The sequence below is a fragment of the Methanolobus sp. genome (assembly GCF_016278385.1).
Classification (GTDB): domain Archaea; phylum Halobacteriota; class Methanosarcinia; order Methanosarcinales; family Methanosarcinaceae; genus Methanolobus.
This window is the reverse complement of sequence record NZ_JADQBY010000021.1, coordinates 43,421-101,091: the sequence shown is the minus strand read 5'-3', so window position 1 is coordinate 101,091 and position 57,671 is coordinate 43,421. Positions and strand designations below refer to the sequence as shown.

Below are 57,671 nucleotides of genomic sequence, written 5' to 3'. Positions count from 1 at the left end.
ATAGAACTCACCGCCTGTTTCAATGCAGATCTGATTCATTGAGATCCCGTTTGCATACATGACAAGGATGAAGGTATGATTGTTCAAACAACCCATACCGGAAGCTCGTCTCAAGACTTAAAGTTAAGTGGAACAATTATAGGTACCAAAAAATTGAACGATAAAAAAAAGTACTACTTCCCAAATCCGTCCTATGATTTTGTATCATTTTGCACTTTTAGGTGTATCTCAGAAAAATACAAAAAAGTATATCAAAATTGTAAGGAATGTTAAGTCTTTTGTACTAGTCCTATGTGGTGCTGTGTATCTACTAATAGCTGCCTTAAGTTGGTTTTCAATTATTGATTTCTTCTTCATATAGTGAAAAGTTCCTTTATAAAATCCCATATCCTTCCATTCCTTGTAACCGATAGTAAGAATCTTCTTCCTTAACAAGTCAGTATCATCTCTCTTTCTACATAAGAAGGTTTGATGAAATCTATTGTCTTCCTCTTGCCTATCAGATATTGAGTTAATTCTCTCCTTTCAACAGTAAGATACTTCTCCAAGCAGTGTTCTTCTTCCTGCAACCATTGAAAAGAAAACATTCACTCTTTTCTCTTGTAAAAACCAAAGGGCACATTTATCTCAAACCTGGCACCTTGACCTGGTATTCCATTTTCCTGAATAGTCAGACTGGTGATTCCTAAAATCTCCCGGCAAAGAAATAGTCCCATACCGGTATTCTCACCATAGCCTCTTTTAAAAATCAGACCTTTGTTTTCTTCAGGTATGCCAGCACCATCATCTTGGTACACAATATGGAGTCCATTTTCTGAAAAATCATAGGAGAACGAAATAGAATTAACTTTTATGCCATGCTTTAACGAATTTTCAATCAGGTTATAGAGGACTTTCTCAAACATTTTATCAGTATAGATGAGAATGCCGGGTTCCGGGAACGCCGACGATATATCCTCCAGAAGGGGTTTGAATTCGTTTGTATCCAGTAAAATACCTATATCTTGCCATTTGGGATCATCTATTCCAATATCCTGATATTGACCTGTAAATGAAATCAAATGAGTTATCATAGCACCACTGTTCTCAATAGTTTCTGCCATTTTTTGTAGTTTCGGATCAGTCAGCTTTTTTGCAAGTATTTCTGCAAATCCATTCACTATAGTGATACTGTTAAGTATATCATGACGAGTTATGGTTGTGAGGATATTCAATTTCCTGTGTGCTTCTTTAAGAGCATATTCCGCCTTACGTAAAGGAGTGATATCATAAATAAGCCCGATCATCCTGCTGGAATCATTCTTGTCATGCACAACACGGGAATGTGACATAAAATACTGTATACCTTTATCATTATGATGAATCGTGAACTCATGTGTGAACTCTTTTTTATCTGAGGCATCTTCATATATTTTATTAGGTTTTGCCTCCTGTTTCAATTCATTTTCAAACGAGTTCCAAATATCAATCAATTTTTTGTTTATATCCATTCCTGAACCGAATAACTTTTCCAAAGAATCATCCCAATAGACTTCGTTCTTTTTGAGATCCATATCCCATACGCCAGCTTGTGCAGAAACGATTGCAAGAGAATAATAATCTGCATAATTCTGAGCTTCTGCCCTTGCTGCATCAAGTTCTTGGTTCATCCGCTGGAAGTTCAGGAAAAGAAACAATACAGTTGTACCAATAGAGCCCACCAAATCAAAAAGCATAAAAAATGTATTGAAAAATGATAAGTTGAATATACCACGGCTGGATGAAAACATATTCCATTCAACAACCCTTACCGATATAATTAATATCGAGATCAGATAAATGGCAGCAAGCAATCTGGAAAATAAGCTTTCTCTTGATTTAGGTGCAGTTAAAAGAAGATATACCATTTTAAGCATCACTACAATAGATGTGACTGAAAAGATGATGTTACGGATCTCTGCATTATCAACATATTCAGTGAAGAAATAGAATCCCATTGCAATTGGAATAAAAATTAAATAAATTTCACGACGAAAAGAACGGCCGATGAAATGTAAGTTCAGAGCCTCTAATGTAAAGAAAAAACTTATAGTCACGAAGATATTAGCAAGAACGATTGTTAGAAAATCAGGGGAAATATCCCTCAATGCAAAAAACATGTGACCTAAAGCTACACTTAAAACACCAAAACCCCATTCAATAAATCCAGGATACGTTTTTTGAGTTTTCCAATAAATAAATAAAATTAAAGACATGAAAATTTCAACAAGAATTAAGCATATTATTATCGTTTTTAATTCAAGCATCATGCAATAGCAGGTGTTAACCTTATATATATGTTAGACAAATGCACAATTTATCATGAGTGCATCTAATTAGGTTCTAAAAATTCACTTTCTAATTAGATAATATTTTAAAAAGAATCTTCCGAATGAGTTTCATTTGCAGACAGAATCAAATTCAAGCAGATAATGTTCAATCTACTGGGCAATGCCATAAAATTTACTCCCGCTGGTGGCAAGGTCGCTGTCTTTATAGAGAGAATAAATAACCATGTTCAGATCTCCATATCTGACACCGGCATTGGAATTCCTCCTAATATACAGGATGATATTTTCAGTCCATTTGTACAAGCAGATTCATCAAATACAAGAAAATATGGTGTTACTGGTCTTGGACTTTTCCTTGTTAAACAATTTGTGGAAATGCACAATGGAAAAATCTGGCTTGAGAGTGAAGGTGGAAAAGGGAGTACTTTTACATTTACCATAGGGAACCAAGAGCCAATAGTAGGTTCCGAAACATGATGACTTACTCTTTAACTCTAGTAATCGAAAGAAACAAACACTTGAATTTATTTAATCCACACAGATGACGCAGAAAGTGGATATGTACTGTCCTGACAGGCAGCATTTATATTTCGTGCAGTAGTTTGTGACCTAATGGAACGATAAGAAATATGTGTAATAAGTTCCCAAAAAGCAGATATGTGAAAATAATTGAAAGGATAATAAAATGGTCACTGTAAAACTATTATTAAAAATATATGGAAGTAAGGAACGTGCATTTCATTCAGCAGAAGTGCTAGTAAGTAATGAATTAAAAGAACTCGATGCATCAGCAGAATTCTCAGTATCTGATGATAACTGGCTGATGGTTGATATAAATGGAGAAGATAGCGAATTTGTTTCCAATTTTCTTATTCAGAAGTTTGGGACACCTGTTACAGAACTTGCCAGAAATGAGGTTTACACAGGCGTCATAGATCAGATACATGATAATGAATTTATTGTTGATGTAGGAACTCTTGTAAGCATCCCACAAAAAAATCTCGCAATCCTTGGAAGCGGAACTGCAAACCAAATAGCTACTCGTTTTGGAATAATCAAGCACTTACCCGTCAAAATTCAAATTACCGATGAGAAGGCTAAATTGGGTGCTTTTACTAAACCACAGGCAGATATTTGGTGGAACTGGAAGAAATCCGAGCAGGACAGAGTTATAGCTAATTCAGTCACGCGTTCCGAGCTTAAAGCAGCCATCAAGAAAACCGGTCATGCAAGAGATATCTATGGCATAGAAAGACTTGGACTCATGGAACATATGATAACCTGCAGGGAAAAAACCGATGGACCTGGAATTGTAGCTGCTATTGGCAGGTTAGTAAAAGGTGACCTTGGGGTTATCCGTACATCAAATTAAATTAAAAGCATCTGGAAATGACATGCATCGCAGTTTTCATCGCATTTGCCGAGCATCTGCATCACGCATTCCACACCCAGCTTTTCTTTGAAAACGCCTTCAAAAACACCTTGTGCAAATGAACATAGTGTTTTTTCCTTAATTGGTATTGAACGGCAATCAAAAAAATTATGAACAGCAATTTTTATCGGGTTAATGCTAATAATTGTGAAGTTTCCGATGTCATGTTCTTCCCAGAAGTTCATCATTTCATTCAGGATACTTTCCATATCACTTGAAACAAAATTCCTTGAAAGACTTGTACCGATATCATTACCTATTTTTCTCATAATAGGATCACAATTTACCCCGTGAGCACGGAAACCATATTGAACTGCATGGAAAAGGCATTTCAGACAACCAAAAGAGTTCATATCAGGGGAACCTATCACATCAAGCATTTCAGTATAATGCTTCATACCTGGCTCCTGTGAGCATGCAACGTACTGACATTTTAAGAAATAGACCTTTTTCCTCTTATCATTGGCATCGATTGCTTCTTCAAGCAGATTCTGTGCCTTAAGATCATTTAAATGGACAGAAATCGTAGATTTAGCCTTCCCGGTATGCTGGACTATATCGTCAAAAGATTTACATCCGCCTTTAAGAAAATCAAGTATTTTGATCTTTACAGAACCATTAAGAACAATAACTCCAATATCAGTGGAAAAAATAGCGGTGTTGTCTCCGTTGTTCATGCAATATTCAATAAACAGACAATGTATTTAAATGTTCGCCAATGAACGAATTAGTTATCAGCAGCATTTAAAACATTTAATATCCAACACCCGGCATTAAACTATAAATAGACAACATACAACCCAGGAAAGTATAAGAATTTTTTAAGATTACTTAAGATAATTATGAAAAAAGCTATTCGCATACCAATAGAAAATGCAGAAAGCATGAGACTCAAAATAGCAGAGTCTGGCAAGCTTGATCCTGAAAGGAAGATAAAGGTTATTGATAATGGAGAACGCTTTCTTGAGATACCTGTTACTGATGATATTGAAGGATTTGAGACTCGCATTCAGGAAGATGTTCTGCTTTACAACAAATGGCTCTCACTTAGAGAAATACTGAAAAAAGAGGTTACGGCAAATGAGCTTAAAATGCTGCCAGCCGGGTGGCAGATACTGGGAGACATAATTCTTGTCACGATCAATCCATCCATTGACAGCTTAAAAGAAAAAATTGCAAAGTCCCTGCTTCAGATGTATCCATCATGCAGCACCGTTGTACGTGACTATGGAATAAGCGGACAGTTCAGGCTGCCGGAAAGAGAAGTACTTATCGGCAACAGTACGGAGACCATAAACAAAGAGAATGGCTGTCTGTTCAAGCTTGATGTTACAAAGATAATGTACTCTAAAGGAAATTTTCATGAAAAAGCACTTATGAGCAATATTGGTGCTGATGAGACAATTGTGGACATGTTTGCAGGCATAGGATACTTCACAATCCCTATGGCAGTCCATGCCAGGCCAGCAATGATCTTTGCCATTGAGATTAATCCGCAATCATATGCATACCTTCAGGAGAACATAGTTCTGAACCACGTGGAAAACATAGTTGAAGCAAGGAACGGTGATTGTGCTGAACTTACACCTGAGGGAATAGCAGATAGAGTGATCATGGGATATATTGGTACCACACACCACTATCTTGAACACGGAATCAAAGCCCTAAAAGATAGTGGTGGCATCCTTCATTATCATGAGACAACACCCGAAAGCCTCATTTTCACAAGACCTGTGGAACGTATACAGCAGGCAGCTTCAAAAACAGGCAGGCAGGCAGAGATACTGGAATGCAGAAAAATAAAGAAATATTCACCGGGTGTGTGGCACGTTGTTGTGGATGCCCGGATAAGCTAAAAAATGAGAGTTGATCATCCCATCCGGAAGATGATTGTAAGTTAGTTCCTGTTCGTTTTGGCTTGTTCTAAACTTTCTTGACCTCGTTGGTCATGTCTGCATCGATGATGTAATCAAAATCAATATGATCGGGCCAGTTGCAGTTTATCAGCATTGACTGGAAGCAGACACCTATAATGAGCTTCTTCTCTGCATCCTTTAAGAGGGCATCTACAAGGTCTTTCATATTTTCAGGCTCGACACCTATCTTTGGCATTGCAAGTCCTCCCAGCAGGACAACAGTATCTGCAGAAGGATCTGCTTTCTCTCCAAGCTGCATCCCGTGAGATGAATGGACTATCATGCGTGCCTCATCTGAACGAAGGTCAGGAAGGAACACAATCTTCTTGTCGGTGCCTCTGAGAACGAATGCCATGAGTTCTGCAAATGGTGTGCAGAAACCGACCGTACCGATAAAAGTGATACTCCGAGAGTCGCTGACAAGTTTCCTGAATTCGGTAAGCTGGCCACCTATACCTTTTGAAGTGTTTATGATTTCCATTAGACTGTCTCCAAAAGAAAAAAGTAATACAACCTTTAAGGTTGTATCGGTATTATTTAAGAATGTTAGAAAATCAGACTTCTTTTACACCAAAGGATTCCAGGAGAATACCAGGGTTTATCCTTCCACTTGTGAAGGACTTCTTGGACTTGGTATCGTTCACTGTGATCTTAGCTGGTGCGAACATTCCTGCATCAACCTTGAAGAAGTCAAATTCTGCTTCCTTGAAAGTTGTGTAGAATGGTTTTCCAAAGTCTCTAGAGGTTGTGGATGGGACCTTCTTGACAAATTCTTCCAGTTTCTCAGCATCTCCATACTCGACAGTGTAGTATGTCTCACCACAATAGATGATACAGTCATTGGTTGAACCCATGCACTTTGTATCATCACCGACTACTGGTGCAATTGGAGCAACACCAAAACCGCTCTTGATCGTGTTGATGTCGTAACCGATTGATTCAAGTTTGTGGATACCTGTTTCAACAACACGTGCGGAAATCTGGACACATCCTGCAATTGAAGCTGTAGGTGCAACAGCAATATAAACATTCTCAGGGTCTACGCTGCAATGTTTTGCAATATACTCTACGACTTCTTCGTTTGGCAATGCGCTAGATTCCATTACAAGGACTGCAAATTCGGAATCGTCCTTGTAGCCTATCTCTTCGTACAGTTCTTTTGGTTTAAGACCCAGAGCCCTTGCAGGACCTGAACCCATGCCGAAATATTTTCCGACTGCAATTCTCCAACCTGCATACTGGGATGCCATACATGCGATTGTTGGGTGATCGGTAGCTACCTGAATAGCTGGTACCGGAAGACCATTGAGATCGAACTTGGTGTAGCTTATGTCTGCAAGGTCTGCAAGACAAAGACGGGACAGATACATACCCGCATCGTATCCACCTTCTACATTCACACCACAGTCAATGACAGTAGCACCGTTATCAAGCTCTGTGGACTGAACCTTCAGTTCTTCTTCCCAGTCAAGCATTTCATCGATTATAGCTAATCCCTTTTCGTTGACACTTATCACGTTTATCACTCTTAACCTGTTAATCGAGTGACATTAGGCACTGGAGAATATATAATTATCTGAAACTAGGCATTTATACACAACACATTAAACAATTAAAAATAGTAAAATAAACAGCCACATGCGAACTGGTTATAAGTGGATTATTTTTTATAAGTTTACGATATTATTTAGTTTCACATCCCCATGCTATCAACAAACAACACACTCTAATTTACTCATTCCATTGAACATTACCTTTTGTTTTCAGGGGCAACGAGACAACATATCATCATTTTTCTAGATACCGAGTGCTATGTCAAAACATTTGATTGCTTCTTCGAGGTTGCCCAGTTCCTGGAGAGCTTTGCCTTTCATTCTCCAGAGGTCCTTGTCGAGGGATGCCACTTCGGAGGGAGATGGGTGTCCCATTCGATATTCTGCCATTGCAATGTTTATTACACCCGTAATACTTGAATATTCACCAGTTTCAACGAGTTCTTCTGCCCACACACTTATGCAATTTTCAAGGGTAATAGAATGTGCTGATTTTAGTCTTGCTATATGTACTACAATGACACAATAAGTAATAAATCATTTTAGTATGTGTATTATATTATGAATTTAACAGTCCAATAAATTAAAAGAGAAATATCCCAGAAAGGATTTCATACTTCTTTTTTAAGGGTCAGCCAGAAGATACTACCTTTACCTTCAGGATTGTCTTCTACAGCAATATCCTCTTTGTGCAGGTTTACTATCCTTTTTACAATTGCAAGACCAATGCCATTACCACGTATATCCTCTTTATGCAAGCGCTTAAACCGTTCAAATACAGAAGTTTTGCTGGAATTGGGTATTCCATCTCCCTGATCAATGAAACTTATTTTTAATTTATCACCATGGTTAGCAAAATCAATTGTTATTGTGCTGCCTTTGGGGCTATATTTTATAGAGTTGGATAACAAATTAGCGAATACCCTCTCCATCATAGGATTTGCAATGGCATAAGAATCGGTTTTTAGCTGAAGTTTTATGTCTATGTCTTTTTCTTTAGCCGGGGCAATAAAGTTATAAACTGTATCCTGCAACATCGATGAAATGTCAATCTTCACAAAACTGATATCATCTACATATTCAAGTTTTGCAAGATGGGCCGCATCTTCTATCAGATTAATTAATTTATCAGTGCTAATATTCACATTTGAAAGCAACTGCCTCTTGCCATCATCTGTCTCCTTCTCAAGAAGCATGCCAACAAAGGATTTAATAAGTCCTGCCGGATTAAGCAAGTCATGACGCATGACATCCATAAAGAGATCTTTTAGATCATTTGAACATTTCAATTCTTCCGCATATTCTTTGAGTTGCTGTCCAGCTTCTTTTATATCAGTAATATCCTCACCTGAGATTATAATGCCTATAATATTACCTGAAGCGTCAAGCAGCGGAGAATCATACCATTTAAGAAGTCTCTCCTCACCCGTATTTATGATGACAGGAAATTCACAGTATTCATATGCTTTTTTGGCACCTGAAATAAGACCTTCATAATGTTGCTGTATGTCTTTTACCGAATAATGAGGAACAAAAGACTCTACCCACTTTTTGCCGATCAGTCTTTCAAAACTGTGGCCAAGAAAATCAGATCCTTTTTTATTAATATGTGTTATCTTATATTCAAGGTCAAGTACTGCAACAAGCACACCAACGTAATCAAGATACTGATAAGCTTTATTTTTTTCTGTGAGAAGAGTATCGTGCTGCTCCTTTATTTTGAGAAGGGAAGTAATCTTTTTATCAAGCTCAAATTTTCTAACCGGTTTTTTTAAGAATTCATTGGCCCCTGCATCCATCCCCCTCTGATGATCAGCTTTGTCAGTGAGAGCAGTTACCATAATAACAGGTATAAAATTTATCTTAAGGTCGTTACGGATTATACGGCAAACGTCGTAACCATCCACCTCAGGCATCATTACATCAAGAAGAATGAGATCAGGTGATTCCGTTTTGACTTTTTCCAGTGCATCTCTGCCATTGTAGGAAATTACAATATCATATGCATCCCCAATATAAGCTGAAAGCAACTCTACGTTCAATGGCTCATCATCTACAATAAGAATCTTATGTTTAGCTGACATCATTCAGTATAGAAAATAAATCTACATTTATATAAAGATGTCTAATTATTTTGGTGTAGTTCTATTGTTGCTCAAAACGAGAAGCAATGAAGTAAACCATCATCTGGCCTTGTCCAATTGCTCGACGCAAAATGGACAAAAAACCGGGGAAACAGCAAGATCCAGACTGTTACCACAATAAGGACAAAATGATATGATACTGCATCACTGTCACCCAACTTTTCAAGCGATTCCACTGCATTGCACCTTGTATCTGCACTGGAAAAGACACCTTTTTGCAGTTTTTTACCGCAGAAGTGAACTCTTTGCTTTTTTCGGATGTAGCGCTCATTAGCAATTCCAGAGCATTATTGGGAATGACAGATAAAAATATAGCTATATATTTTTTGTACTGGTGACATTTGTCCTGATAATTACAGAATCTATAGAGTCACAACAGGCGCTTGAAAAGATACAGAAGACATAGTTTCCTGAACCTTTATGTATCATATTGTAAGTTACTTAGAACTCGTCATCCTGAGCATAACTCCTTCCCAGTTTCAGGGCAAGTTCCGCTTTTTTAAGCTCCTGACCCAGATATGCAGCATGCTCCATTCTTGAGACAAGCTCCATTTTAAGAATTGTATCCATTACCTCTCTTGCAGTTTCACCAACGATGGAAGCACTGTCGTGTTCAGCAAGGATCTGTCCTCCTTTCATTCCTGAAGATTCTGGAATGATACTGACCCTTATGCTGCCCTTTGGGTCCAGTGTCCACATCCTGCTCCTCTCTGCACAAACGAAGGTTTCAGGGAGAACGGAATCCGTACGTCTCCTTTTCTCTTTTATCTCTATAAGGTCTATACCAAGGTCCTTTGGAGAACTCTCACGCTCCCTTGCAAGCATCATCATCTGAGATGCCTTTTTCAGTTCGTTGATAGAACCCTGTGTCTTGTTGCTGTACTCAGGAGTGAACAGGATACTTGCACCAAGGTCAGCACCTATACCACAGAGTGTCGCATTGACACCGGTTGAATCTGCATCGATGAGTTCTGTCACGTTACCGATACCAAAGAATACAGGAATATCGGGATTCTGCTCATGGAACTCCATGTACCGGACAATGGAATCACCTATGCCGTGTCCTATCGGGTCAAGAACAGGGTCGGCTATGAGTTCCTTTACACCTGTTTCACGGGCAAGTTCCATATTCCTTATCAGGCTGTCAAAACCCTCGCCCGGATCAGGAATCACCACAGCAGGAATTTCTGCCTCAGCAATACGTGGACCAATAATCGATATATTGTTGCTGTCAAGGCTCAATACAAGGTCTATGCCACAGTCAAGGGCCGCATTGATCAGATTAGGATCAAGTGTATCGATACTTACCGGAAGAGAGGTCGTATCACGCGCTACCCTTACGGCACGGCGTACATCTTCTGGAGTTGCGTGCAGGGACGCACCAAGATCTATCATATCCGCACCCTTCTTCTCAAAACTGCTTATCCTCCGGGCAAGTGTTTCCTGGTCCATTCCTGTGGCATCCACAACCTCTGCCAGTACTTTCATGCGGGAATTGCCGCCTACTTTTATGTAACCTAGCTTCATGGGTGTGGTGGCAGCATCCTCGAATTCCCGGACCTTTTCAAGTGCCATCTCCCTTCGGACATCGGCAAGTAGCTCACAGGCTGGCACGTCCTTAGAGAACTCCATCTTATCTACAAACGGGAGTACAAATCCCAGATCATAGGCATGCTTCGGACCAAGACGTATCCTGCATCCAAGTTTTGCTCCAGCCTTTGTGAAATCACCTGCCACAAGACCAGGGATGAAAATGAGACCATAATCTGAATCTTTGACCTGCTGACCTATCGCAGCAAGGAGTTTACGAGGAGTGATGAATGCAGCGATCCTGGTATCAACAACAACGACATCGGCAAGATCGCCAACTACACTCCTTACAGTCTTTTCAGCAAGTCTACCCGTAGCTACAAGTATTTTCATGAATGGAAATAGTAGTGAAAGTAAAAAAGAATAACTGCCAATTATAAGCTTAAAATTGGCATGTCCGGAATATACCGGACATCGTGTTAAAATGTCAGTGGATTATATCGATTATTGAACCACCATTATTTCGGGTGTGGATTGGCTCAACGACCGGACGGCCTACCCTGTTTACAGCTGTGCTTGCACGCCTGTATGCACGAGGTTCATCGGGTGCCCTGTTTGAAACCGGTGCACTCTCATAAGCAATGTTGCACTGAGGATGACCAAGTATCTGTGCTGACTGGACACCTGTCATGATAGCCATTACACGCACCTTGCCCTCATATTCTGGACTGATACGTGCACCCCAGATAACATTTGCACTGGATGATAGCTCGTATGTGAGTGAAGCAGCGATCTCCTCGGCTTCCTTAAGACTGAGGTCAGGTCCACCTGTAATGTGTACAAGACTGCCTGTTGCACCTCTGTAATCTACATCCAGAAGTGGGTGATTGAGTGCTGCACGAACCACATCGTCACTCTTGTCCTGTGTCTTGCTTTCTCCTACAAGCATTACAGCAACGCCACCACAGCTCATGATAGCTCTGATGTCAGCATAGTCAATGTTGATAAGTGAAGGCTGAGTAATTGTCTCTGTAATACCTTTTACGGTCTCAGAGATGATCTGGTCCATAACTGAGAATGCCTGGTCTATTGGAAGATTTGGCACATACTCAAGGAGTCTGTTATTGTCAAGCACAATTACTGTGTCTGCTGCACGGCGGAATTCCTCAAGACCTTCTTCTGCCTTGACTGCCCTTGCCCTTTCAACCCTGAAAGGACTGGATACCATACCTACAACAATTGCGCCCTGCTCCTTTGCGACCTCAGCAACTACAGGAGCGACACCGGTACCGGTTCCTCCCCCCATACCAGCTGTGATGAAAACAAGGTCTGCATCTTTGAAAATATCTTCAAGGGTACCACGTGCAAGTTCCGCTGCCTTGGCACCAATTTCCGGATAACCTCCGGCACCAAGACCACGGGTGAGAGTCTTTCCCACAAGGATCTTCTTGTCTGCACGGATTAGATCAAGGTGTTGCTTATCAGTGTTAATTGCCACTGTTTCGGCACCTTCAATACCCATGTTGTAAAGTCTGTTAATAGTGTTATTACCTGCACCACCACATCCAACGATCATAATCCTGGGCTGGCCAAGAATATCAAATGCATCGTCAACTGCGATCGACTGGCGGTACTCTTTCTCTTTCTCTGTGTGTTTTAACGCTTCCTGAACTATTGATTGCACTTTCATCCCCTCACGGATATGTGTCACTTCGGTATAGTGTACTTGGTTTTTAGTTGTTGCTCGATTTTAACTGTAACCATTTATCAACGTTTATTAACGTTTCGAAATTCTGTAATTGCTCTATTCGCCTTATTCTTTTTATACTTATCCTTTTATGCAAGTGGAAAATGGCAACTGAACACCCACTGACAACCAGAGAAACATCAATTTTAACCATTCCTCTGCAAGTCTGATGATCAGACGTTTCATTTATCTTAACTGCATAAGGCCCAAAAGAAAAGGGACGTAAAGCTGACATTTGTCAAACTCTACATTTAATAATATAAGTATATAAATTTATCCATGAATATTATTATATTTATATTTACTATATAACTATGAGACCTATTATTTTATTCACGCATATTATTCCCTGAAAATTTATATAGACTTTTTACTATAGACTTTTTACATGTATAGTGACAAAATATAATACCTTTTAAAATGAATTAGAGCCATATTCTATTAACACTAATGCCGGAGAGTTTTTTTGGACGGAACAAACATTGCACTAACAATCTTTTTTCTTTACTGGCTGGCTGTAATATTGCTGGAAAGAAAAGGAATATTGAAAAAATACAATATAAGCACCTATGGCCCTGTCCTGATGATCAGGACCACACATGGACTACATCTTCTGGACAAGCTTGCAATTCCAAAGAAAGCATGGCGTATCTACGCAGACATAGGTATCAGGCTGATGTTCATTGGAATGATAGCAATGTTTTTAGTAATCATTCTATCTGATATTGCAATGCTTAACTCTATTGGAACTAATTCAATGCCGGAACCCGGAAAATTCAATGAAGCAAGGAACATCTTCCTTATCCCGGGTGTAAATGAGTTCATACCATTTACCTGGGGCATAATTGCACTTGTTGTCACTCTTGTAGTACACGAATTTTCACATGCAATCCTGTGTCGCGTAGAAGATATCAGAGTCAAGTCCATGGGAATCCTGCTTGCAGTGGTCCCCATCGGAGGATTTGCTGAACCCGACGAAGAAGAACTTTTTGGAAAAAAGGAAGAGGAATTCAACGATGAGAACGATCCATACGGGGACCGCCGACTTGGAATAATCATTGGTGAAAATGAAAAGAAAAGAATCACCAAAACAGACAAAAAAATAGCAACCCGTACACAAAGAGCACGTATTCTGGCAGCAGGAGTAATGGCAAATTTTGTAGTTGCACTGATTGCATTCAGTCTTCTCTTCGGACCTGTGCTTGGTGCAATGTCACCACTTGGCGACACAATGATCGTTGATGTACAGGAAGGAAGCCCTGCATACGCAGCTGGTATTCGGGAGGACATGGTAATTACCCAAATAGATTATACAAAAATAAGGAACGTCAACGAACTGCTACAATATCTTGATGGGCTTGAAACGGGGGCAAAGGTCACAGTCTATGCGGCGACGGACAGGGTAGTATCAAGCTATGAAACTGAAATAGTGGACGCAGCTATCGGGCCCGCGGGAATAATTATACAAAGCATTGTTGAAGATTCACCTGCATCTGAAGCAGGACTGGAAGCAGGAATGAGTATCCTGTATATAGATGGAAGCCCCATACGCGCATATACCGATTTCCAGAGTATCATGACCACTACTCAACCTGGGCAGGAAGTGATTATTGGGATTGGTACTGAAAACGCTGAAAACACAACCGAATATAGCGTCATCCTGGCACAACACCCGGATGTTGAAAACAAGGGATTTCTTGGTGTTGTCACCAGCTCTGATGGCCCGGTTGTAACATCTCTTGGAATAAACGTTGGAGAATTCCCGGCAGCAGCATACCTTGACCTCTTTAGAAGCATACCACAAATGCTTAAGGGCCTGACAGGATGGATCATACTTCTGGGACTGCCTATAATTGGTTTTACAGGAGAAGGTTTTCCCGGATTTAGCGGAACCCTTGCACAGTTCTACGAACCTGTGGGATGGGCAGAACCCTTTGGAATAGGAGTATTCTGGCTTGCAAACGCCCTTCTCTGGATCGGATGGCTCAACTTCTATGTAGGGCTTTTCAATTGTCTGCCCGCTGTACCACTGGACGGAGGACACGTATTCAGAGATTATATGAATGCATTCATATTCAGAATTACTGGCGATGAGGAAAAAGCAGAGCGTAAATCTGCAATGATAGCTGCGACCTTTGCAATGCTGATACTAATGTCATTCCTGTTCATGATATTTGGACCATATATAGTGCATGGATTCTGAGAGTGATCTCTGAAAGCAAGCTACACAATAAAGGTGAAGCGAATGAAAAGAGGGCACTTCTGGCATAAGAACTTGATGCGAACGGTAATAGGAGCTCTGGCCATCATAATGTTCTATATGCTTCTTTTCATTCGTATAATGATCCACGAAGGTCAGCTTGAGCATGCAAACTTCTATGATGCTTTTTACTGGGTTGTCAGCACCCTTACAACTGTAGGATATGGAGACATCACAGTAAGATCCCATTTGGGTAAAGTATATGCAGTCTTTGTGCAATTATCAGGAATACCACTTGTTTTTGGGATTCTCTTTACCCTTGCAATAATACCATGGATGGAAAAGATAATCCATTCAAATATTCCTACAAAAGCTCCAAAGAAACTCAGTGATCACATAATTATATGCGGATATAACAGGCTTATAGAAACGTTGATCGAAGAACTGAAAGAGAATGATATTCCCTATATTCTCGTAGAAGAAGATGCAGAACTTGTCAAAAGTTTACTCAAGCGTGATATTCACTCTATCTACGGAGATGTTTACGAGGAAGAGACACTAAAAAATGCAAATATAAAAGATGCGCACTTCCTTATTGCAAATCGCTCAGATGAACTGAATGCGAATGTTATTCTGACGGCACGCAACATCAGTGATTTGAACATAATTGCTATAGTAGAAGACAGGTCAAATAAAAAATACCTGAAATATGCAGGTGCTACCAGTGTTGTATCCCCGAAGGAAATGTTTGGCAGATTCATCGGAAGAAAAGCAGCTGATCCATTTGTAAACAGGCTCACAGGAGCAACAGAATTCTTTGAAGGTGTGAGCATTGTGGAACTGCCAATTTACCCAAAAAGTCCCTTGATAGGAAAAACAATGAAAAATGCAGCCATTAGAGAGAAAACAGGTGCAAATGTAGTGGGTATCTGGAAAGGAGGAAGCCTTACTTTTTTCATCAGACCTGATGATATCATCAAGGACAATTCAGTACTGCTTGACATTGGTTCAACCGAACAGCTTTCCAGTCTGAAGAAACTGACACAATATATGGAGTGACTTTCATGGAAAATATAACATATAAAGGGCATCTCGTAGTGCTTGGATATGGAGATGTCGGCAGAAGGGTAGTAGAAACTCTGAAGTATGCAAATATTAAGTTCACAGTTGTTGATTCTAACACCCATGGCTTTGAAAATGCAGATTTTAATTATGTTATAGGAAATGCAACAGAAGAAGATATTCTCATACAGGCAGGTGTTCCGAATGCATCCACAGTAATTGTGTCCCTAAACGATGATACTGATGTCATGTTCGCTATTCTAATAGCCCGCGACTTGAATCCACAATCCACCATTATAGCACGGGCAAATTCCTACAAATCAATTGATAAGATCTACAAAGCCGGTGCAGATTATGTAGCAGCGCTGCCAATTGTTGCCGGGCAGATGCTGGCAAAAATGACATCTGATTGCCTTGATGCTTCATGCAAGAAAATGGATGAAGATATCATGTTATATGAAGGCATAGAAATTGAGAAACACACAGTTACAAGTCATAAGGAACTTGCAAATAAAACGGTTGCAGATATTGACTTGAGAAAAAAAATAGGTTGCACCGTTATAGGAATTGAAAGGGATGGACAAATTATCACTGACATACTTCCATCCACAGTTATACTAAAGGATGATATCATTGCCGTTGTAGGTGGAAAGGAAGAAATATCAAAGTTCAAGGAAAAATATGTAAAGTGATAGATCAAAAACAACTGCCTTTAGGGATTGTTGCTAAATGGAAATAATTATTCTTGCCCTTATTGTATTTTGTGTATCAGCACTTTTTTCTATGATCGGGCTGGGCGGAGCTATATTCTATGTACCATTTTTTTACTGGTTAACCGGGGATTTTATTTCTTCAATTACCATTGCACTACTTTTAAACACCATTACCTCCGGGTCTGCAGCCATCACATATATCAGAAAACAGATGGTCGATTTCAAAATAGCAATCCCTTTCATAGTTGCCTCCATGACAGGAGCGCAAATTGGGGCATTTTTTACAAAAATAGTACCAGTAAATTTGCTCCTTTTTATGTTTGCTCTTCTTATGATATTTGTAGGAGAGGAAATGATATTTTCCAAAGCCAGAATATTGTATCAGGATAAACAGATAGAAGGAAATGCAAAATTTATGTTAATAGCGATTTGCGGGTTCATGATAGGTATGGCATCAGGCCTTCTGGGAATAGGAGGTGGCACATTCATTGTACCCTTGCTGCTAATATTGGGATTTAACATTAAAAGAGCCGCAGCAAGTTCAGGATTTATAGTGCTCTTTACATCCCTGTCAGCCTTTGTAGCGCATGCAGCATCATGGACCCCTGATATCCACATGGTTATTGCCGTGGTAATTGCATCATTTATGGGTGCACAGGTGGGATCCCATATTATGCATAGCAAAATAAGACCAGAAACTCTGCAAAAGATGTTTGGAGTCATTCTCTGGATTATGGCACTTAAAATGATATTAGGACTTATATAATAGAAAGGTTTAATACAGGAAGCAGCAATCAGTAGTTGCTTTGCGGGCTTGTAGGGTAGCCAGGATATCCTGATGGGCTTCGATGTGACCAAATGGTCCGGAGATACCCATCGACTCGTGTTCGAATCGCGGCAGGCCCGTTTTTTAATTATTACTGAAACATACTCTTTTAAAAATGTGTAGAGATCAATACATCAGATCGATCTCAAATCCTACGATTGGCTGTCCAAGTCCAAAGTTGACTATGGCCTGAGGGAAAAGTTCCCCCATAACGCCGATCTTCTTACCGTTAACGATAATATCAGCCCTTCTACCTTCCATGAAAACGGGATCATCGGACTCCACAACCTCATATTCTACCAAGCGTTCACGCATAAGAGCTTCAACAAGTTCCCTTACTTCAGTAAAATTAGCCTGGGCATTGATGGAAACAGCTGCAAGGTGCAGTCCATTCTTACCATTAATAACAACATCTCCAACCTCAAATATTCGCTGTGGAAGTTCCCTGTGCTGGTTTATGGAAAGGATCTCCATGAGGTTTGGCAAAATAGTTGTCCTGACCATGGTCTGGTCCTCACTTATCGGATGTAGGACATAGGTCACATCATCTGTCTTTTCTCTGCACATCCAGTCAAAATGTACTCTTTCGCTTGTAAGAGTGAACGGCATAACCTGTGAATATCCAAGACCGGTCATAATTTCCCGCATATCAGAACTTATGTCGGATATACTATGAGACTTGCCTACTGTGGCATTCATTGGAAATACTGCAGGGATCTTATCAAAACCATATCCTACTGCAATATCTTCAATTATATCAGAATTATCAAGAATATCAGCACGATAGCGAGGGATCATAACCTCAATACGTCCGTCTTCAAGCTCTTTTGCACCAAAACCCATTCGATAAAGCTGTTTTACAATCTCGTCAGCCGGAAGTTCCATACCAATAAGGCTGTCTATCTCAGATCTGGCCAGTACTTTAACCCTAGGACTCAGGTCTAATGGAATGGATTCTGTTCCATCTGCATTAACAACCTTTACATACTCGATCTGTCCGCCGCGTTCTGCAAGAGCTGTTGTAACAATGTTGAGCGCAATGTACACCTCATTACTCAAACCAGTGACATCAACCAGAAGGTCAGTAGTTTCCTCGGTAACCATTGTAAGTGTACCGTTGATGATTGGCGGGAAAGAAAGGACATTGTCATTGGCATCAAGGATAAGAGGATACTTATCAAAGCCATCGAGTATATGCGCAAAGCGCGTTCCCTTTGGATGCTTCTCAAGTATTTCTTTCATAGTCATAGGCTCTGTAAAATCAAGAGGAATGAAACTAAAATCAGGATCAGCTGCAATATATCTGAAAGGAGCCTGGACCTTTGAGATATCATGAACACCTATTGATACTTTTTTACGGTCACGTCCAAGTCCCCAGTGAAGGGATTCTTGCAGATCCATAAGTGTCTTTATGGAACTGGAACTGAAATTAACACCACGAACAACAGCACATCCAAATACAGGACGCACAGAATCGATATCATTATCCTTTGTTATCTCTACTGTGTAAGGTTTAACTTCATATTCACAGAAACCTGTTTCAATATCCAGAAAACCACGCATTGCACGTGCCACACCTTCAACACTGTAAAGGTCCGGGCGGTCAGGGAAGAATTCGATATCTATGGAATGCTCTTCTATGCGCTCGATGTCTGCACCAATCATTGGTACGCGCTTAATTATAGTATCCTTGTCTGTTCCTGTTAATTGTTCGAGGTCATCATATGGTAAAGTTATAATCGGCATCGGGTATTCCTCTTTCCTTCCCTGGTTCTTATAGCTACAATCTAGCAGAACATAACCAGCTTTACATTTAATGTTTTTGTTTAAATCCAAAGCTTAGAACAAGGAAAATAAAAAGTTGAGCATCGCCTATAATGTGCAAAGCACGGCGATGTATTTTCCTGCAAATATCAACACTGACCACATAATAGGTTCGCATGCTGCAAATACGTATGAAGAATAGTTTTTGGATGACCTCACAACTCTGTTTATGTAACCGACACCATAGTAGAAAACAGGAACAATGGCCAGAGTGAATATTGGGAGGATTCCCTGAATAATACATGCAGCTATGAAAACAATTGATGTAAAATTAATAAGTTTCAGAATGAAAGGATATTTCTTTTCACCAAACAATGCGGGAATTGTCATAAGACCATCAGCACGATCTCCTTCCACATCCCTTACATCAAAAAGTATCTGGATGTTCATCATTCTGATGAAGATAAAAAGTGCAAGGGTTATTGCTCCATATGTGATTGGGAGTGAGTAATAGACAAAAACAAATAATGCCATAAATGCCCAGACAACAGATACGAAAATGTTCTTAAATGCAGGTATCTTTTTGGTGAGCTTTTTAAAATGACTGCCGTAAAGAAGCCCCAGTACCAGAATTGACAGGCTTACCAATGTTATAAAAACATTAGTAAATGTAAGTAATAATACAAGCAATACAACAGACACTACGGCTACTATGCATGTGCTCTTATTTTTACACTGAAGATATTTGGCACGAGTTCCATTTGTAAGCTCATCTGAAGATGCACCTGTTGAATAGTCGTAAAGATAAATTGCATAAAACAAAAGATACGATATAAATAGAATATCCCAGCTTAACTGGACCATAAACAGAGTGGCACATGCAATAATTACAGATACTGAACCTGTAGCAAAGAGATGTCCACCAAATATTATTTCTTTCCATAGACAGTCAACAAACTTTATAACATCGTTTTTTAATTCAAACCCAGAATCAACTGCATGTACATTAGAATCCATAAAGAGTCATGCCTTTGAACATGCATGTTAACATAATGAACTATTTTTGTATTTTTATATAATATTTCATGGACATCATGTATATACGCTTGAACATACACAATGCATCAGGAGATATAAGAGAGAAAGAGGAAAATAAAGATTCTCAACTAATATTTAGCAAAAAAATAACTCAATATATTTAAAATGGAATATGTATGATGACATTTTTTAATTAATTTTAGCAAAAATATGCATCAGGACAATAACTTTAATAACCATTATAATTATAATATACGTATAATACTTATATTGACCCCCAACATTTTATGAAATCTCTAACTCACAAATTTATGCATCAGACGGTGAAACAATGGACGATGCTCAATTAAATACTTTAGGAAATGATCATTCCGAAAGTAGCAGTAAAAATGAAGAGGAAAAAAAGTTAGCTGAGACTGAACTGCTACAAGATGAAAACTCATCGTTAAATGAAAACGGGGAAAAGGATGATGGTATGCAGAATACTGAATTGAATGATAATGAAGCTGCCGACGATGAAACTGCAAGTATTCTAGAGGAAATATCTAAGATCAAGGAAGATGAAGGGAAATTCGAAAAGGATTTCGCACACATTCTTGAAAAAACTGACAGGGAGACTGAAGAAGAAGAAGAAGAAATTGGAATATTGCTTCCTAAATCACCTAATTTCGGCCCACCTAAAAAATTGCTGCCCGATACAGGAGAAAAGGACAATCAATCTGTAATCGAAGATGAAAGGAAAAAATATTCAGATACTGTAGAAGGAAATAAAAAAAGGGAACTCATTCCCCAAAAAGCGGAAAAAGAAGAACATAAAACAGATCTAGCTGAAAATGAAATTGATGCAGTTGAAAAATCCGAGAAAAATGTAGATGATAATTTGGGTATCATTAACAAAATCAAAAGGTTATTTCAACAAAAAGAGTTAGAAGTCGAACCTTACAATCCGGAATTACATGGACCCATAACAGAATTTAAGGGTATCGAAGGCTACCAGGAAATGGATCGATACTGGGTAAACGAGCCTTATGCATTCATTGTCATCTTATACAATGAAGATAAAAATAAACACCTTTACTATATAGTTGAACCGGAATTAACTGACTTTGAAAACACATTCCTTTTTGAAATCAAAGACAGGCTGCGAGATGTACTTTTAGTAGAAGAAATTAATGAGGAAGAAGAAGATAAAGAAGCGGTCCTTGACTCAAAGATCAGATCGATCATACAGGACTATACAATAGAGATCACACCCCCCATGCTTGAAAAGATATCATACTACATCAAGAGGGACTTTGTCAGGTTTGGTAAAATTGATGCTCTGATGATGGATGATTCTATTGAAGATGTCTCAGGTAATGGCCATGATGTACCTATTTTCCTGTACCACAGGGCACATCAGAACATTGCAACAAATGTAATTTATAAAGAAGATGAACTAAATTCATTCATTATCCAGATGGCACAGAGAAGTGGAAAACATATCTCTGTTGCAGAGCCAATGGTTGATGCAACCATGCCGGATGGTTCAAGGATACAGATGACACTTGGTACCAGCGTAACAGCACATGGAAGTACTTTCACCATCCGTAAGTTCAGTGATACACCTATTACACCTGTAGATCTTATCAAATGGGGAACATTCTCATCCGAATCAATGGCTTACCTGTGGCTCTGTATTGAGAACAACAAGAGTTTGATATACGCAGGAGGTACTGCTTCCGGAAAGACATCTTCCCTTAATGCTGTTTCACTTTTTATTCCTGAAAAAGCCAAGGTTATTACTCTTGAAGATACAAGAGAACTAAAACTGCCTCATCCAAACTGGATCCCGAGTGTCACAAGGGATTCATTCACAGCTGATGAGCGGGGTGCAGTTGACATGTATGATCTGCTTAAAGCAGCACTGAGACAGAGACCGGAATTCCTGCTTGTAGGTGAGGTCAGAGGTAAAGAAGCTCTCACGCTTTTCCAGGCAATGTCCACCGGGCACACGACATTCTCAACAATGCACGCTGATTCTGTAGCATCTGCGATTCACAGGCTTGAGAACCCACCTATCAGTGTCCCCCGTACAATGATACAGGCACTTGATATTATGAGTATTCAGTCTCAGACATATACAAAGGGAAAACGTGTCAGGAGAAACATAAAACTGGTAGAGATCATTGATATTGATCCTAATACAAGGAATATCAGGACAAACGATATTTTTGTATGGGATTCAGAATCTGACATGTTCATTCGTACAGGTGAATCAAAAGCCCTTTTCGACATAAAGATGAGGCGTGGTTGGGGACAGGGAAAAGTAGATCAGGAATTGTATTATCGCCAGAAGATCCTCGAATATATGATGAACAATGACATCAATGATTTCCAGGAAATATCAGACATAATCAATGCTTACCAGTCAACGCCTGAAAAGGTTCTGAAGAAACTGAAACTAGTATGAATGTCGGTGTGATAGAGTGACTGAAATTAAAAAAAGTCCTGATGAACTGATCGAAAACGATTGGGAAGATACAGTTTCAGATGAAATTTTGAGTGTGCAGAAGCTTGAAAATGAAGATGTTACCCAGAGTCCTAAAACAAAGTCTAAAAAACTAAAACCGAATTTTAGCACTGAGTATTACACCAAAAAAGCCTCCCTATACGTAAACATACTCAAAAAGATTCCTTTTGTATTTATAGGCGATAAAATAAAAGCAAAAAAAGCCAATTATGAAAATCTACAAAAGCAACTAAAACAGGCACGTATACCCATCTCCCATGAGATGTACATTTCAGATGCGATTTTCTATTCCATTATTTCAGGAATCGTTGGTGCTATTCTTGGTCTTTTCCTGACATATACAGTCATTGTGCTTGTGGGTTTACCTGATCAGATCACAAATCTGAGATTTGGCCCCCTGCTGGCTCCGCTTCTCACCTACAAAGAAGTATTCCTTGGACTGTTTATAACAATAGTATTTATGCTAGGGATGGGTGGACTTGTTTATGCTTTGTTCATGATGTTCCCTGCTCTTCAGGCAGGTGAAAGAAAAGCAAAGATAGACATGCAGCTTCCTTATGCTGTTACCTTCATGTATGCACTGAGTAAAAGTGGAATGAACATCATCGATGTTTTCAGGGCTATTGCAAATTCAGTGGACACATATGGAGAAGTATCAAAGGAAATTGATTCAATTGTCAGGGATATGGACTTTTTCGGACATGATCTTAGAACAGCACTTTCCAATGCTTCAGAAATAACCCCATCCGACAGGTTCCAGGACCTTATGTATAATCTTCTGACAGTCATTGACAGCGGAGGAAATATTCCAAATTACTTCCGTGACAAATCAGAACAATACCTCGTAAAAGCAGAAGTTGACCAAAAAGGGTTCCTTGAAACCCTTGGACTGCTGGCAGAATCCTATGTTACTGCATTTGTTGCAGGCCCTCTGTTTATAATCATCATGGGTGTCATGATGGCTGTAATGGGATCCGGCACAACCACCATGGTATATGCCATCATCTATGCAGTCCTTCCCGTCGGTTCAATAATGTTTGTTGTCATGATCAGCATCATAACCCCAACTGAACTTGGAGAACCAAGATTACTTCCAACAACCGAAATACTGGACCATGGAATACCAAATATTCCAAAACGTTTTGAACAAGTATTTGACGAGAACGGTGAGATCATTGATGAGACTGAAGAAAAGGTTCTTCAAAGAGGTTACTTTGAGAGATTCATCAAATCAAAGAAGTCACTCACACTTAAAAGCATAATGAAGAATCCACTCACACCGATGTTCAAGAATCCACTTACAACATTAGTGGTGACAATACCGCTTGCATTACTTATTGTTCTGATCCCCCTGTTTTCAAATTTGCACAGGCTCGGTAATCTAGCACTGCTTGTGGACTTCATTGATGACAGAATAGTTCTTGCAGTATTCATAATTATAATACCGCTTTCAATATTCCATGAGATAAAGGGAAGAAAAAAGAGAAAACTTGAGAATAATTTCCCAGATTTCCTGAAAAAGCTCGCCAGCACTAATGAAACAGGCATGACACTAAGGGATTCGATCAGACTTATGGCAAAGTCAAAGACTGATAATCTTAGCACAGAGATCAGGAAGATATGGCATGATATTTTCTGGGGACTTGAAATAAACGATGCCCTGATAAGATTTGCAAACCGTCTGAGAACACAGGTTGTCACAAGATCCATTTCACTGATAACAAAAGCTAACGAATCCAGCGGGGATATCGGAGAAGTACTTATGGTAGCTGCGAGGGATGCGGCCTCAGAACAGGGAATGAAAAGAGAACGTAACATGAGTATGATGATCTACATCGTTATCATTTACATATCCTTCCTTGTATTTGTTGGTGTTATTTACGTAATCTCCACCACCTTCCTTACTGAAATGGCAGAAGCAGGGCAGCAGATGGCGTCATCAGGTTCACAGAGTGGTTTCCTTGGAAGCTTTGATCTTGAGGCTTACACTCGTCTTTTCAAGCACGCAGCCATTATACAGGGACTCAGTTCAGGACTCATGGCAGGTGCAATGGGTGAAGGAAATGTAATTTCCGGCCTTAAACATTCAACTATCATGATGGCCGTAGGATATACGATATTCACATTGTTTATCTAAACCTCTGGCAAATACTTTTTTTAGAATCAACAGCATTGATACTGATAGTTGCTATCAGGAACAGATAAGATGAAAATTGCCGGAATAGATGAAGCGGGGAAAGGACCAGTTATAGGACCTATGTGTGTAGGAGGTGTGCTGCTGGATGAGTCTAAGACGAATACACTGAAAAATCTTGGCGTTGCAGACTCAAAAAAAATAAGTCGCAAAAAGAGACCACAGCTTGCCCGGCAGATCGAAAAGTATTCAGAAAAGGTCTTTGTTCTTGAAATATCAGCCGGACAGATAGATGAGCTTCGAAAACTTATGAGCATGAATGATATTATGGTCGTTGCTTTTTCAAAAGTACTGGGACAACTCCATCCCCAAACAGCCTATGCTGATGCTGCTGATGTGAATGAAGAGAGATTTGGAAGAAGACTTATGGACGAGTACAAAAAGAACTATCCTGATAAAACCAATGAAATGTCTATTGTTTCAAAGCATCGGGCTGATGCTACTTATCCTGTTGTTTCTGCTGCTTCAATTGTAGCTAAAGTACGCAGGGATGAATTGATAGAGGAACTCAAAATAGAGAACGAAGTCGATTTTGGAAGTGGTTATCCTTCAGACCCGAAAACAAAACATTTTCTTGCAAACTGGTACAAAGAGCATGGAAGTTTACCTGATTTTGTCAGGCATTCATGGAAAACTGCAGAGAATGTTATGAAAAAAGAAGAATAAAATATTAAAAATATCATTGGCTGGAGATGAACTCCACCATTGATTCGAATATTTTGATTCCGTCTTTTGAACCCAGGATATCCTCGGATGCTCTTTCAGGATGGGGCATCATGCCAAGCACATTCTTTTTTGCACTTACGATACCTGCAATATTTTCCTGTGAGCCATTCGGATTTGCCTCATCTGTTGCTTTTCCGTTCTTGTCCACGTACCTGAAGACTACCTGAGCATTATCCTCAAGACTTGAAAGTGTGAGTTCATCTGCATAGAAATTACCTTCCATATGGGCAATTGGTATGCTTACAACATCTCCTTTCTTAAACTTTGAAGTGAAGGGAGTGTCAGTAGATTCTACCCTCAGCAAAGTTGACTCGCATTTGAACTTGGGATAATTGTTGGTTGTCAGTGCACCTTCAAGAAGCCCTGACTCCGTTAGGACCTGAAAACCATTACAGATACCAATTACAGGTTTACCTGCCTCTGCCATTCCCTTGACGGATGTCATGATAGGAGTACGTGCGGCAATAGCACCTGCTCTGAGGTAGTCACCGTATGAGAATCCCCCGGGAATAACTATTCCTTCAAAACGTTCAAGGTTCTCTTCCTTGTACCATACAAGTTCAGCGTCAACTCCGATAACATCCTTCAGGACATGTAACACGTCAAGGTCACAATTGCTGCCACCAAACTGTACAATACCTATACTCATTGCAGTTCCCTCAAGGAAATGGAATAATTATGGATAATTGGATTGGCGATCAGTTTCTGGCACATTTCCTCGACTGTTTCCCTTGCAGCATGGATGCTCTCTGCCTGAAGATCAATTGTGTATTTCTTTGCTGTTTTTACACTCTCAGCCTTGTACCCTAAGTGTTCAAGTGCTCTTTTGATGGTTGTCCCTTCAGGGTCAAGCATACCGCTTTTAAGTTCAATGGTTACATCTGCTTGATATTGCATTTGGAATCCTCATCTTTCATTTGATGATAGTATATTATAATAAAATTAACTCAGGCATTTAATAATAACGTCTGCTATTATAACCTTTGCATTGAAAACATTATCCACTTATCCCTATCATGTCACTCATGCAAGCATCTTCTTTGCATGAAGAAGGCGCTGTACCATCGTTATATGTGTAAGGATCACGATAACAAGAATTGCTTCGCCAAGATAACCACTCAAAGAACCTGCTACAAGTATAAGCATACGTTCCGGCCTCTCAGCTACACCTATATTCATTGACCTGACACCAGCAGTTTCTGCCCTTGAACGCACATAGCTCACAAGATAGGAACCGATGATTGCAAACATAAGCCATAGCCACATGGGAATTGAGAAGAAATCTGTCAGAAAAATATTCCCTGCGATAATTCCGTAGATCACACCCACAAAGATAATAGCATCACCATACCTGTCGCATACAGAATCAAGTACTGCACCAAAGGCGGTCATGCAGTTTTTTGCCCGTGCAACTGCACCGTCTATCATGTCGAAGAAACCACTGAAGAGTATTAACAAAGCACCCCCATGAAGATTACCTGTTGAAAATACATATGCAGCCCAAATGCTTATTAGCAAACCGATTATGGTAAGCGAGTTAGGGGACAATGGTATCCATTTTACAAGTGGCAATATCGATGCTCTTATTGTATTCTTTAATTCGTTGAACATGTAACATTTATCCTCTGCCTTTGTAAGCTTCTACAAGTCCTTTAGAAGTTCTTTATATTTCAGGCATTGCATTCCTGCGTTTGAAAGGACACATTTTAAAAGCGCACCCTCATAATGATGATACTCATTAGATAGAATAGTGTAGATAACTTTAAATAACAGATTAGAGAAGCTTCAAGTGTAGATACAAACACAAGTAGTCATAAACTGATCGTAATCCCATGATTTGCATGAATGATCTGTTGACTTGGATTCTGCAATAAACAAACAGAGGCAATGAAATGAAGACTGAGCGCAAGATACTGGTCTGTGAAAACGGAAAACTGGTGCTTAAAAATATATCACTGGCATACAAGAGTTCTAATGGCGAGACTGCCTATTTGTTCGAGCCTGAAAATAAAGTCGAGAACAAGATAGAGAACCATTATCAACGTATTGAGAATAACTTCTTGCTCATAGGTCTCCTCAAAAAAGTTGACATGTCAACACTTAGCAATGGGGAAGTAGAAAATCTCATGCTCAAAAAGCATGAAAAGGAAGAGCTTTTCCTCAAAGCTGGCAGAGCAAACGGATATAACCTGGGTGTGGATATGAACCCGGATGATATTATGAGATTCTACATATCTCTTTCACCGAAAGAACGTGTTGCTCTTGACTGTAAGCCCTGAGCGCATTATTTTTTTATATCTGTGTCCATATGTAAGCTAGACCATACATGGACTTCTAAATGTTATTTATCTATAAAGTGAAGGATTAACGGTATAAGTATTATTTACTGGTTTTCAAACTAACATTCACAAAGATCTGTGCTACCTGTTTATTTCAATCAAGAATGTAATCTTTAGCATCCTTAAGCCTGCTCATAAGCAACTCAAACTGCCTTTCCAGCTCTGGAATAATAACGGCAATTTCATCCAGTTTACCCATCTTGCCTACTTCCTCCATCCGGGCAGCAACACCGGACAGGGCCATACAGCCAGTGTTTGCCGAACTACCTTTGATCTTATGTACATGAAAGCTGGCATCGGATACTTCACCCTTATCGATGCTTTCCTTGAGCAACTCGATCATTTTTGGAATCTCTTGCAGAAGAAGTGTAATCAATTCACGAGATAGATCCTTATCACCCATTGTATTTTTAAAAAGAATCTCCCTGTCCAGAACCAATGGTTCTGCAGTCTTTAACGTATCTCCCGCTGGTGAACTATCCTTTGTTTTCTCTTCTGGCTGCATTTTAAACCATTTACCTAGCATTTCCTCAAGAGACTCAAATGAAACCGGTTTTGAAATGTAATCATCCATGCCAGCTTCTATGAAATATTCCCGATCACCTGTCATAACATGTGCTGTCATTGCAATTATCGGTACTGATCTATCGAGAACTCCAGAATCCGGGCTGCGGATAAGTCGTGTAGCCTCCAGTCCATCCATCTCGGGCATTTGCACATCCATAAGCACCAGATCACAAGGATTCATTTTAAGGGCTTTTATTGCTTCTTTGCCATTGGATACAATATCTACCTGAAAACCCAGTTTCTTTAACATGCTCTGAGCCACCTTCTGGTTGATTATACTATCCTCAGCTAACAGGATCTTTACATAATTGGCACTAACTCCATGAGTAACATGTCTGTTAACCGATGATTGAAGTTTTGTAATCTCATGCTCTTGCTGTCTGGTAACACTTAGTGTGAACCAGAACTCTGAACCTTTGTCTTCCTCGCTTTTAACACCAATTTCTCCCCCCATAATTTCCACAAGCTGTTTGGAGATGGCAAGACCAAGCCCAGTGCCACCATATTGACGTGTTGTAGAACTATCGACTTGATAGAACTTGTCGAATAGATGGTCTATTTTGTCCTCTGGAATACCAATACCAGTATCCTGAACTGAAAAACGCAATACTACTGATGCATCCGTTTCGGACTCAATGGTTACATTTACAGCCACTTCTCCCTGATGCGTGAACTTAATGGCATTGCCAACAAGATTGGTCAACACCTGCTGCAGACGTCTAGGATCTCCTACAATGTAATCTGGTACATCTGGTTGTACTGTGCAGATCAAGTTCAATCCTTTGTCATGGGCTCTTATGGATAGTGTGGTAGTAAAATTGTCCAGTACATTGTGCAGATTAAAGTCAAGCATCTTAATTTCTAATTTACCTGCCTCAATCTTTGAAAAATCCAGTATATCATTGATAAGAACATGTAATACTTCTCCACTTTCCTGCATCGTCTCTACATAATATCGTTGTTCATTATCAAGTTCAGTGTCCAGAAGCAGACCAGCCATACCAATCATACCGTTCATGGGTGTACGTATTTCGTGAGACATATTAGCCAAAAACTCACCCTTGACCTTGGTGGCTTCCTGGGCTTTTTCTTTTTCAATTATCAGGTTTTTTTCCAGTGTCTTGAGTTTGTTGATATCGCTCATCACGACACGACAGATGGATGTACCATTGACTTCTTTTCCGACTGTGGCTTCCAGTAGTGTCCAGAATGGTGTACCATCCTGTTTCATCATTCTCAACTCGCAAGCCTGAGGTTTCCCGGTCTCAAAAAGCTGCTTAAGGTGCCGGTAATAGATGTCCTGGTCCTCTTTTAAGATCAAACGAGTGACTGATTGTTTGACCAGTGAAATTCGATTCACTCCCAATAAAGTGGCAGCAGTGAGGTTTGCCTCAAGTATAAGCCCATTTTCACTAATCGTGCAATAACCCACCGGCGCTAGATCGTAGAGGTCGAAATAGCGTGCCCGTGTGGCATCAACTTCCAACTGCGACCGGCGCAATTCCTCGTTCTGCATCTCCAGCTCGATCTGATGCACTCGAAGTTCATGGAGCATCTGTCGTGTTTCTTCAGGCAGCTGCCCTTCAAGGCTTTCCGGTGACATCAACGCTTTTACCCAGGCAATCTCCTCGGCCTGCCTACGAAGTTCGGCAGAGTCTATATGTTGTAAATATTTGCTTTTCATTGTGTACCCCCACACTTATTTTCAGGCGAATATTCCCCATAGTATCATCAAGTAGCTTGACGTTTCTATCCTGTTATGTTCATTAAGACACCAGTTATTCCTATGATGTTACCAGCAACATCATACAACGGATCCACTGTCATATTATATGAAAGCGCTTTTCCATCTATGATGATACGAATCTCCTGCCGATTTACCTCCCCGTTTTCCAGTACATCTCGTTTAATTGCTGTAAGTCTGGCAGCGTCCTCTGCCAGCAGTAAGTCGGCATCGGTCTTGCCAATAACCGAGTCGGTGGAAAATGCAACATGTGGATTATATATCCATGTATAACGCAATTTTTTATCCTGATTAAAGACCATAACAGGAGAGATATTTAGTGCAATTCGCATGCGTTCTTCGTTTAATCGTAGCTCTTCCTGTAGTTCTTTTGAGCTGGTAATATCAACAAAAGTGATTACTGCACCTTCGATAACATTATCTATTGTTCGGTAAGGCTGGATGCGCATTGCATACCATGTCCCCGACAGAGTCTTTACTTCCATCTCCTTAGGAATCAAAGTGTCCAGAACCATTTGTATATCTGCCACCAAATCGTCGTATCCGGTCATGTTAGAAACAACATGACCCACTGGCCGTCCTATATCACCCTGAATAAGATTAATGATTTTGGTAACAGAGGGAGTGAATCGCAGGATTCGCAGCCTTATATCCACAAAGACAGTGCCAATGCCAGTGCCAGCCAGCAAATTGTTCATGTCATTATTGGCCTGTCCGAGATCTACAACCTTGGTTTGCAGTTCAGTGTTGACAGTGGCCAATTCTTCATTCACCGATTGTAATTCCTCTTTAGAGGTTTCCAACTCTTCATTAGTGGATTGCAATTCCTCGTTAACCGACTGCATCTCCTCGTTGGAGGATTTGAGCTCCTCGTTGGAGGTCTCCAGTTCCTCATTGGTGGTATGGAGATATTCTTCCTTGGCCCGCAGTTCCTGCTTAAGTGCCACAATACGCGCATCTGTGTCTGTAATCTTGATACTGTTATCTTCTGCAATAGCATGCAATGCAGGTATTATATGCGTTTGTTCTAGTTCCAGAGGCTTTACTTCCTCAAGGATTATCAGATACAGGGGCATTTTCTGCGTTTCAGCAAGACCTGTCATTACTGGTCGCACAGTGAGGTTGACAGTGTTGATCTGACCGTAGGTTTTGACACGCAGACCCAGACATCGCACAACTTCTTTGTTTACCGTTGCTTTGTGCAGGGCCATGGTAAGTTCACGCTGCAATCCTTCACGGGCCATCTTGAGGATGTTGTTGACGCCTACCTCACCCGGAGCTGGTTCCAGATACATGCCAGTGCGGCCATGGATATAGAGTATATCTCCCTGGTCATTGACAAGTACAGCTACCGGAGTGGCATACTGCAAGAGGGCTGTTTCAGCCAGTTCACACAACGATAGTTTGCCGGGAACCGATGTCTTGCCGCTAGCCGGCACCAGTGTTGCATTTGTTTTCATGGGTAGCAAGAGAGAAGGAATGGCACGCTGTGAGTTATGAAAATCGTCTTTGCGCTGATATATCTTAGATCTACGGTCCAGCACGGAAAAATGATTGTTGAAATCACCTACTGTCTCAGAGGTGCCCAGGAAAAGAAATCCACCCGGGTTAAGAGCATAATGGAACAGAGGAATAAGCTTTTTTTGCAAATCTCCACTCATGTAGATGAGGAGATTACGACAACTTATTAAGTCTAATTTTGAGAAGGGTGGGTCTTTAATCACGTTCTGTTCGGAAAAGACAAGCATGTCACGAATGCTTTTATGAATACGATAAGTACTACCATCAGGCTCAGCCACAAAGAAACGCGATAATCGTTCCGGTGAGATATTAGCAGCGATGCTGGATGGATAAATACCAGCACGAGCTACGGCAATTGCCCGGCTGTCAATGTCAGTGGCAAATACTTGTACTTTGACTCTCTGTTTTAGTACTTTTTGATATTCAGCTAGCATAATTGCAAGGGAATATGCCTCTTCACCCGTAGAGCATCCTGCCGACCAAATTCGAATCATACCATCTAATGACTTGTCGGCAAAGAGCTTGGGGATGACCTGTTCTTCAAGGACTTTGAAGGCGTCAGGGTCGCGGAAAAAATTAGTCACACCAATCAACAAGTCGCCAAAGAGGGCTTCCACCTCTACAGGTGTCTGCTGGAAATATTTGAGGTATTCTTCCAGCGTATCAATCTGATGGACAGCCATACGCCTTTCAATACGGCGTAGGATAGTGGTTGGTTTGTACTGGGAAAAGTCGTGGCCTGTCTGGGCACGTAACAGGATGAATATCTTATTTAGTGCATTTTCTACATTGTGGATGGGAACAGTAGTAGGTAAGGGAGATTTTCCAAAAGCATGAGCTACATATGCGATGATCTGCGAAGGCATTTCAGCCGGTGGTAATTCGTAGTCCACCATGCCGGTAGCAATGACACTTCGTGGCATTCCGTCAAACTCGGTAGATTCAGGATTCTGGACCATGACCATACCTCCCTCGCCCTTTATAGCACGCACACCCAGGGTACCGTCGCTGCCAGTGCCGGAAAGCACGACACAGATGGCACGCTCGTGCTGATCATGGGCCAAAGACCGGAAAAAGAAATCAATAGGTAAGCGCTGACCACGGGGAGCGGATGGTTCCAGAAGTTGGAGAGAACCGTTGAGAAATGCCATGTCCCGATTTGGCGGGATGATGTAAGCACAATTCGGACGAACCACCATGCCATCTTCAACCTCGAATACTTTCATGCGAGTATAGCGCTGAATCAGGTCGGTTAGGAGGCTTTTGTGGTCCGGGGCAAGATGTTGTACCAGGACGAAAGCCATATTCGGATCAGTGTCAGAAGGCATACCTGAAAAGAAAGCCTCAAAAGCAGCGAGGCCTCCTGCCGAGGCGCCGATACCCACAATTGGAAAACTGTCAGTGTCGTTTAAAGTCATCTTTTGAGTGCTGGCTGCTTCCTCTACATGACTCTGTGTCTGGGATGCCCGTGTGCCACCGGTTTCTGTTATTGTTTTTTTTTATGTGTCTTTCTTTTTTGCAGTCATGATGACATCAACATCGTTAACTCTGAATTCCATCTTATTAATCGCTGACCTCCTTGACTAGTATGTTCAAACATAGTCAAAAAAGCCGGAAAGAACTACGATTGGCAGCCTGATAGATCCATAATACCGAATTTATAAGAAAAATCATTTTCGTTAACTATAAATGGGGAGAACCAACTGGAATCATATAATTGTGATCTTTTTTTCATTTCTTTCCTCTTCCTTTCAATCTATTGACAGGCTTTATATTTACAAGATTGAAACCACGCAATACAAACATGCAGTTATGTTTTTTGTTATGTTGTGCAACAATATAAACATAATTCCTGCCAGCGAACAATTTATGAAATAAACCTGTAAGAATTGTCAATTGAATATGCTTTTGAAAACTCTGATGTACTCAAAGCCTTTATCAGACTGGAACGCTTTTTTGAACTCAAAATACAATCACCAGCTGAAAATATGTGCTCAATTACAGGATTCTTCAACAACGAAAATGCAATGGAACATACCTTGCAAGCTCTGGAAATAACAAAGAACAGAGGACTTGATGGTATAGGAGTTTGTACTGAGAACGAACTTTACCGTGCAGAAAATGTCAATTCTCTTGAACTTGACTCCGGTATATCAGAAAATAATGTATTCGGACATCGGCTTCACTCGATGGTTAACTTCGTGCTTCAACCAATTGTCTATAAAGGAAAGATCGTTGCGAACTGCGAGATATACAATTGGAAAGAACTTGCAGAAAAATACAGTATCGAAGCAGAGAACGACACGGATCTACTGATAAAGCTCATCGAGAAACAGTTATTTGATGCAGAGAATAACTCCTGCTCCCCAGCTGACGTAATGCAGACTATTGACAGGATATTGCGTGAGGTTATAGGAGTATATGCACTTGCATACTGGCTGAATGACATTGTCTATACTGCAAGAGATATCGTAGGTCTCAAACCACTCTGGTATAGCCTCTACGATGGCTTTTCCTTTGCATCTGAAAAGAAAGCACTTGCAATATCCGGATTTACAGATATAAAGGAACTCAATCCCAGGGAAATCTTTGCCTACAACATCAAAACCGGCAGCATAGAAAAGTATAACCGGGAGTTCTTTTCCATAACACCCCTGCATGAAGGCAGCATCACAGAAGTTGAAGAACATATGAGAGAACTACTGGAAAATGCTGTGTCTATACGTATGCCTGATGAGAAATTCGGCATTCTCTTTTCCGGCGGTCTGGACTCTACCATCATTGCATGCATGTGTAAGATAATGGGCAAAAAACCAGGAATTGATTTTACCTGTTACACCGCAGGTCTCTCCGAAGTGCAGCTTCCTCCTGATGTGGAATACTCCAGGATGATGGCAGAAAAACTTGGACTTGACCTGAAGGTCAAAAGCATAGGACTGGATGAGGTGGAGACTTACCTCAAAGATGTGGTTCCTCTTGTTGAAGATACAAATGTACCAAAAGTTGGAGTGGCACTGACAATGTACGCAGCATGTGTTGCTGCAAAGGAAGATGGCATCAGGGTAATGTTCTCCGGATCAGGAGCTGATGAAGTATTCGCCGGCTATGATCGCCACAAGCGTTCCACCGACATAAGCAGGGATTGCTATGCCGATGTACTGAAGATATACGAGAAGAACACCTATCGTGATGATGTTGTTTCCATGAACAACAATATAGAGCTGCGGGTTCCTTATCTTGACAAGAGTTTCGTGGACTATTGTCTAAAGATACCTCCTGAGTACAAGATCAACAAAGAGCAGAATAAAATCATTTTACGTCTGCTTGCCGATGAGCTTGGAATTCCTGCTCAGGTTAGCCAGCGTAAAAAACAGGCAGCTCAATATGGAAGCCGATTCGACAAAGCTATTGGCAAACTTGCAAAGAAAGCAGGATGCAAGACAAAGACCGAATACCTGAAACAATTCTACGACCAGCCAAACCTCAAGTTAGGCGTGCTTTTCAGTTCAGGCAAGGATAGCAACTATGCTATGCACATAATGCAGCAACAGAACTATTCCATCGAGTGTCTTATCACCATCAAGAGCCAGAACCTTGATTCATATATGTTCCACACCCCGAACATAGATCTTGCACGCCTTCAGGCAGAAGCCATGGGAATACCGCTTATTGAAGAAATGACAAAGGGTGAGAAGGAAAAAGAACTCGATGATATGAAGAACGCCATCATCCGTGCAAATGATGAGTTCGGCATCGAAGGCGTGGTCACCGGAGCCCTCTATTCAAATTACCAGCGTGAGAGGATAGAAAGGGTTTGCGACGAACTCGGGCTAAAGGTATTCTCACCCCTGTGGCACATCGACCAGGAGAAAGAGATGCATCAACTTTTAGACATTGGGTTCGAGTTCATCTTCAGCAGTGTGGCTGCATACGGCCTTGACAAAAGCTGGGTCGGAAGAATAATAGGAGAAAAGGACATCGAAAAACTTGTCAAGCTCAATGAGAAGATAGGACTCAATGTCGCTGGCGAAGGCGGTGAGTTCGAAAGTTTTGTAACGGACGGACCGATGTATCACAAAAAAATAGAAATAAGGGAAATGGAAGTCATCGAGAGGGATGAGTATACTGCAAAAGTGGTTATTAGTAATGCTGTGCTTGTGGATAAAGAGTGATACAACATTCATCCACATACATTATTTTGCTCTGCACGATTATGTTCTTTCTATCTTTTTAAAAAATGAATCATATTTAGGGTGCCCGATATTGATTACAACTAAATTGCGAATGCATCTTGTGATACCTGTATAAATTAGCTCTTCATGATTATCTATAGCTGGATTCTTTTCAATGATTAAGAATAGAGTAGAAATTTCCAATCCCTTAAAACTATGAATTGTAGACAATTTCATTGTTCCTGAATTCATCCAAAAATGAAGCTTCTTGCTTTTTTCAATACGTTCTAATTTATCGTTATTCACTGATTCTGAAACTTCTTTTGTTACACACATCATTTCTGTTTTTTCATTTGTATCACTTCGGATTACAAAATCTAAATCAATTAGTGTTTGTTTTTTCGATGAAAGTATGCAAATATCATTAGGCTGGATGTTTAGTTTAGTTGATATCGCATATACCTTCTTATGGACTTGTGACAAAGAATCTGGACCATCTGCTAAGAAGTAATATTCAAAGTATGGTTTTTCATGTCCAAAATCTGCTATAGTCTTTTGTTTGATTACTTTGATATTGTCAAAATCATATTTTTCAGAGAAGAAATACTTTTGGTATTTTATTGCTATATCTGCGATTCTAGTTGTTAATCTAAACGATTCATTCAGCTCTTTCCACCTTCCTATTACATTTGTTTTAGGCTTTCTATCGGATTCCATATCTCTTTCATAAATATTTTGTTTTTCATCCCCAAATAGTACAAATTCCCCTCCATCAGCTAAAAAATACTTTTTTATAATTCGTAACCATTCTATTTTATAATCCTGAACTTCATCAATGAAAATAGCATCATACTTTACTATTTCATCTTTTACATCTTCATAAAAGAGTTCGTTTTCAAATGATTTGCGTTTCAAACCATGATTATTTGCTTCTGCTTTGAAAAATTGATGATAGTTCACGATATGAAAATACTTCCAGTCATATTCTTCTCTGACATCACTTATTTTGTCATGAATATAATTTATTAATGTAATATTGTAAGTCAAGAGTAATACATGGTTTTTTGTTCTTTTGTGTGCACTAACAGCCCTTCTTGCCATTACTAACGTTTTCCCAGAACCTACAACCCCTTTTATCTTTTGTTCACCTGGCTGGCTAACAGTAAGATTCTTTTGTCTTTTTGTGAAAATAATAGGTATTCCGTCTTCAATTGTATGCAATGAAGGCTGAAGATACCGCTTAAAACTTTTGTAAAGCTCATTAGTAAAGTCATTAGACTCTCTGTAGAGGCCTTTCTCAAATAATATTTCCTTAAAATTAGTAGTGGTTAAAGAGTCCGCAACAATTAATTCAATATTCTTTCTCGCAGCTGTTGCTCTTTTTTGTTTTTCAAATTCAACTATATCCTCTTTTTTTGCCTTGTGAAAATATACTGCGCACGAAATTAGCAAATCTAACTTTGGATTTTCAATTTTTAACTCAAGCAATCCTTTGATATGAAGATTGAATAAATTTTTTTTATAGAAATATACTTGATCTAAAGGAGACTTATTTTTTATGAAATGGGAGTTTTTGTAAATTGAATTTTTTAGATTCCAATCTTTTACTTCTATAATCATTGCTCCTGATTTTTCTTTCATCAAAACAATATCTGGCCTATCTCCATTTAAATACGGTTGAAAATAAACTTCAAAATCATCTTCTAAGTTATCTTTCAAAAAGGTTAATAAAAACAGTTCTCCCTCTGTTGGAGGAACCTTTAATCGGTTAATATTTTCTAAAGAAGGATATAGATTTGCCATCGTCAAACACTCCCCACGCTGTTCTAAAATCCATACATTAACACACTAAAAAGTAAAGATACAAATACTTCTTATATGCCCTTTTCTTAAGTAAATGGATACTTTTTTATCTCAGCGTTCTTCTCGTCATCCAGCTATCCCACGTAGCTAACATGAAACTATGTATATGAATTTAAATACCCATGATATAAATTCATTCCCAGATGGGTGAATCTATCTACCATTAAAAAATAGAGATTAAGGAAATTGAAGTATCGAAACAAAAAAGTAACCAATTAGACTGCACCAGCCATGAGGTAATGGTAAACAAGGAGTGATGTGTGTCTCACATCTCCCTGTTATCTATAACCCTCTTACTCTTCTTTTCACTGCGAGGCAATGCTCCAATCGGAACACATTCCACATCAACACTGACACCTATGAAATCGTGGAATGCCTTGTTCATCTGCTTTGATTTTACCTTATTGACCTCAGGATCATCCACATTCTCTATCTCGACCCTGAAAAGCATGGTATCCCTTCCGCAATCCCTCTCAAGAATTATCTGATATTCACTGCTCACGCCTTCAACACGATGAATAACATCCTCTATTTGCCCAGGATAGACATTCACACCTTTGATCTTGATGCGGTCATCAGTACGTCCGAGCAGGCGGTCTATGCGTGGGAAAGGACATCCACACTTGCAGGGTTCAGGGAATATGCGTGTCAAGTCCCTTGTCCTGTAACGTATGAGAGGAGCACCTTCTTTTGTCAATGTGGTAATTACAAGTTCACCGAGGGTTCCATCAGGTAAGGGTTCCCCTGTCACCGGATCTATAATCTCAAAGAGCAGGTGGTCAGACCAGTAATGAAGACCGTCATGCAGTGAACAGTCAAGTGCAATACCAGGACCATATATCTCGGTCAGACCAAAGATATCATAGGTATCTATTCCCAGTTCATCCTCAATACGTGCCCGCATCTTAGGACTCCAGCGTTCTGAACCTATTATGCCGACCTTCAGCTTTATTTTGTCTTTAAGCCCTCTTTTAGTAATTTCTTCCGCAAGCAGGAGAGCGTAGGATGAAGTACTTGCAAGAGCAGTTGATCTAAGGTCAAGCATCATCTGGAGCTGCTTCTCGGTATTACCCGGACCCATGGGAACAGCCATAGACCCCAGAAGTTCTGCACCTGCCTGAAATCCGATGCCTGCAGTCCATAAACCGTAACCAGGAGTAATCTGTATCCTGTCAGTATTTGTAAGCCCTGCCAGTTTATAGCAGCGCATCATCATATCAGCCCAGACTTCTACATCTCCCTTAGTATAGGGAATAATTACCGGGCTTCCTGTTGTACCTGAAGATGAATGTATCCTCACTATCTCCTCATCAGGAACTGCCTGAAGTCCCAATGGATAAGCATCCCTGAGTTCTTCTTTAGTAGTTAAGGGTAGTTTGCTAATATCCTCAAGTGTCTTTATTTTACTAATATCCACACCTGATTCAGCAAACTTTTTCTGATAGAACGGACTGCCTTTTGTCACTCTTTTCAAAAGGTCCATGAAACTGGCAGTTCTCTTTTCCACAGATATGTCATAATCACAGAGATTCCTGTCCTCTGCAGTATTACCTACATTCCCTGCAAACTTCTGGCCGTTGTTATCCTGACAATTACACATTCATTTCACCCTATGATCATTGGTCCTTAGCAGTTTCCTTGCCAGTCTTCCCTGAAACACTTTCAATAGCCATGTCAAATACCCTTCGATTAACATCCCTGTACTTTTCCGGAATCATTTTTTCGAGCACACCCCAGAGATATTCCTGGGAGAATGGCAAAAGCCCTGCACCTGCTGCCGCTGCTATCATGGCAACGTTAGCAGCTTTATAAGTGCCTGCATCTTTTGCAAGTTTAGTGAAATCAGCAGTAATTGTTCCGGGACAACTGTCCTTCAGAAATTCCAGTATTTTCTCCGGGTTGTATTCACCACAACCCTGTGTCGAAGGCATTATGGCATATTCATTGACAACCATATTACCATCCTTCCCAAGAAAAATGAGATTTCTTGCAGCTTCAGCCGGTTCAAGACCTATAAGCAGGTCTGCCTTTCCCTGAGGGATCAGTGAACCGCATACGTCATCACCTATTCTTACATGACTGGTTACAGACCCTTCCCTCTGTGCCATTCCTATGGTTTCGGCTGTGGCTACGTGAAAACCTGCATCCATGGCAGCCGTTGCAAGTAACCGGGAAGCCAGCACAACACCCTGACCTCCTACACCTGCAATGAGAATATCGAACTTCATTGTGAGACCTCTTTCGGGACAATAGCATCAGACGGACATATCTGTGCACACAGACCACAACCACTACAGGTATCCTGAATAACAGGAAGTCCTGAAGACATTGAGAATATGGCAGGACAGCCAAACTGATTAATGCACAAATTACAACCGATACATTTGTCTTCGTCCACAATATACTGCCCTGTTCCTTTGCATATGGCAACACATCTGCCTTTGAATACCACAGCAGAAGGACCTTCGAATTGCATTGCCTCCCCAGCTATGTCTATGCATTTATCAAGATCGTCAGCTTCAATGGTCTTTACCATCCTGACTCCGCAACTTTTAAGGACTTCCGCAATATCGATTATTTGTGCAGGGGAGCCCATGGCAGTTACACCTATACCGGGATGAGGCTGATGTCCTGTCATTGCAGTTGTATGATTATCGAGGACTGCAATTGTTATGTCTGCACTGTTATAAACAGCACTAACAACAGCAGCAATTCCAGAGTGGAAGAATGTGGAATCACCTATGAAAGCCACCTGTTTTGCTTCCTGACCACTGCTGAATTCCTGAGTGTGAGAAAGACCTGCAGCAATACTTATACCGGCACCCATACAAAGACATGTGTTTACCATATTAAGAGGACGTGCGTTTCCAAGAGTGTAACATCCTATGTCACCTGAAAATACGGAATCAATGCCTGTTTGCGATCTCAGTTTAGCGGCAGCTTTCTTGAACGCATAGAACACTGTCCTGTGCATACAACCGGCACATAAAGTAGGAGCTCTAATGGGAAGAGGTGGAATATCTTCTGCTTTTACGGCTGCACCAGAATGAGACAGACAGCAGGATTCACTGCCTATTTTATCAAGTGCATGATTGATCCCTTCTATAGCAACATCAACATCATATTCGCCACTGACAGGGAAAGAACCGCTTTTCTTTCCATGAATATTGATATCCAGATGATACTTGCCTGCTATTTGCAGGAACTGTTCTTCCATATACGGGTCCAGTTCCTCAACAACTATTAGATCAGTGATATCTTTCATGAACTCATATGCTGCTTTTTCAGGGAAAGGATAAGCAGTACCGGCCTTGAAAAGGGAAAATATTCCCTGGCAATCCTTTATCGCTTCTCTGGCATAAAGACTGGAAACGCCGGAAGCTGCGATTCCTATATTGCTGCTTCCTTTTGATACTGAATTAAAAGAATTATGATTGAAATATTCTGAAAAATTATCTGACATCCTGATCTGAAGTTCTTCCAGCAGAGGGTGTCTCTGAGTTATAAGTTTGGGAAATATTGTCCACCTTGTATCTTTTGTAAATCCCTCTATGTCCCTTGAAACGGGATTAATTTCCTCAATAAGCACATCTGCACACCCATGGGAAACCCTGGTGGTTGTCCTCAGTATCACAGGAGTTTCCATCGCATGTGACAACTCAAAAGCCAGTTTTGTCATATCATAGGCTTCCTGCGGTGTTGAAGGATCAAATACAGGAATATTGGAAAAGTGACCGAATGCCCTTGTATCCTGTTCGGTCTGGGATGAATGGGGACCCGGATCATCAGAAACTAGAATGACAAGCGAACCTTTAACTCCCAGATATGAAAGACTCATAAGAGGATCGGACGCCACGTTAAGACCAACCTGCTTCATGGTTACAATGGCGTTTGCACCTGAATATGCAGCACCGACCGCAGTTTCGAGTGCAACTTTTTCATTGGTTGCCCACTCTGCATAAATACCATATTCTTTTGCATGCGAAATGATGGTTTCCATGACCTCACTGGAAGGTGTACCGGGATAACCACTTGCTATCTGAACACCGGCTTTTATGGCCCCGAAAGCGATGGCTTCGTTGCCCATTAATATACGTTTACTGGTCAATGTCATTCCTCTTGAATGGATATTATAACAAAAAATGAAATTATACAGCAGATTCACATCCGGAATATGAAACATTGCATATATTCATACATTGATGCAGACCTATGCACTTATTTGATGAAATATAAATGTTTTGTCACTGGTTTTTCAGTCATACAAAAATCAGCTCTGTAAAAATCCTTAATATTCAGACGAGAATGAAAACTAATGATTTTTCAAAATGCACTGTCCGATATTAAAGACATTTGTCAACTTTTCCTGATTGATAATTGATTTTATTCAGTTTTCTACAAAACAACGATTTTTTTAAAAACCAGTAACTTTAGCAAGCACCTGTATATTCGTCCGAACACGGAATATGCACATGATTAATAAACAGGATTCAGGGGATACGATCGGAAGGTGGGCGGTTCTCTAAGTGTAATTTGCATTACATGAAGTGGAAGAAAGGGAAGAAGTCGTCTACTATAGGGACTCATGTAAAAAAAAAGGGGTGAGGGGGTACGGGGGAGAGGGGATGAAGTCGTCTACTATAGATGATTCTGTGGAAAAATACTGGAATCAATAAAAATAAATTAGATTCAAGCTATTAGCGTATAACCTTGGCAAGTATGTCAAGGTTATATTTATTGTTCAAATAAGGATTTCTACAGAGCCAAAAAGTAATCAAATACTGGTTTAAAAAGCTCTTTTGACCAATAAATGATACAAGACCTTGAAAATGAAATCAAACAAAAAGCTTTTCAAATAGTATTGTATATTATCGAGCATTATAGTATAAATATATCCTTTTGAGAAGAAAGTCACAATTGATATTGACCTATAGCAGTCTAAAAACAATCATTGATAAAAACGAAACCATGGAAAAAGGGAGAAGATCATAATGCCCTTACCTTATATCTATCTGATTATCTCGATCGTGATCATGCTAGCCACCACATTCTATTTCATATTGAGGCGCGAAAATGCTTAATCAGATCCTTCTGGTATTATACGTGATAGGTATCCTTTTACTTTCCCTAAAACTCAAGCAGGGAACCTTTTCAGGATTTGCTGTATCAGGCCGCAATGTGATGCATCCTGCAGTAATAGGAATTGCATATATGGCTGCATATTTCAGCGCTGCGTCTTTTCTTGGGGGCGGAGGCTATGGACTTATTGCCGGCCTTCCATGGTCATCTGGGGAGTTTTCTTTCACGTAGCATTTGCCTGTATTGCATTTATCATTGCACCTAAGATATGGCTGTTCTCACAGAAATACGATGCCAAGACCGTCCCACAACTACTGGAACGCAGATACGACTCACAGGAAGGTAAGATCCTGCTTGCAGTAATTATGCTGCTGATGTATACAGTATATCTAGTTGCCATCTTCAAAGGCTGTGCTAACCTTTTCCAGGACCTGCTGGGAGTGACATACGTTCAGGGCCTCCTCATAGCCGTTGCCATCGTAGCTCTCTACTATGTAATAGGAGGACTACCTGCGATCATCTGGATAAGTTTCCTGCAGGGACTCATCATGCTTGTTGGTGCAGTGATGCTCTACACAGGACTTATTTCAAGTGGTGGTGGAATGGCCATCTGGTATAGGATTCCCGCTGACATATTGAGCATGGAAGGAGCAACAGTTCCATGGCAAAAAAGCTTCGGAATAGCATTCTCCATAAGTTTTGGACTTCTTGCACTGCCTGACCTGCTCATAATGTTGTTCTCTGCCAAAGACAGGAGAGTAGTGCGCTTTGCAGGTCTCTATGGACCAATATCCATCACCATTTACGCTCTATGTATATTCTCTCTGGGAGTTTTGGCTCATGGAGTTTTCAGCTCAGAGCAGCTAGCCCCGTTCATGGCAAATCCGGATGGACTTATACCATTTTTAGCAACATCATTGCTGCCATGTCAACAATGAGTGCCATTGTACTGGTCACAACCACCGCTCTTACTTCAGACATCCTGAAGTACCTACGTCCAGCCACTTCCGATGATAAAGTGCTTGTTATGACAAGGATAGTAGGAGTGATCATCATTATAGTATCGGCATTCTTTGCTATAGATGTGCCACAACTGATAGTACCTCTGGTTTCCGTAAGTATGGGTGTGATCGCATGCTGTGTATTCATACCGCTTATTTTTGGACTTTACTGGGACCGTGGAACTGCAACCGGATTTGTCGCCAGCCTTGTGGCAAGTTTCGGCTCCGTGGTGCTATGGCAACTCTTTGGAAATCCCCTCATCCACCTGTATTCATCGGTTTGATCTGTGGTACCGTGGCGTATCTGGAAGGAAGCCTGTCAAGTCCAAAAACAGTACCAACCATGGATGATAATTAAAAATAAACTGTGTGGAGTACTACTCCACCATCTCTTTTTTTAGCTATTGATGGAATCACTTATAAGATTACAAAAACAGTTTTAAGTCTTTAAATCTTTAAAATTATAAGGTGTTCCGATTTGAAGAATGTAATAAACAAAAGTTTCGAGATACAGGACTACATGCTTGATGGCACACATATCAACGGTTTCTGGATGAATCTCATAGACAGGGAAAAACTGACCACGGAAGTTGTGTATTCTCCTGGCAAAGGCTCGGTTTTCGATTCAGAGGATACGAAAAGACTTGTCACTGAGATTACAGATAAATGCGACGGCTTCAAGGCACAACTTCCTGAAAATATAAACTGTGAAGTCGTCTTCAAAGATTTTGACAATCTGAAATATTCGGCAAATGATAATGAGCTTCAATTCGATACAAAAGAACTGGATGAGATCAGAGTTGTTTATCGGTTCTGTGTTGGAGATCATATCTGACACTTGATATGTTCTTAAAAAAAGAATTAAAAGGGCGAGATTGCCCTTTCTTATTCAGATTTTTCTTTTCTGCTCACAATGAAAGCAAGTGAAGCAAAAACAATTCCTGCAAGAGCAGTGAAGCTCGGAATGCCAGTTGATCCTTCTTCCTCGATTAGCTCTGCTGTTTCTTCAAGCATAGATGCTGACGCAGAGACATAAACACTAAAACAAAAAGATGACAGGACAAATGCCCTGTCATCACTCATCCTTCTTTTTATAGAAATATACTGCAACAGACACTACTACCAGAATCAGAATGGCTATTAAGACCATTGTACCGTATCCCTTTTCAGCAGGCTCTGGCTCCGGTTTTTCTTCAACTACAGGAACCTGTTCAGGAGTTTCTGCTATCTCCTCTTCCACAACTGCAATCGTATCTCCGACGATACTGAAGGGAGAGAATCCGCTTGTTTCGACGACAAAGGAAAGATACTCCTCATCCTCACCTGTCTTGCTAGTGGGCAGAGCATGCCAGTCCTCATCATAATAGTGCATCATCCGGATGGTTGCAGGATCGATGTTGTTCTCAGTAACCCACGATTTTTCTACCTTGAAATGTATCTGGGTGTTCTCAACGTTATCAGAACTTGCAAATCCGGATTTCCCAACCCAGATGTTCACCTGCTTGTATATCTCACCTGGACAATCCTTTGTTGCAAAGGATGATCTGCCTTTGAGAACCTCAACAGTAGCCTGTACCCTGCCTGAGTTCTTCAGGGAGTCAAACTGAACTGAAACTACAGGACTGTCCTGCACATCGAATTCATAAATGACATGTGAATTCTTGTTAACAAAAGCTGTTTCCACTGCTTTTGTAACAATGTTCTCATATGCTTCACCGGTGCTACCTCCGCCACCGCCTCCACTGCTTGAAGAGCCAGATGAACCGGAACTGCCTGAACTTGGTGCTGTTGTCACAGTGATGGTCATATTACTGCTGACATTGCTTCCTGCAAGGTTGCTTGCATTAAGGTTTACGTTGTAGGTTCCTATGGCACTGAAACTATGAGTAGGGCTCTGGGAAGTGGAATTCTCTCCGTCACCAAAGTCCCAGAACCACGATGTTGGGCTATTGCTGGAATTATCGGTGAACACCACACTAAGCGGAGAATATCCTGATTCAGTGCTTGCAGTGAAGTTTGCAACCGGCACATCTGTAACTGTAATGTAAGACAATTGTGTGCTCACATTGCTTCCACCAGCATTACTTGCATTCAGGCTGACGTTGTAGGTGCCTGCACTTGAGTATGTATATGTAGGACTCTGATCTGTTGAATTCGTTCCGTCACCAAAGTCCCAGAACCATGAGGTTGGGGAATTTGTTGAGCTATCGGTAAAGTTCACAGAGAGCGGAATTGCACCGGAGGTCACGTTGGATGTGAAGTTGGCAACCGGCATACCAGAAACAGTAATGTAAGACAACTGTGTGCTCACATTGCTTCCGCCAACGTTGCTTGCATTCAGACTGACGTTATAGGTGCCTGCACTTGAGTATTCATGTATCGGATTCTGCGAAGTTGAATTCGTTCCGTCTCCGAAGTCCCAGAACCAAGAGGTAGGGGAATTTGTTGAGCTATCGGTAAAGTTCACGAAAAACGGAACATTACCTGATGTTACATTGGAACTGAAGTTTGCAACTGGAGCAACGGCAGTGGTGACATAGGCAGCTCTTATCACATTGTCATATCCACCAGGATTATATGCCTGCAATGTTACCTGATAGGTACCTGCATCAGTGTATGTGTGTATTGCATTTTGTTCGGTGGAACCGGCTGTAGATAAGCGCCAGGTGTCATTGTAGCGAGTACTTGCATCATAGTAGCCACCCATGAGTACCATACTACCATCTGGTAACACGACATTGCTGTGATAGGATCTTTCAGGCCAGTCTGCACTTGCATTTATAAGAGTCCATGTTGACCCATTATCTGTTGATCTCCAGATATCGTTCAGATTAGTGGTATCGTCTGTACCACCCATAAGCACAATACTGCTGTCTGGAAGAACAAGCATACTGTGGCTTCTCCTCTGGGACCAGCCGGAACTTGAGTTTAGCTCGGTCCAGGTACTACCATTATCTGTTGACCTCCAGGTGTCGTTCAGATGATTACCGCTGCCAAGGGAGCCCCCTGTCAGCACAATGCTGCCATCATAAAGAACGGCACTTTGGTGGGTATTTCTTGCTGACCAGCCAGAGCTTGAGTTTATCTCAGTCCAAGTGGTACCGCCGTCTGTAGACCTCCAGGTGTCGTTTACCTTGATAAGGCCCATACCCCCCATTATTACAATGCTGTCATCGGGAAGTACAACGCTACTATGCCAATATCTTCCACCCAATCCTGAATCAGAGTTTAGCTCGGTCCAGGTAGCACCCTTATCCGTTGACTTCCAGGTGTCTCTAAAACGATTGCTACCGTCATATCCTCCCGTCAACACAATGCTGCCGTCGGAAAGCACAACAGTGCTGTGAGCTTTTCTTGCTTCCCAGCCAGAACTGGCATTCATGAGAGTCCAGGTACTACCATTATCTGTTGATCTCCAGGTATCGTTCAGAGCATTGCTACCGTCGCTTGTACCACCCATCACTACAATGCTGCCGTCTGGAAGAACAACACTGCTATGCGAAGATCTTTCACTCCACCCTGAACTTGAGTTTAGCTCAGTCCAGGCACCGGAAAGGTCCTCATCACCGAAGTACCATGCCCAGCCGACAGGATTGTTCGTGGACAGGTCGGTAAAGGCTACAGGAAGTGAAAATGAACCGGAACTTACATTGGATGTGAAGTTGGCAACCGGTACATCAGCAACTGTAATGTAGGACAATTGAGTGCTAACATTGCTTCCGACGCTGTTGCTTGCATTCAGACTGACATTGTAAGTGCCTACACTTGTGTATTCATGAGTCGGATTCTGTAAAATTGAATTTGATCCGTCACCGAAATCCCAGAACCAGTCGGTAGGGGAATTTGTGGAAGAATCTGTGAAAACGACTGAAAGCGGAGAAGTACCTGAAGTCACATTGGCACTGAAGCTGGCCACCGGAGTGACTATAGATGCAGTGATGTAAGACAACTGCGTGCTCACATTGCTGCCACCGACGTTCGTTGCATTCAGACTGACGGTGTAGGTTCCGGCACTTGAATATGTATGTGTCGGATTCTGTGTTGATGAATTAGTTCCATCTCCAAAATCCCAGAACCAGTCGGTAGGGGAATTTGTTGAGGAATCGGTGAAACCTACGGAAAGTGGGGATGCACCGGAAGTTACGTTTGCAGTGAAATTAGCAACCGGGGCAATAGCAGTAGTAATATAAGATAACTGGGTGCTGATGTTGCTGCCACCTGCATTTGTTGCATTCAGACTGACATTGTAGGTTCCGGCACTTGAATATTCATGAGTTGGATTTTGAATTGTTGAATTTGCCCCATCACCAAAGTCCCAGAACCATGTGCTTGGGGAATTGGTCGAAGAATCCGTGAAACCTACAGAAAGCGGGACTGCACCGGAAGTTACGTTTGCGCTGAAATTGGCTACCGGAATCGGAATCCACTGCGCATAAAGTATCACATTACTGCTACCCATACTAAAAGTAGCACCATCATTATAGCTGGTGCCACTGCCACCAGCCGCTGTATTCCAAGCTGTAAAAGCATATCCGGTTTTCACTAAGCTCCCTGTATTGCCTAAAACCGTCACAGAAGCACCGTTAGAATAAACGTTACCATCTACCGGCACTGTACCTGCTGTATTGGTGTTACCGTTATAAGTTACATTGTAGTAAGTAGGCAATACTGCAGGAGAAAAATCAATATCATCAATGTCAACATCCAGGTCTGCTCCTGTCATCCTAACTTCGTCTATATATTCCCAGTCAGAATTGCCTGCCACATTAAAGGTTGTAAAAGACGCTGTATTAACAGAAGATGAAGCTATCTCTGCATTGTCCCTATATCCTTTTATTGTAACGGTTGTATCTCCTAAACCTGTAGATATCACAAAACTGTTAAGTTTAAATTCCGACCCATCTGAAGTTTTAAAAGTTGCCAATGTAGCTTGATTTACTCCAGAGGAACGATATCCTAAAGCAAGATCCCCACCTAATGCTATGTTCCCGTCATTTACAATATAAATATTCAGTGCACCAGCATCATTAGTAGTATAAGTAACGCCATTTAATGTATAAGATTGTGTACCTGTATCCCCCGCAGGTGCACCGTCGAAATTTTCATCAGAAGCAGCGGCAGAAACGGGACTTAACAATACCATCATCAACACTAACATAATTGCAAGGATGATATATTTCATATTATACCCCCTTGCAAATGTCTTCATAGACTGATATTTTGTTCAAATGTAATGCATCTGCGTATGAAAAAACACAGGATGTCCTGATAAAAGCGTGTATGTGGCTTATCTGTTCAATTGTTTCTATAGCATTCAAAAGAATCCAACTCCCAATATAGAATTCATTTTATAGTGTTTTTTTTATTTGTATTTTCGTATATATTTAATTGAACCTATATAAATGTTCTATTTGAACACAGTAAATTCATGATTCTATGACATAACCAATCCTCTATGAATTACAAAAAAAATCAACCAAGGTGTGTCATGAATAAGTTGCAAAATTGATGACGAAAAACAAAGACCGTATCATCTTCATAAAAGATGATAACAAATAAAAATGGAAAAAGGATAATGAAGTCGTATAGTATACAAGAGCACGCTGTTCTTAATAATCTAATTACTGATCTTCCCACCAAGTACACTTTCCTCAAGCAACACTGAAACATCCTTGATCTTCATTTCCTCATTCTTAGACTTGCAAGCGCCTTCCATGTGATGCACACAGAAAGGACAATACGAAACCATCATGTCAGCTTTATCCTTGTAACCCTTCACCGTCAGCATTGCAATATCGTCTGCAATTTCCGGGAAATTGGGTTTAAGGCCTGCCGGACCTCCACAACATATCTGTTTACCGTCAAAAAGCTCGTTTATCTTCACACCCATACTTTCAAGGATACTGCGTGGAACATCCTTTGATTCTCTCATTGGACATGCATCCCTTACGGCAACGGCTATGTCAAGTTTCTTTGGTTTTAGCATACCATCTGCGATCATTTCCTTGAAAATATTAAGGGAATGCTCAACCTCAAAGTTCAGTTCACGGTAGAGTTTTGGATACTCCTTTCCAAGAATCAGATAACAACCCGGACATGAAGCTATAACTTTCTTAACTCCAAGAGACTCTATATAATCAACAAACTTCTTTGCATGCTCTGCCGCCTGCTCCATATGACCGTTATCGACAAGGAACAGTCCACAGCATTTCTCTTCTTTAAGTATCATTGGTCTGATACCAGCATGATTGAGCAGTCTTATCGTTGATCGTGCGATATCCGGCTGGCTGTATGAGACCCAGCAGCCTGCCATGTAAGCTATCTCAGAACTTTCCGCAATGTCAAGGTCATCGGTTACCCAGTCAAACCTCTTTGAAGGGGCCTTTGCTCCGGGACTGTTGTGCTCAATTATGTTCTGTGAGATAGCAGTGGTCTTTGCAGGTTCCCTGCCCTGCTTTGCCAGCAGTTCTCTCTCATACTGTATTATATCTGTTATTGGAATATTCACCGGACATACGTCATCGCATGCTCCACATCTTGTTGAAAGGTAAATGTTGTCCATTTCATCCTGTGTAAGCTCCTCACCTGTAACTATCTTTGCAAGGGACTCAATCTTTCCTTGCGGAGTGAAACGATTCCCTCCAGTGACCATGTTCACCGGGCAAACATCCCAGCATTTTTTGCAATCAATACAATAACTGATCTCTGCTTCAAACCTATACATTATATCACCCTTTAAAAACAATTAAAACGATTCATTTATCCCAATAATCCTTTTCTCTGTCCACATCCACCAGGGCTTTAAGCTCTTCAGGATACGGATATAGAAACGTGTCTTCGTAAGCATTTTCCCCAAATGAGCAAAATGCAAACAGTCTTAGCATTTCAATTGCGGCATCCCAGCTTATTCTGTTATCGATATAGCGCTTGAGTGTATATTCAAAAAATGAGTTTTCATCCTGACCTACATCTTCAAACATGGAGAACATATTCCGCACGACAGCTAATTTCAGGTCCAATGAGCCGGGTTTCCTCACAACCCTTTTTAGCAGACCTTCATAGTTTATAAATAACTCATTAATTTCACTGCCAGAACCGACCAATTCAGACATTTCTTTGAGAAGCTCATCGTCATAGGACATTAAAAGGAAACGATTATTTTTGTGGAATCTGGTCAGAGCTCTGAGGGATTTCTCAGCTTTCACCTGCCTGAAAGTTGTAAAAGTATACAGTTGTGTCAGGAAATGATGCCTTATGTGAAGATTACGTAGCCTCTCATTTTCTTCCATTGGATTACCGGGATATTTTGCAATTACATATTTTGCAAAAAGGCCTGCCGTTCTTTCAATAACCGGAGACATACTCATTTTAGAGTAGACTTTGACATCATCAAGACCCACACTTGGAGAAAGACCCTTGAATATAAAACCATCAATATCTCCAAGATCACCAAGAAACTTCACAGAAAATGTATTCATCTTTTCTGTAAAATCTTCACCGGTCTTTTGCTGGATAAGTCGATATTTTCCATCCTTTTTAATGATCCTTAAAGGATTCCTGGGAACCCCCATCCCGATATCAACTTCTGGACACACTTTTATAAAATCTACATACGGTATCATATCACGGACTATTTGAGAACGTACCAACTGACCATTATACCGTACGCTGTCAAACTCAAGACATCTACTCACCAGAACTATCGGTCTTGGGAACTGTCTCATGGAAGTAATATTGTACCTGATAGATTATAATCATGCCTTTTTGCCAGTTCCACCAAACTTCCTCTTATTATCAAAGGAAGCAAGTAAAGCCACCATGAAGTCCCAGACCTTCCTGACAGATGGTATGTACAACCTCTCATCAGGAGAATGTGGGTTCTTTATTGTCGGACCAAATGATATCATGTCCATACCATCATATTTCGAGCCGATGACTGCACATTCCAGACCTGCATGTATCACTTCTATTTTTGCATGTTCTGCGAACACATCCAGATATATATCCCTGCATTGCTGTAGCAAAGGAGAAGTCATGTCTGGCTCCCATGGAGGATAACCTGAACCATTGGAACACACTGCCTCATATTCTGCAGAAATTGAACCTACTGTTTTAGTGATTTCTGCAAGACCTGAATCATAAGAACTTCTCTGACTTGATACAACTATAAATTTTCCGTCTTCTATGGCAACTGTTGCAATATTAGTAGAAGTTTCAACAAGAACCGGTGTTGCAGGAGACATTGAAGCAATACCATGTGGCAAATCTGCCAGTAATCCGTAAACCTTAGCAAAAGAAACAGCATCCAGAGCTTTCATTGATGGTTTTTCTTCAGTGTTTCCCAGTGTAATAGACAGAGAAGAATCAAGGTCTGCATACACAGACCTTTCCTTATTCTCGTAATCACCTATTATAGAGAGAATTTCTTCTTTTGATCCCTCTGAAAACGCAATTATTGCCTCAACATACCTTGGAATTGCATTATGTGCTGAACCGCCTGCAATATCCAGAAGCCTTATATCCACTGTATCTGCTATCAACCGTAGGGCCGTTGCAAGCAGTTTTATTGCATTTGCTCTTTTCTCATGAATATCCACTCCTGAATGTCCGCCAGACAGACCATCGACTACCAGATTATAAACCACTGCATCCTCTTGAGATAGTGAATATTCCAATGGCATGGATATTGTTGTATTCAACCCTCCTGCACAACCTACAATAAAAATACCTTCATCTTCAGAATCTACATTCAAAAGTATTCTTCCTGAAATAAAATCCGGTGTCAGAGCGTTGGCTCCCGTGAGACCTGATTCTTCATCAACGGTAAAGAGAAGCTCGAGCGGTGGGTGAGCAATTTCCCTGTCCTCTGCAAGTGCAAGTGCAATAGCAAGTGCTATACCGTTATCTGCACCAAGGGTTGTACCCTGTGCCCTGAGCCAGTCATCTTCAATAACAGGTACTATAGGATCTGTGCTGAAGTCATGTTTGCACTCCCGATCCTTCTCACCCACCATATCCATGTGTCCCTGAATAACAATTGCAGGTAACTTCTTGTATCCTCTGGAACCTGGTATTCCAATTACAATATTATTCACACTATCGAATTTTACGCTGAACCCATGGGACAACGCCCATTCTTTCAGCCACAAGGCTATTTTTTCCTCGTTGCCGGAACATCTGGGTACGCTACTTATCTCCCTGAAAAGGGTAAGGATTCTCTCTGTAGTCTCATCCATTTTCTGCCTGCCAAAATTCTGTATGTTATCAATATAATTCAGTATAATGTATTGTTATCACTTCTCTATAAATTCGCCCATACAACAGAGATAAGAATGAACCTGATAATCAACATTTAAGACAATTGGACTGAAAAGATGATCATATGAATATTTCTGATATACTCAGCGTGACAATAGGAGACATAGTTGAACAGGAAGTAGATGCTATAGTTAATGCGGCCAACAACTCACTGCTTGGCGGAGGAGGCGTTGACGGAGCCATTCATTTTGCTGCAGGTCCTCAGCTTCTTGAGGAATGTCGCACTCTTGGAGGATGTCCCACAGGAGAAGCCAGGATTACAAAAGGATACATGCTTCCTGCAAAGTGGGTGATCCATACAGTAGGACCAATATGGAAAGGCGGAAACCATGGTGAGGAGCAACTCCTGACTGCTGCTTATAAGAGTTCACTTATTCTGGCTGAAGAATATGATATCAAAAGCATTGCTTTTCCAGGAATAAGCATTGGAGCTTACGGGTTTCCAGTTGAAAGAGCAGCAGTACTCGCTGTAAATACGATCGTTGAATACCTAATGGCAGGAAGTGAACTAGAAGACATCCGCCTTATCTGTTTCAATAAAAATGCATATGCATTTTATTCAGATGAAGTTCGAAAACGTAATCTACTTCGATAAATTTATAATAAACCTACCTAGATCAAATACCTCATCATTATGAGAATTAGCACATACATTGATATAGAAATATTTAAATATTTGAAACAAATAGGTACTGTTGTCAGTAAAAAGCTGACACAAAAATTCGGATTCAATATGTCCGTTTGGTTGGTTGGTATTACGGGAAATGGTTGATGGTACCGTAATTATCTAAAAAAAGCCTAACAAATCAGGATTCCCTGATAGCTAAAAACGACAGAAAAGGAAAAAACCTTTAAAAAACGTAATCGGGAATCTTGATATCAGGCTGAAACTTTTTTATTTGCATGTTGTTATGTAAGCTCATTCAGGTTATTTCAGCAACTTTGTTCATAAATCATTTATCCTACAAACATGATATATTGATTCATGAGCCTGCTTATTGTTAAGAATATATCCATGGAAGGACCCGGAATACTACAGGATATTCTAAATGAAAACAACATTGAGCATGAGATTGTGGATCTTGATGCCAGAGAGAGATTTCCTGACCCTGGAAAATATTCTGCCATTATAGTTTTTGGCGGGCATGACAGTGCCAATGATGCAACCGAGAAAATGACAACTGAACTCAAAATGATAAAGCAGGCAATTGATGCAGGCATACCTTATCTTGGCATCTGCCTTGGCATGCAGGCACTTATAAAAGCATGTGGTGGGTCTGTGCATGCAAATGATGTTAAAGAAATAGGATTCAGAGGAGAAGATGAAAGATATTATTCCGTAAACATTTTACAGGAATACATTGAAGACCCGCTGTTTAATGGCCTTGAAAGTACTTTGAAAATATTCCATTTACATGGCGAAACTGTAAAACTAACTAAATATATGCAACTGCTGGCTATAGGAAAATACTGTAGGCATCAAATCGTAAAAGTTAGTGAGAAAGCATATGGGATACAGGGACACTTTGAACTTACACCGGAAATGTTTACGATATGGATAGATAACGATCCCGAACTCATGGAGCTGGACAGGAAAAAGCTGGAAAATGATTTTGAATTGCTGGCAGAGGAATATCATAACATCGGAAGAAAACTTTTCAGTAATTTCCTGAAAATAGCAGAGATTATCTGATATGATATTTTTACTGTTGCTTAGAATTAACTCAAAACTTTTTTGTACCTGTCGGGGAAATACCATTCTATGAAGATCCCACAGTCACTTGAAACAGAACGCCTGAAAATCAGAAGATACAATAAAAAGGATCTTCATGGACTGTATATTTTCTTTAACAACGAGGAAATAACCAGCACTACTGACATGCCACTCCACCGTAGTCTGGAGGATACTAAAATATTCCTTGATGTGCTTATCGAATCATATAGTACGGATGAACCACTTTTTGCAATGGCCATTAGCAGGAAGGATGACGGAAAAATAATAGGCTCATGCGGTTTTGCCGAACTGGAATTCACCCGGGACATGCAAATATATTATGCCCTTGAACCTGATTATAGAGGTAATGGATATGCCACAGAAGCTGTGGAGAAGATAATCGAGTACATGATACTTGTCCTAGATATAGAAAGGATATCTGTTTTTTGTTCTCCGGAAAATACTGCTTCTATAGACCTGGCTAAAAGAGTGGGAATGGAATATCAGGGAGTTTTCAGAAAAAACGAAAAAGATAATGAATATTTCGTGCTGACGCAGGAAACGTACCTTTGCGGAAACTAAAATTTAAATGCCGTCACATCTTTTTTGTTTAGGGGAAATTATGCTTAAATGCGATCTCTGCAAAAATCTACTGATGAACTTATCCCTATAAGAGGAAAGAAAATCTGCAAAGAATGTTCCTCTTATAATGGAAACGAAAATCTTGATACAGAAAACCTGGATTTCGGCGCCTGCATCTAAATGTTTATAGTTTATAGATTTGAGTGTCAAAAACCATTAAAACTATTTGTTGAGAATTCTTGAAGCAATGCGGAATGTTCTCTTCAACTCCATTACAGAGAGATTGAACAATAATATTAAAACTGTATTTAAAAGATTTTATGGATTTAAGACATGCAGGAATTTTATGATCTTTCGTATAGCAGGAAAATTGATATTAACTACAAGTTTGAAGAAATAAAAAATAAATAGAGGGCTTCATTGCCCTCTGTCATGTATTCAAATTCTCTTCGTAGTATTCTGATATTGTCTGAGTGGGTATTTTATTCGATTCAATGTAATTGAGTATTGAAACGAACTCAGCTACCGATATATCAAAGTCACCGGGATTTTCAGTTACGTGATTGAAACCTAGGATTAAAGTGTAATTCCCAGCTATAGCATCGTCAATTTTATCGATGCTTCCATGATATTCGGTTGGGTAACAAGGCAACTCATAGGGCATTTTAAGTGAGTCTACTGGATAGTAACCACTGTTTTGCCATGTTATACTACGGCCGGAATCACGGTAAATTGCTGTAATGTTCATTACATCGGCATTGTACTCACCGTATGGATATGCAGTGTGTCTGGGTGCTGGCATACCGTGAGCTTCAAATGCTTCGTTAACTTTCAGCATTTGATCACTGACATTTGTGGATGGGTCTATAAAGGACGAAAAGGTGTTTGCATTACACTCCATATCAAAACCATCATCATACATTGCTTTTATTTCATCCCATGTCATGCGTGTTTCGTCTTCGCCGACCATGGAAGCAATAATGTAATGAGTTGACGTTATATTACGCTCTTTCAGCTGCGTATAGGCAATGTCATAGTCTGATTGTCTTCCGCCGTTAAATGTTAAAACCACCGTAGTTCCACTTGGTACTTCCACAGGAGTTTCAGGTTCATGAATAGTCAGGGTTTCAGTTGCTTCGTTAGACCAAGCTCCGTCATTGTCCTGAACACTAAATGCAATGTTATGTGTTCCAGCAATAATATCTGAAGTTGAAGTAATGAAACTTGCTTCGGTACTCAATTCGTTACCATCTAGTGTCCAGAGATAAGCTTTTATTGCTCCACCGTCATCAGTTCCGTTTCCTTTAAAGTACACTAAATCACCCTGATTTGCAGGGTTTGGAGTAATCATATCAATGCTTGCTACCGGTGCCACATTTGGATTTTCAAATTTCTCTTTGTAGTATTCTGATATTGTCTGAGTGGGTATGCTTTTCGATTGAATGTAATCGAGTATTGAAACGAACTCAGATATTGACATTTCATAGGTACCACTGCGACTTTCGCTAATTTGATGGAAACCGAGGATTAAAGTGTAATTCCCGGCTATAGCCTTATCGATTTCAGTGATGGTATTATTGAAATCTGTCGGGTAACAGGGCAGTTCATATGGCTTTTTAAGTGATTCTATTGGATAAGAAGCGTTATCCCCCCATGATACAACACGGCCAGAATTACGGTATTGTGAAACTATGGATATTACATCGTCGTTGTACTCGCCGAATGGATATGCAGTATGTTTGGGTGCTGGCAGACCATTAGCTTCAAATGCTTCGTTAACTTTCAACATTTCATCACTGACATTTGTGGATGGATCTATGAGCTCTGGATGAGTGTTTGAATGGCACTCCATATCAAAACCATGTGCATACATTTCTTCCATATCATTCCATGTCATGCGTGTTGAGTCTGCACCTACCATGGAAGCAATAATGTAATGAGTTGACCGCATATTACGCGCTTGCAGCTCTGGATAGACAATATCATAATCAGATTTGAATCCATCATCAAATGTTAAAATCACAGAAACTCCGCTTGGCACTTCCACCGAAGCTTCAACTGTCAGAGTTGTGGTTACTTCATCAGACCAGACTCCTTTATTGTCC

43 protein-coding genes, 1 tRNA gene and 1 pseudogene are annotated in these 57,671 nt (G+C 40.4%); 20 read left to right on the top strand and 25 right to left on the bottom strand.

Annotated features, from left to right (window positions below):
* Positions 1-587: 587 nt before the first annotated feature.
* Positions 588-1,976: a sensor histidine kinase gene (locus QZZ23_RS09780; RefSeq protein ID WP_292469462.1), complete on the bottom strand. Its 1,389-nt coding sequence runs from the start codon at positions 1,974-1,976 to the stop codon at positions 588-590.
* A gap of 456 nt (positions 1,977-2,432) precedes the next feature.
* On the opposite strand from QZZ23_RS09780, the gene QZZ23_RS09775 reads away from it, so the two are divergent.
* Positions 2,433-2,786 carry an ATP-binding protein gene (locus QZZ23_RS09775; RefSeq protein WP_292469547.1) on the top strand — a complete coding sequence of 118 codons (354 nt, stop codon included), beginning with the start codon at positions 2,433-2,435 and terminating at the stop codon, positions 2,784-2,786.
* 208 nt (positions 2,787-2,994) lie between these two features.
* Positions 2,995-3,681, top strand: a complete 687-nt coding sequence (locus tag QZZ23_RS09770; protein WP_292469461.1) for a DUF2110 family protein — start codon at positions 2,995-2,997, stop codon at positions 3,679-3,681.
* Here the strand turns inward: QZZ23_RS09770 and QZZ23_RS09765 are convergent.
* Positions 3,678-4,418 carry an ArsR family transcriptional regulator gene (locus tag QZZ23_RS09765; protein ID WP_292469459.1) on the bottom strand — a complete coding sequence of 247 codons (741 nt, stop codon included), beginning with the start codon at positions 4,416-4,418 and terminating at the stop codon, positions 3,678-3,680. The two genes, QZZ23_RS09770 and QZZ23_RS09765, sit on opposite strands and share 4 nt — an antisense overlap.
* Before the next feature lie 165 nt (positions 4,419-4,583).
* Between QZZ23_RS09765 and QZZ23_RS09760 the strand changes: the two genes are divergently transcribed.
* Positions 4,584-5,597, top strand: coding sequence for a class I SAM-dependent methyltransferase family protein (locus QZZ23_RS09760; protein WP_292469456.1), 1,014 nt, complete (start codon positions 4,584-4,586; stop codon positions 5,595-5,597).
* 67 nt (positions 5,598-5,664) lie between these two features.
* On the opposite strand, the gene QZZ23_RS09755 is transcribed toward QZZ23_RS09760, so the two are convergent.
* The 6 genes from QZZ23_RS09755 to ftsZ form a co-directional block, all read right to left on the bottom strand.
* The gene (locus QZZ23_RS09755) at positions 5,665-6,138 is read right to left on the bottom strand and encodes a DUF2124 domain-containing protein (protein WP_292469454.1); all 474 of its coding nucleotides are present in this window, start codon (positions 6,136-6,138) and stop codon (positions 5,665-5,667) included.
* A gap of 73 nt (positions 6,139-6,211) precedes the next feature.
* Positions 6,212-7,174: a methenyltetrahydromethanopterin cyclohydrolase gene (gene mch, locus QZZ23_RS09750; RefSeq protein ID WP_292469452.1), complete on the bottom strand. Its 963-nt coding sequence runs from the start codon at positions 7,172-7,174 to the stop codon at positions 6,212-6,214.
* 279 nt (positions 7,175-7,453) lie between these two features.
* Complete coding sequence (locus QZZ23_RS09745; protein WP_292469450.1) at positions 7,454-7,666, bottom strand: tetratricopeptide repeat protein; 213 nt, start codon at positions 7,664-7,666, stop codon at positions 7,454-7,456.
* A 155-nt stretch (positions 7,667-7,821) separates the two neighbouring features.
* Positions 7,822-9,297, bottom strand: coding sequence for a response regulator (locus tag QZZ23_RS09740; protein ID WP_292469447.1), 1,476 nt, complete (start codon positions 9,295-9,297; stop codon positions 7,822-7,824).
* Positions 9,298-9,795: 498 nt separating this feature from the next.
* The gene (locus QZZ23_RS09735) at positions 9,796-11,277 is read right to left on the bottom strand and encodes a dihydropteroate synthase-like protein (protein ID WP_292469446.1); all 1,482 of its coding nucleotides are present in this window, start codon (positions 11,275-11,277) and stop codon (positions 9,796-9,798) included.
* Between the two features lie 94 nt (positions 11,278-11,371).
* Positions 11,372-12,568: a cell division protein FtsZ gene (gene ftsZ, locus QZZ23_RS09730; RefSeq protein WP_292469445.1), complete on the bottom strand. Its 1,197-nt coding sequence runs from the start codon at positions 12,566-12,568 to the stop codon at positions 11,372-11,374.
* A 529-nt stretch (positions 12,569-13,097) separates the two neighbouring features.
* On the opposite strand from ftsZ, the gene QZZ23_RS09725 reads away from it, so the two are divergent.
* The 5 genes from QZZ23_RS09725 (at position 13,098) to QZZ23_RS09705 (ending at position 17,512) form a co-directional block, all read left to right on the top strand.
* A complete protein-coding gene (locus tag QZZ23_RS09725) occupies positions 13,098-14,834 on the top strand; it encodes a site-2 protease family protein (protein ID WP_292469443.1) in 1,737 nt (578 codons plus the stop codon).
* A 42-nt stretch (positions 14,835-14,876) separates the two neighbouring features.
* Complete coding sequence (locus QZZ23_RS09720; protein ID WP_292469442.1) at positions 14,877-15,890, top strand: TrkA family potassium uptake protein; 1,014 nt, start codon at positions 14,877-14,879, stop codon at positions 15,888-15,890.
* A 5-nt stretch (positions 15,891-15,895) separates the two neighbouring features.
* Positions 15,896-16,585, top strand: coding sequence for a TrkA family potassium uptake protein (locus QZZ23_RS09715; RefSeq protein ID WP_292469440.1), 690 nt, complete (start codon positions 15,896-15,898; stop codon positions 16,583-16,585).
* 37 nt (positions 16,586-16,622) lie between these two features.
* Positions 16,623-17,372 carry a sulfite exporter TauE/SafE family protein gene (locus QZZ23_RS09710; protein WP_292469437.1) on the top strand — a complete coding sequence of 250 codons (750 nt, stop codon included), beginning with the start codon at positions 16,623-16,625 and terminating at the stop codon, positions 17,370-17,372.
* A gap of 44 nt (positions 17,373-17,416) precedes the next feature.
* Positions 17,417-17,512 (top strand) — tRNA-Arg (locus QZZ23_RS09705).
* Positions 17,513-17,558: 46 nt separating this feature from the next.
* On the opposite strand, the gene pheT is transcribed toward QZZ23_RS09705, so the two are convergent.
* Both pheT and QZZ23_RS09695 read right to left on the bottom strand, forming a co-directional pair.
* Positions 17,559-19,178 carry a phenylalanine--tRNA ligase subunit beta gene (gene pheT / locus QZZ23_RS09700; protein ID WP_292469435.1) on the bottom strand — a complete coding sequence of 540 codons (1,620 nt, stop codon included), beginning with the start codon at positions 19,176-19,178 and terminating at the stop codon, positions 17,559-17,561.
* A 126-nt stretch (positions 19,179-19,304) separates the two neighbouring features.
* Entirely contained in the window at positions 19,305-20,213 is a 909-nt protein-coding gene (locus QZZ23_RS09695; RefSeq protein ID WP_292469434.1) for a UbiA family prenyltransferase, read from the bottom strand.
* A gap of 352 nt (positions 20,214-20,565) precedes the next feature.
* On the opposite strand from QZZ23_RS09695, the gene QZZ23_RS09690 reads away from it, so the two are divergent.
* The 3 genes from QZZ23_RS09690 (at position 20,566) to rnhB (ending at position 25,606) form a co-directional block, all read left to right on the top strand.
* Entirely contained in the window at positions 20,566-22,686 is a 2,121-nt protein-coding gene (locus tag QZZ23_RS09690) for a type II/IV secretion system ATPase subunit (protein WP_292469430.1), read from the top strand.
* Positions 22,687-22,702: 16 nt separating this feature from the next.
* Positions 22,703-24,883, top strand: coding sequence for a type II secretion system F family protein (locus QZZ23_RS09685; protein WP_292469427.1), 2,181 nt, complete (start codon positions 22,703-22,705; stop codon positions 24,881-24,883).
* 69 nt (positions 24,884-24,952) lie between these two features.
* Complete coding sequence (gene rnhB, locus QZZ23_RS09680) at positions 24,953-25,606, top strand: ribonuclease HII (protein WP_292469545.1); 654 nt, start codon at positions 24,953-24,955, stop codon at positions 25,604-25,606.
* 13 nt (positions 25,607-25,619) lie between these two features.
* Here the strand turns inward: rnhB and purQ are convergent, their stop codons facing one another.
* The 3 genes from purQ to QZZ23_RS09665 form a co-directional block, all read right to left on the bottom strand.
* Entirely contained in the window at positions 25,620-26,315 is a 696-nt protein-coding gene (gene purQ, locus QZZ23_RS09675) for a phosphoribosylformylglycinamidine synthase subunit PurQ (RefSeq protein ID WP_292469424.1), read from the bottom strand.
* Positions 26,312-26,563 (bottom strand): phosphoribosylformylglycinamidine synthase subunit PurS, encoded by a 252-nt coding sequence (gene purS / locus QZZ23_RS09670; protein WP_292469421.1) that lies wholly within the window; start codon positions 26,561-26,563, stop codon positions 26,312-26,314. The genes purQ and purS overlap by 4 nt, the downstream gene beginning before the upstream one ends.
* A 126-nt stretch (positions 26,564-26,689) precedes the next feature.
* Positions 26,690-27,277: a CDP-alcohol phosphatidyltransferase family protein gene (locus tag QZZ23_RS09665; protein WP_292469419.1), complete on the bottom strand. Its 588-nt coding sequence runs from the start codon at positions 27,275-27,277 to the stop codon at positions 26,690-26,692.
* A gap of 281 nt (positions 27,278-27,558) precedes the next feature.
* On the opposite strand from QZZ23_RS09665, the gene QZZ23_RS09660 reads away from it, so the two are divergent.
* The gene (locus QZZ23_RS09660; protein ID WP_292469416.1) at positions 27,559-27,945 is read left to right on the top strand and encodes a hypothetical protein; all 387 of its coding nucleotides are present in this window, start codon (positions 27,559-27,561) and stop codon (positions 27,943-27,945) included.
* Positions 27,946-28,099: 154 nt separating this feature from the next.
* On the opposite strand, the gene QZZ23_RS09655 is transcribed toward QZZ23_RS09660, so the two are convergent.
* Positions 28,100-30,256, bottom strand: coding sequence for an ATP-binding protein (locus tag QZZ23_RS09655; RefSeq protein WP_292469413.1), 2,157 nt, complete (start codon positions 30,254-30,256; stop codon positions 28,100-28,102).
* A 65-nt stretch (positions 30,257-30,321) separates the two neighbouring features.
* On the bottom strand, positions 30,322-33,255 hold the full coding sequence (locus tag QZZ23_RS09650; RefSeq protein WP_292469411.1) for a chemotaxis protein CheB: 2,934 nt from the start codon (positions 33,253-33,255) through the stop codon (positions 30,322-30,324).
* A gap of 471 nt (positions 33,256-33,726) precedes the next feature.
* Here QZZ23_RS09650 and QZZ23_RS09645 point away from each other — a divergent pair, with 471 nt between their 5' ends.
* Positions 33,727-36,009 (top strand): diphthine--ammonia ligase, encoded by a 2,283-nt coding sequence (locus QZZ23_RS09645; protein WP_292469409.1) that lies wholly within the window; start codon positions 33,727-33,729, stop codon positions 36,007-36,009.
* A gap of 39 nt (positions 36,010-36,048) precedes the next feature.
* Here QZZ23_RS09645 and QZZ23_RS09640 read toward each other — a convergent pair whose 3' ends face one another.
* The 4 genes from QZZ23_RS09640 to iorA all read right to left on the bottom strand — a co-directional run bounded on the left by QZZ23_RS09640 (position 36,049) and on the right by iorA (position 41,986).
* Positions 36,049-37,812, bottom strand: coding sequence for a nuclease-related domain-containing DEAD/DEAH box helicase (locus QZZ23_RS09640; RefSeq protein ID WP_292469407.1), 1,764 nt, complete (start codon positions 37,810-37,812; stop codon positions 36,049-36,051).
* Between the two features lie 325 nt (positions 37,813-38,137).
* The gene (locus QZZ23_RS09635) at positions 38,138-39,379 is read right to left on the bottom strand and encodes a phenylacetate--CoA ligase (RefSeq protein WP_366931340.1); all 1,242 of its coding nucleotides are present in this window, start codon (positions 39,377-39,379) and stop codon (positions 38,138-38,140) included.
* 109 nt (positions 39,380-39,488) lie between these two features.
* The gene (locus QZZ23_RS09630) at positions 39,489-40,100 is read right to left on the bottom strand and encodes an indolepyruvate oxidoreductase subunit beta (protein ID WP_292469403.1); all 612 of its coding nucleotides are present in this window, start codon (positions 40,098-40,100) and stop codon (positions 39,489-39,491) included.
* Positions 40,097-41,986: an indolepyruvate ferredoxin oxidoreductase subunit alpha gene (iorA, locus tag QZZ23_RS09625; protein ID WP_292469400.1), complete on the bottom strand. Its 1,890-nt coding sequence runs from the start codon at positions 41,984-41,986 to the stop codon at positions 40,097-40,099. Before iorA ends, QZZ23_RS09630 begins: the two co-directional genes overlap by 4 nt.
* Positions 41,987-42,945: 959 nt before the next feature.
* Here iorA and QZZ23_RS09620 point away from each other — a divergent pair.
* From QZZ23_RS09620 to QZZ23_RS09610, 3 genes and pseudogenes are all read left to right on the top strand, one after another.
* The gene (locus tag QZZ23_RS09620; RefSeq protein ID WP_292469398.1) at positions 42,946-43,182 is read left to right on the top strand and encodes a hypothetical protein; all 237 of its coding nucleotides are present in this window, start codon (positions 42,946-42,948) and stop codon (positions 43,180-43,182) included.
* Positions 43,152-44,236, top strand: a pseudogene (locus QZZ23_RS09615) (sodium:solute symporter family protein). Before QZZ23_RS09620 ends, QZZ23_RS09615 begins: the two are co-directional and overlap by 31 nt.
* 194 nt (positions 44,237-44,430) lie before the next feature.
* Positions 44,431-44,787 carry a hypothetical protein gene (locus QZZ23_RS09610; protein WP_292469395.1) on the top strand — a complete coding sequence of 119 codons (357 nt, stop codon included), beginning with the start codon at positions 44,431-44,433 and terminating at the stop codon, positions 44,785-44,787.
* A gap of 50 nt (positions 44,788-44,837) precedes the next feature.
* Here the strand turns inward: QZZ23_RS09610 and QZZ23_RS09605 are convergent, their stop codons facing one another.
* From QZZ23_RS09605 to pepD, 5 genes are all read right to left on the bottom strand, one after another.
* Positions 44,838-45,035: a hypothetical protein gene (locus QZZ23_RS09605; protein ID WP_292469393.1), complete on the bottom strand. Its 198-nt coding sequence runs from the start codon at positions 45,033-45,035 to the stop codon at positions 44,838-44,840.
* Positions 45,028-49,134 (bottom strand): PKD domain-containing protein, encoded by a 4,107-nt coding sequence (locus tag QZZ23_RS09600; RefSeq protein WP_292469391.1) that lies wholly within the window; start codon positions 49,132-49,134, stop codon positions 45,028-45,030. Before QZZ23_RS09600 ends, QZZ23_RS09605 begins: the two co-directional genes overlap by 8 nt.
* Positions 49,135-49,569: 435 nt before the next feature.
* Positions 49,570-50,676 carry a (Fe-S)-binding protein gene (locus tag QZZ23_RS09595; protein WP_292469388.1) on the bottom strand — a complete coding sequence of 369 codons (1,107 nt, stop codon included), beginning with the start codon at positions 50,674-50,676 and terminating at the stop codon, positions 49,570-49,572.
* 31 nt (positions 50,677-50,707) lie between these two features.
* Positions 50,708-51,676 (bottom strand): DUF523 and DUF1722 domain-containing protein, encoded by a 969-nt coding sequence (locus QZZ23_RS09590; RefSeq protein WP_292469385.1) that lies wholly within the window; start codon positions 51,674-51,676, stop codon positions 50,708-50,710.
* A 30-nt stretch (positions 51,677-51,706) separates the two neighbouring features.
* Positions 51,707-53,188 carry a beta-Ala-His dipeptidase gene (gene pepD, locus QZZ23_RS09585; RefSeq protein ID WP_292469382.1) on the bottom strand — a complete coding sequence of 494 codons (1,482 nt, stop codon included), beginning with the start codon at positions 53,186-53,188 and terminating at the stop codon, positions 51,707-51,709.
* A gap of 146 nt (positions 53,189-53,334) precedes the next feature.
* On the opposite strand from pepD, the gene QZZ23_RS09580 reads away from it, so the two are divergent.
* The 4 genes from QZZ23_RS09580 to QZZ23_RS09565 all read left to right on the top strand — a co-directional run bounded on the left by QZZ23_RS09580 (position 53,335) and on the right by QZZ23_RS09565 (position 55,966).
* Complete coding sequence (locus QZZ23_RS09580) at positions 53,335-53,865, top strand: O-acetyl-ADP-ribose deacetylase (RefSeq protein ID WP_292469380.1); 531 nt, start codon at positions 53,335-53,337, stop codon at positions 53,863-53,865.
* 390 nt (positions 53,866-54,255) lie between these two features.
* On the top strand, positions 54,256-54,963 hold the full coding sequence (locus tag QZZ23_RS09575) for a type 1 glutamine amidotransferase (protein ID WP_292469379.1): 708 nt from the start codon (positions 54,256-54,258) through the stop codon (positions 54,961-54,963).
* A gap of 69 nt (positions 54,964-55,032) precedes the next feature.
* Positions 55,033-55,566: a GNAT family N-acetyltransferase gene (locus QZZ23_RS09570; protein WP_292469377.1), complete on the top strand. Its 534-nt coding sequence runs from the start codon at positions 55,033-55,035 to the stop codon at positions 55,564-55,566.
* A gap of 226 nt (positions 55,567-55,792) precedes the next feature.
* Entirely contained in the window at positions 55,793-55,966 is a 174-nt protein-coding gene (locus tag QZZ23_RS09565; RefSeq protein ID WP_366931338.1) for a transposase, read from the top strand.
* Positions 55,967-55,996: 30 nt separating this feature from the next.
* On the opposite strand, the gene QZZ23_RS09560 is transcribed toward QZZ23_RS09565, so the two are convergent.
* The coding region (locus QZZ23_RS09560) for a polysaccharide deacetylase family protein (protein ID WP_292469372.1) at positions 55,997-57,671 on the bottom strand (1,675 nt) is incomplete at its 5' end.

Coding starts and splice junctions, on each gene's coding strand:
- QZZ23_RS09780 (WP_292469462.1), bottom strand. CDS start 1,976: ATGGGATTCTATTTCTTCACTGAATATGTTGATAATGCAGAGATCCGT.
- QZZ23_RS09770 (WP_292469461.1), top strand. CDS start 2,995: ATGGTCACTGTAAAACTATTATTAAAAATATATGGAAGTAAGGAACGT.
- QZZ23_RS09765 (WP_292469459.1), bottom strand. CDS start 4,418: ATGAACAACGGAGACAACACCGCTATTTTTTCCACTGATATTGGAGTT.
- QZZ23_RS09760 (WP_292469456.1), top strand. CDS start 4,584: ATGAAAAAAGCTATTCGCATACCAATAGAAAATGCAGAAAGCATGAGA.
- QZZ23_RS09755 (WP_292469454.1), bottom strand. CDS start 6,138: ATGGAAATCATAAACACTTCAAAAGGTATAGGTGGCCAGCTTACCGAA.
- QZZ23_RS09740 (WP_292469447.1), bottom strand. CDS start 9,297: ATGATGTCAGCTAAACATAAGATTCTTATTGTAGATGATGAGCCATTG.
- QZZ23_RS09735 (WP_292469446.1), bottom strand. CDS start 11,277: ATGAAAATACTTGTAGCTACGGGTAGACTTGCTGAAAAGACTGTAAGG.
- QZZ23_RS09720 (WP_292469442.1), top strand. CDS start 14,877: ATGAAAAGAGGGCACTTCTGGCATAAGAACTTGATGCGAACGGTAATA.
- QZZ23_RS09715 (WP_292469440.1), top strand. CDS start 15,896: ATGGAAAATATAACATATAAAGGGCATCTCGTAGTGCTTGGATATGGA.
- QZZ23_RS09710 (WP_292469437.1), top strand. CDS start 16,623: ATGGAAATAATTATTCTTGCCCTTATTGTATTTTGTGTATCAGCACTT.
- pheT (WP_292469435.1), bottom strand. CDS start 19,178: ATGCCGATTATAACTTTACCATATGATGACCTCGAACAATTAACAGGA.
- QZZ23_RS09695 (WP_292469434.1), bottom strand. CDS start 20,213: ATGGATTCTAATGTACATGCAGTTGATTCTGGGTTTGAATTAAAAAAC.
- QZZ23_RS09690 (WP_292469430.1), top strand. CDS start 20,566: ATGGACGATGCTCAATTAAATACTTTAGGAAATGATCATTCCGAAAGT.
- rnhB (WP_292469545.1), top strand. CDS start 24,953: ATGAAAATTGCCGGAATAGATGAAGCGGGGAAAGGACCAGTTATAGGA.
- purQ (WP_292469424.1), bottom strand. CDS start 26,315: ATGAGTATAGGTATTGTACAGTTTGGTGGCAGCAATTGTGACCTTGAC.
- purS (WP_292469421.1), bottom strand. CDS start 26,563: ATGCAATATCAAGCAGATGTAACCATTGAACTTAAAAGCGGTATGCTT.
- QZZ23_RS09665 (WP_292469419.1), bottom strand. CDS start 27,277: ATGTTCAACGAATTAAAGAATACAATAAGAGCATCGATATTGCCACTT.
- QZZ23_RS09660 (WP_292469416.1), top strand. CDS start 27,559: ATGAAGACTGAGCGCAAGATACTGGTCTGTGAAAACGGAAAACTGGTG.
- QZZ23_RS09655 (WP_292469413.1), bottom strand. CDS start 30,256: ATGAAAAGCAAATATTTACAACATATAGACTCTGCCGAACTTCGTAGG.
- QZZ23_RS09650 (WP_292469411.1), bottom strand. CDS start 33,255: ATGACTTTAAACGACACTGACAGTTTTCCAATTGTGGGTATCGGCGCC.
- QZZ23_RS09640 (WP_292469407.1), bottom strand. CDS start 37,812: ATGGCAAATCTATATCCTTCTTTAGAAAATATTAACCGATTAAAGGTT.
- QZZ23_RS09630 (WP_292469403.1), bottom strand. CDS start 40,100: ATGAAGTTCGATATTCTCATTGCAGGTGTAGGAGGTCAGGGTGTTGTG.
- iorA (WP_292469400.1), bottom strand. CDS start 41,986: ATGACATTGACCAGTAAACGTATATTAATGGGCAACGAAGCCATCGCT.
- QZZ23_RS09620 (WP_292469398.1), top strand. CDS start 42,946: ATGCTTAATCAGATCCTTCTGGTATTATACGTGATAGGTATCCTTTTA.
- QZZ23_RS09605 (WP_292469393.1), bottom strand. CDS start 45,035: ATGAGTGATGACAGGGCATTTGTCCTGTCATCTTTTTGTTTTAGTGTT.
- QZZ23_RS09600 (WP_292469391.1), bottom strand. CDS start 49,134: ATGAAATATATCATCCTTGCAATTATGTTAGTGTTGATGATGGTATTG.
- QZZ23_RS09595 (WP_292469388.1), bottom strand. CDS start 50,676: ATGTATAGGTTTGAAGCAGAGATCAGTTATTGTATTGATTGCAAAAAA.
- QZZ23_RS09590 (WP_292469385.1), bottom strand. CDS start 51,676: ATGAGACAGTTCCCAAGACCGATAGTTCTGGTGAGTAGATGTCTTGAG.
- pepD (WP_292469382.1), bottom strand. CDS start 53,188: ATGGATGAGACTACAGAGAGAATCCTTACCCTTTTCAGGGAGATAAGT.
- QZZ23_RS09580 (WP_292469380.1), top strand. CDS start 53,335: ATGAATATTTCTGATATACTCAGCGTGACAATAGGAGACATAGTTGAA.
- QZZ23_RS09575 (WP_292469379.1), top strand. CDS start 54,256: ATGAGCCTGCTTATTGTTAAGAATATATCCATGGAAGGACCCGGAATA.
- QZZ23_RS09570 (WP_292469377.1), top strand. CDS start 55,033: ATGAAGATCCCACAGTCACTTGAAACAGAACGCCTGAAAATCAGAAGA.